The sequence below is a fragment of the Corynebacterium sp. genome (assembly GCF_022712275.1).
Classification (GTDB): Bacteria; Actinomycetota; Actinomycetes; order Mycobacteriales; family Mycobacteriaceae; genus Corynebacterium.
The window spans coordinates 1-47,761 of sequence record NZ_JALAGU010000043.1 but is presented as its reverse complement, the minus strand read 5'-3'; the positions used below and the strand labels follow the sequence as shown (position 1 = coordinate 47,761).

The window sequence follows — 47,761 nt, the reverse complement described above, 5'->3', positions numbered from 1 at the left end:
CCCCCCCCTCCCCGCCCCCCGCGGGCGGGCCCCCGGGGGCCCTGTGTGATCGGTTTCCAAGATTTCTGACTGCAGGATAATGAGTTTTCCGTAGATTTTGCTGGGTGGAGTTCTGTCCCGCTCGCCGAAGGGGAAATATTCGGAAGTAGAGTGACTGAGAACCAAACCGCTGGCAATGATTTTCCCTCGATTTCTTCGGCTTGCTCTGGTGATCTTGGGGCTGTTGCGGATGACGGGCCTGAGTATCTGGAGATGATTATTAGGTATCCGGGAGAATAGAGTTCAATTATGCGCCTGATGGCGATTGTCTTGAGCGTTGGACTGGGGAAGAGCGGATTGATTGGCTTCCCGGCACCATTGCTTTGAATTCTGCTGAGAAGATGGGCTTCTGGGCAAGCTGATTGGTTGCGATCCTGGTGGAACCGATCTGGTGGGTGATCGTTATGCTGGTGGGCCTCATGACACTTCTGGTCTGGGCAGCGTTCACTGCCTGCGCGTCGGTCCGTATCGGGGAGGGAAGCATCGACGTCGCTGGTCCGTCCTATCGTCGCAGCATCCCTGTCGACGAGATCGTTGAGGTGTCCTTCCACCGTGAGGACGCCTCGGACCACAGCCTGCTCAACTGGGCGGTCGTCGGGAAGGCGTCCTCACCTGCCGGTGTGCGCCTGAGCCTCGGTGGGATGCTCGCAGCACAGATCCTCACGACGGGTGGGGACAACTGCAAGGTCTTCTTCGCGTCGAGGGGCACCGCGGACGCATGCGTGGCTGCTGTCTCAGCGGTCGGTGGTCACCGTACCCTGGACACATGACTGGATCAGCTGGTGAGAACACCGTCTTCTCGGTGCGTCCGTCGCCGGCGATGAAAGCCATCCCGTTCGCGGTGGTGGCGCCGGCGATCCTGCTGGCGTTTGTGGTCCGGGAACCGGCCGTCCAGCTGATCGTCGTGGTGGTTCTGCTCTTCGTGGTCTGGGCGGCGGTCGGTCCACGGTTGACCGTCAGCGTGGGGAAGGAGACCGTCGACGTGGCCGGCACATTCTACCGGCGCAGCATTTCCGTGGGACAGATCGACTCCGTGACGGTCGCCCCGGATGACGGCATGAACCACGGCCTGCTCAACTGGCCGGTCACCGGAAAGGCGACATCGCCGGACGGCGTCCGTCTGAATCTCGGGGGCAGTGCTGCGCTGCAGATCAGGACGACAGCGTGGGAGCGTTACAACGTCGTCTTCGTGACCAATGCCGACGCACTGGCCTGCCGGGACGCGATCATCACGGTATCGCACATATAACAGGACCAGCGTCATCCCAGCGGTGTGAGGACACCGACCTTCCACCCACCGTCCACCCGGATCAGCTGGTACATGTTGCGCTCGCCGGAGATGACATCGTCGGGACCGTCGTACCCGAACTCGACCACCACCCAGATGCTGTGGTCGGTCGCGGCAGGCACGGTGATGGTGGTCGAGGCGTCCCTGACACCCTCGTACTGACCGAAAGCCCCGGCGAAGAACTGCTCGGTCTGGGCGGGGTCGGTGACGAGAATGCGCTGGCGTGGAAATTCGATGAGCGCGGGCACGGCGTAGGCGTCGGCCAGTGCGGCGGCATCCCGGTCCAGGAGATGGCGGGTGTAGGTGTCGAAGAACTCTTCGGCGACGGTGGCGGCTTCAGTGGCATCCATGCCGCCATGCTAGTCCCGGGAAGGATATGCCGACGATCGACGGTGAACGGCGACGCGGAACCGGCGAGTTCAGATTCCGGTTCTGGCACCGGGGAGTCTACGCCCCCATAATTGTGGGTAGTCGCGGAAGCACACCGCTTTCCACTGCTCCCAGGGGTGACCGTGGAGGATGTCAATGTCAACGACCTCATGGCCTTCTTCGTCGAAGTGGTCGCGTTCATCGCCCTTGCGGTGTTCGCCTGGCGTGCCGCACCGACAGGTGTCCGCAGTTGGGTCTGGATGCTAGGGATCCTGATCGTCGCAGGTTCCCTCTGGGCGCTCTTCGTCTCACCGCAGGCGACTTTTGATGTTCCTGTGCTCGCCCTGCTGCTCAAGATCGTGATCCTGGGCGCAGGGGTCCTGGCACTCAGATCCCTCACCTCCCCGGTGTGGGGGATCCTGTTCGGCGTGGTTGTCGTGGTGAACACCGTGCTGATCTACATCGGTCCGTTCGCACGCTAGAGTCCGACGGTAGACTGTCCGCCATGAAGAAGTCCTCCTTCGTCCACCTGCACAACCACACCGAGTACTCCATGCTCGACGGCATGGCGAAGGTGGACCTTCTCGCCCAGGAGGTCTCCCGGCAGGGCATGCCCGCGGTCGGCATGACCGACCACGGCAACATGTTCGGCTCGGACGCCTTCTACCACGCGATGACCGCTGCGGACGTCAAGCCGATCATCGGTATCGAGACCTATATGGCCCCGGACTCGCGCCTGCTCAAGGACCGTATCCGCTGGGGTCAGCCCGAGCAGAGGCGTGACGATGTCGCCGGTGGTGGCTACTACCTCCACCAGACGATGATGGCGGAGAACGCGACCGGTCTGCACAATCTCTTCCGGCTGTCCTCCCTGGCGTCCTACGAGGGTCAGGTCTCGAAGTACCCGCGTATGGACGCCGAGATCGTCGCTGAGCATGCCGAGGGCATCATCGCCACCACCGGATGTCCCTCCGGCGACGTGCAGACCCGGCTGCGCCTCGGCCAGTTCGACAAGGCACTGGAGGCCGCCGCGATGTGGCAGGACATCTACGGCAAGGACAACTACTTCCTCGAACTCATGGACCACGGGCTCGACATCGAGAAGCGCGTCCGCGACGACCTCCTGGAGATCGGAAAGCGTCTCGAACTGCCGCCGCTGGTGACCAACGACTGCCACTACGTGCTGCAGAAGCAGGCCAAACCGCACGAGGTCATGCTCTGCGTCCAGACCGGTGCGACCCTGGAGGAACCGACCCTCGACGAGGGCGGCAAACGCTTCGCCTTCTCCGGTGACGGCTACTACATCAAGCCGGCCGAGATGCTGCGCGAGTACTGGGACCCGATCGTCCCCGACGGCTGCGACAACACCCTGTGGATCGCCGAGCGTGTCCAGGACTACGGCGAGATCTGGGAAGAGCACACCCACGACCGCATGCCGGACTACGACGTCCCCGAGGGCCACACCCCGACCTCCTGGCTCACCAGTGAGGTCCACGACGGCCTCATCGAGCGCTTCAACGGTGGCGAGGTCCCGCAGGAGTACCTCGACCGTGCGAAGTACGAGATCGACGTCATCGACATGAAGGGCTACCCGTCCTACTTCCTCGTCGTCGCCGACCTCATCAAGCACGCGCGCTCCATCGGTATCTCCGTCGGTCCGGGCCGTGGTTCCGCCGCCGGTGCGCTCGTGGCCTACGCCCTGACGATCACCAACATCGACCCCATCGAGCACGGGCTGATGTTCGAGCGCTTCCTCAACCCGGAGCGTCCGTCCGCACCGGATATCGATATCGACTTCGCCGATGACCGGCGCGCCGAGATGATCCGTTACGCCGCCGACAACTGGGGTGAGGACAAGGTCGCGCAGGTCATCACCTTCGGTACGGTGAAAACCAAACAAGCCATCAAGGACGCCTCCCGCGCCCACCACGGACAGCCCGGCTTCCAGATCGCCGACCGCATCACCAAGGCCCTGCCCCCGGCGCAGGCGGCCAAGGACATCCCGCTGTCCGGCATCATGGATCCGGAGCACCCCCGCTACGGCGAGGCCGCCGAGATCCGCACCCTCATCGAGACCGACCCGGTGGTCAAGGAGATCTACGATGACGCCCTCGGCCTGGAGGGCGTGGTGCGCCAGGCCGGCGTCCACGCCTGCGCGGTGATCATGGCGTCCGTCCCGCTCATGGACCACATCCCGATGTGGAAGCGTCCCGCCGACGGCGCGTACATCACCGGTTGGCCTTACCCGGCGTGTGAGGCCATCGGCCTGCTGAAGATGGACTTCCTGGGTCTGCGCAACCTCACCGTCATCGCCGACTGTATCAAGAACATCAAGCGAAACCGCGGCGAGGACTTCGATCTGGAGAACCTCGAGACCGACGACCCGGCGTCCTACGAACTGCTGGCCCGCGGCGATACGCTCGGCATTTTCCAGCTGGACTCCGGCGGTATGCAGGAACTGCTCAAGCGCATGAAGCCCACCGGCTTCAACGATATCGTCGCGTCCCTGGCACTCTACCGCCCGGGACCGATGGGTGTGGGCGCGCACTGGGACTACGCCGACCGCAAGAACGGCCGCAAACCGATCGAGCCGATCCACCCGGAGCTCGCGGAATCCATCAAGGACATCCTGGAGGAGACCTACGGTCTCATCGTGTACCAGGAGCAGATCATGAGGATCTCGCAGAAGGTTGCGAACTACACCGCCGGTGAGGCCGACGGGTTCCGTAAGGCCATGGGTAAGAAGAAGCCCGAGGTGCTGGCCAAGGAGTTCGACAAGTTCTCCGCCGGCATGAAGTCCAACGGCTACTCCGACGAGGCGATCAAGGCACTGTGGGACACGGTCCTGCCGTTCGCGGGCTACGCGTTCAACAAGTCCCACGCCGCCGGCTACGGTCTGGTGAGCTTCTGGACCGCCTACCTCAAGGAGCACTACACCGCCGAGTACATGGCCGCCCTGCTGACCTCGGTGGCGGACAAGAAGGACAAGTCCGCGATCTACCTCGCCGACTGTCGTCACCTCGGTGTGAAGGTGCTGAGTCCGGACGTCAACGAGTCCGCGTACACCTTCCAGTCCGTCGGCGAGGACATCCGTTTCGGCCTCGGTGCTGTGCGTAACGTCGGTGAGGATGTCGTCGAGTCGATCGTCACGGCCCGTGAGGAGAAGGGGAAGTTCACCGACTTCTCCGACTACCTGGACAAGATCGACGCCACCGCCTGCAACAAGCGCGTCACCGATTCGCTGATCAAGGCCGGTGCCTTCGATTCCCTCGGTCATCCGCGCAAGGGTCTCAACCTCATCCACGAGGACGCCGTCGACGCCGTCACCTCCACCAAGAAGGCCGCTGCGAAGGGCCAGTTCGACCTTTTCGCCGGTCTGAGTGAGGAGGAGACCGGGGACGCCTTCAAGGTCGAGGTGCCCGATCAGGAGTGGGACCGCAAGCACGCGCTCACCCTGGAGAAGGAGATGCTGGGGCTCTACGTCTCCGGTCACCCCCTCGACGGTTTCGAGGCCTCGCTCGACGCGCAGATCGACACCCCGTTGACCACCGTCCTCTCCGGCGAACTGCCGGACCGTAAGACGGTGAAGGTCGGCGGCATCATCTCGTCTGTGGACCGTCGCGTCGACAAGAAGGGCAACCCCTGGGCCATCGTCACCATCGAGGACCAGCACTCCGCCCAGGCGGAACTGCTCGTCTTCTCCCGGGTGTACAGCATGGTCGCCCCGATGATCGCCGAGGACAACATCATCCTCGCCCAGGCGGAGGTCAGTATCCGCGATGACCGGATGAGCCTGTTCTGCAATGATCTGCGCCAGGCGGAGCTGACCGTCGGTGCGGGTTCGGGCGTGCCGCTGCGACTGCGGATGCGCATCGACCAGTGTACCCCGGAGAACATCTCCCGGCTCAAGGACGTGCTGCACAACAACCGCGGTGACTCGGACGTCTACCTCACGCTCGCCGACGGTGAGGACGAGCTGCAGTACATGCTGCCTGCAGAGCTCCGCGTCGACCGCACGTCCTCGCTGATGGGTGATCTCAAGGCCTCCACCTGGGCCGGGGTGCTGGGCTAGATGGGGGAGAGGTAGATGGAGGACGCCGCCTACCGGCGTCCTGTCGACGGGGCGACCTGGGACGCCACCCTGGAGATCAGGCGTTCCCGTTTTCTCGCCCTGGCCGCCCGCGTCACCACCGAGGAGGACGCCCGGGCGTTCATCGCGACCGCCCGCTCCGATCATCCGGACGCCAGGCACCACTGCTCGGCCTTCATCCTCCATGTCGACGGCGCGAACCCGGTCGAGCGGTCCAGTGACGACGGTGAGCCCTCCGGTACCGCCGGTCAGCCGATGCTGGAGGTGCTGCGCGGCTCTGACCTGCAGGATGTGGCAGTGGTGGTGGTCCGTTGGTTCGGCGGGGTGAAGCTCGGTACCGGCGGGCTGGTCCGCGCCTACGGGGACGCCACCCGCGAGGTCCTGGACGGGATCACCGTCGTCCGCCGGGAACAGCGGGCACTGTGGGCCCTCTCAGTGTCCCACGCCGACGCCGGACGACTCGAGGCTGACCTGCGCAACCGTGGCATGGACGTCGAGGCGTTCTACGGCGCGGAGGTGACACTCACCCTCACCCTGGACCCGGACGAGGACCCCACCGGAACGGTCGCGGGGCTCACCGGAGGGGCGGTGACGGTGCGGCGTGCCGGAGAAGAGTGGTGCGACGTGCCGGTGGACACCCGGGAGACCCGCACCCGGTAATCTTGTCCCATGAGCCCTGAGAAGTCAGTAGACAAGTACTCCGGCAGTTCCGTCGACCAGCGCAAGCAGGATGTGCGCAAGCACTCCCGGGCCCTGCAGATTGCCGGCGGTGTGGTGGTCGCCGGTGTGGTCATCGGGTTCTTCGAGAGTTTCTTCTTCATCGTCGCCCTGGTTGCACTCGTCGTTGCCGGGGTGAACGCCTGGAAGATCAAGGAGATCGTCAACCACAAGGACCAGTGGTGACCACCAGGATCGATGCCTGGGTCTGGTCCGTCCGCCTGTTCAAGACCCGCTCTGCTGCTGCAGAGGCATGCCGTGCGGGGCATGTGAAGCTCAATGACGCCACGGTGAAGCCCGCCCAGACCGTGGTTGCGGGGGACACGGTGCGGGCGTGGGTGAACCACCGCGAGCACATCTACGAGGTCACGAAGCTCGTGAGTAAGCGGGTCGGGGCACCGGTCGCCCGGACCTGCTACATCGACCATTCTCCGCCACCGCCGTCGAAGGAGCTGCTGGCGTCGATCCCGCAGCGGGACCGGGGTGCGGGGCGTCCGACGAAGAAGGAGCGGCGGGAGACCGACCGGTTGCGCGGACGCGGCTGACAACGGGTCAGAAGGGGATCTCCTCTCCTGCGGCTGGGTGATTGTCGGTGCCCTGATCCGCGATGGTGCGGGCGATGGTGGTGGCGATGCGCCAGGACCACCGTGCGGCCTCATGTTCTTCCCTGGCTTTCACCTTCCTCGCGAGCGCCTGGTCGAAGGTGAGCACCGCTTTCGCCATCGGCCCGGTCGGGACGGTGGTGACGGTGTGCCCGTCATCGATACTGGTGACGCTGGTCGCGCCGTCGGGGTGGCGGGTGTAGTCGAGCAGTCCACGGGTCTTCTCGTTGTGGCACTGCCGGCACAGGCCCTGGAGCAGCTCGGAGTCGGTCCGGGGATCATCGTCGTAGCGGTGGACATGGTCGGCGTCGGCGACGGAGGCAGGGTTCTCACACCCCGGTGAGCGGCAGGTGCCGTCAACGCCGGCGAGCAGTGCCTTCTGGTTGTCCGTGGCGAACCGGCCGTCATGTGCGGAATGGGAGGGAACGGCGAGGTGGGTGACGCGGCGGGCCCACCGGTCCGAGGCGAACTGGTCGAGCCACTGGTTCTCCAGGTGCATCTCACCGGAGTCGATGTTGCGGTAGCAGTTCAGGGTGACCTTGACGTCGCTGATTCCCCCGTGGACCAGTTCGTTGAAGGCGCTGGCACGGGAACAGTCGTGGGCCGCGGCGACTGCGTCGATGATGCGGGTGATGCCGGTGGCCTCGGAGGCAGGAAGAGTGATGTGGAAACAGGTCTGTTCCGGATTTCGCGTGTCCACGGTGAAATCCGTCTGCAGTTCGGGTGGCGGCACATCCTGGGCGTCCGGGTCTACGGGTAGTGCGGTGGGCTGGTGGATCCCGACGATCCGGGTGGCGGCACGGCGCAGGATGACCGGCCCCGGTACAGCCTGTCGGGGACGGGTCGGGGTGAGAAGTTCGGCGATGTCGGCGTCCACCCGCTCCAGGTGGGCAATGTCGACTGCGCAGGTGACGTCGGAGAGGATGCGCAGCAGGTCGAGGGAGAAGACACCGCAGGATACGGCGGCGGAGGTCTGCGGCATCCGGGCAAGCATGGTGCCGATCTCACAGTAGGCACGTGCACGGCCGACGGTCACACCGAGTGCCCGGGCGATGCGGCCGGTGGTGCGCCGGATCTCGTCGGCCCCGTCGGGGGTGCAGCCGGCGGCGATGGTGATGTCCAACAGGTTTGCGGCGGCCTTCGCGGCGGACAGGAGATCGGGGCTGGACTGCGTCGACCAACTGGCCGGCTCTGCCGGGTCGAGACGGTGGTCAGGAGTGGGCCGCTCGATGCTCAGTGAGCCGTCGGGATCACTGAGGCACCGGGTGGTGAGGTTGAGGATTGCGTCATCCCCGACCGCGACATCGGTGATCAGTTTCTCGCACAGAGCATTGAATGCCATGGCGAGTATGGTCTGACGGTGGGTGACGAAGTTGTATTCATGGTGTTCTCCGTGGTGAGAAGGGTGGTGACACCTATGGTACATCACATGAGACAACAACTCACATGTTCGATTATGAAGAACAGGCTACTTACGGTCGGAACCGGTGAGTCGCTGCCAGCGGTTGCCGAGTCGGCCCGGTCGCGAGTCCGGGTTGTCGCCGATGTGGACGGTACGGCGGATGTGGTCGCGGCCGTAGACCATCAGCAGCAGGTCGTCGATGAGGCGGACCTGCCCGGGGGCATAGCCGTAGTCCATGGCGTCCATCAGCCGGGAGACATTCTCGGAGTCGCACAGGGTGGCCAGCTCTCCGATGGTGGTGATGCCGTGGGCGGCCAGCATGTCCACAGCGAAGGCGTAGTAGTCCGCCTTCGAGGTGGGGAAGGTGGTGCCCAGGATCATGGTGAGGACGCCGGGCAGGGTGGTGACGGAGAGCTCGGCGTCCTCCGCGGCATCCACCTCGCTGGAGACGATGTGCTGGATCTCGTCGAACTGGCCGTCCGCGAGTTCGATGAGCCCGGCTGCCAGGGTGAACGCACGGTGGACCTCCACAGGAAGGTCCTCGTCGGGGTTCTTGTAGCGGATGTCATGCTCGAACTCGGCCCAGGCGTGCTGCAGCACGGTGCGCAGCTGGACCTCGACCAGGCGTCCTGCCAGATCTGTGCCGGCGCCCGGACCAGTGGCGCTGGTCAGTTCGGGAAGTCGCTCGGGATCGACCCGGGCGATGATGTGGCGGGAGGCATAGCCGAACGTGCCCTCGGCTTTCGCCTTCTCCGCCTTGTCCACGACATCCTCGACGGCGAAGAGGTTGCGCATCACCCCGACGAGCAGGGGGATCTCCGAGGTGGTGAACACGGTGATACGGATCCCGATGACGTCGTGGGCGGACTCGAAGTCGCGGTAGTCGGGGAAGTCTGGGTTGCGCAGCTTGGTGAGGAAGCTCCGGCGGTCCTTGATCCGCACCGAGACCTGATCATAGGAGATACCGGCGTCGTTGAGCTCTTCAGAGAGGACGCGGCGGATGTCGTCGGTGACCGTGGGATGCTCGGCCAGCCAGACGTCGTAGTGGTGGAGTGCGGAATCATGCGAACTCATGTCACTTACAGTAGGGCACTCTCACTCAGCGTCAGGGCAGGGCCGCATGTGTCGTCGTCGAGCTGCCCCGGAAGCGTGGCGCCGTTGTCGAGGACAAGGAGGCGTCCGGAACCGGTCACCGCGACCTGCGGCGTCTCGGCCAGGACGCGCAGCGTAGGGCGGATGAGCAGGGGATGGGCGATGAGCCCGGCGGCGGGGAAGGGATCGTCGATGACGCCGATCTCCCGGACGCCGTCGGCGAGGCGACGCTGACGCAGCGCGGTGCCGTGGGTGGCGGTCAGGCGGCCGAGGGTGGCGAGCATCGTGAGTGCGGCATCGGCCCAGAGACCGCCGACGGTGGTGTCCCTGCTGACGAGGTCATCGGTGGTCAGCTCGCGGGTGCCCTCGGGACCCGACTGCCGGATTCCGGTGACCAGGCCGGCGCCGAGCGGGATGAGCAGTGGAGTGCCGGTGGCGAAGATGTCGGCCGGGTGATGGTCGTGGGCGGCGTCCGGCAACGGGAGGAGGTGGAGCGTGGTGTCTGTGGAGTTTCTCGGATCCATAGACAGTTAGACTCCTAGAACGGCGCGTCGGTTCCCTTCACCTCGGAAATATCCGGACGCGCGGTTCTGCCGATCTTCTCCAGGAACTCGGCGAAGGTCCACAGCTGGATGTCCTGGCCCTTCTCCTGCAGCTCCCGGGCCCGCTTCTCCTTGGAGGTCACCGAGTCCCAGGTGCCGAGGATGAGCACGGTGGTCTTCTTCGTGACGTTCTTGCCGACGGTGCCGCCGGCCGCGGCGATCATGTCCCACACCTCGCCCTTCCCGTAGGGCTCGAAGTCACCGGTGACGGTGACGTTCTGCCCGAAGACGGGGCCGTCGGCATCCGCGGTCAGATCCGGCTCGGGCAGGGTGTCCGGGGTGGCGACGCGGTTCCAGGATCCCCCGCCCCCCTTGCCGCCCTTGCCGCCCTTGCCGCCCTTTCCGCCCTTTCCGCCCTTCGGTTTGTCGGAGGGCGCCGGTTCCGCGGCCGGCACCTCAGGAAGTTCGAACAGGGACAGGGGAGATTCAGCGGAGGAGGCGTCCCCGTCGTCCGTTCCAGGCCCGTCGACCGGATACCCACCCTGCAGTGCGGTCAGCGCGGCGTTCGCAGCGACGAAGGCGTCCTGCTGGCCGGGGGCGAACGCGACGACGGTGGTCGCACCGTGGGTCGCAGGGTAGCCACGCAGTGGGCGCCCGGAACCGCCCGCCAGCGAGAACTGGATCCAGCCGGGGGAGGTGGCGGTGGGGGCGTGGTGGTACCAGCCGCGCAGGTCGGCCGGGGAGACGTCCAGGGTGGGTGGCAGGAGCGTCTGCCCCATCGGGGTGCGCTCGACGTGGACGCCGGAGCTGTCGACGCTGATCGTGGCGCCGTGGGCGGTGACCGTGGTCATGAATGTACCTCTGTCTCTGCGTCGTGGATCAGTGGGCACCGGCGGACGCTGCCACGCCGTCGAGGATCAGCTCCACCCCGGCGAGGATACGGACCATGGCCTCGGTGTCCGGAGTGGGGACATCGTCGGTGGCGTGCGCGGTCTGCAGCTCCGTGGCGGCACCGAGCAGGTAGCGCACCAGAACCCACGCGGCCAGGCCGGGATCGCTCCCGGGGGCGCCGGATAGTGCGGCGGTCACCGGCTCGACCGGGTTGTGCTCCAGAGTGCCGGTGGCCAGGGCGGCGGAGACGATCTCCGCGCCGTCACGGATCGACAGCAGTCGGTCGAGCAGGGCGGCGGTGGTGTCCAGGGTGCGGGCACGCCAGGTGTCGATCTCGGCATCCTGCGCGGTGTCGGTGACCTCGGTCGGAATGCCGTCGGGAGCGGCGAGGATCTGGTCGGCGACGGCGCCGAGCAGGGCCTGCTTGGACGGGAAGTGCCAGTACAGGGCCCCCGGTGCAACCTCGAGGTTGCGGGCGAGACGACGCATGCTGAGGTCGCCGAGCCCGTACTCGTGGAGGATGTCGAAAGAGGCGGTGAGGATGGTTTCCCGGTTGAGTTGCACGGTCCTCGAGTCTAGCCGGGTTAACGGATCGGGGTGCCGGTCGATGTAACCTCTGACTGAACGGGTCACTGAACCAGTCACTGAACCAGTCACTGAATGAGTCACAGACTGAAGGGATTTCACCGATATGGCTTACGGACGCCGGGGGCGTGCAGCACGCAGGATGCAGGGTGGACGCCCTGCCGCAGTGGCGGGGGTCGTCCTCGCCGGGGCGCTGGTGCTGACCGCCTGTGGTTCCGATGACGGGGATGACGAGGAGACCACCACGTCGGTGTCCACCTCGGCGACCACAGCTGCGCCGGAGTCCGCTGACCCGTCGGCTGACCCGGAGGCGTCGGACAATCCCGGAGACTCTGAGGCAGGCGCCGAGGGCGAGGGTGCACCGGACCCGGAGGCTCCCGCTGACCCGGCGGCTGAGGGCGAAGGCGGGGCCCCGGCGTCCGGAGACGACCAGACCCAGATCTCCGACATAGCGCGCGGCATGTCAGGCGACAAGCTGATGTCCGACAACTACCAGTACATGCTGGACAACTACTGCTCCGCCTTCATCGACCAGCAGGGGGGACGCGAGGCCATCCAGACGACCATCGACGGGCTGCGTGGTGACAACGACCAGCTCCTCAGCGAAACCGACAGCGTCGTCGATGTGACGGATGTCCGTGATGTCCGGGTCGACGGTGATACGGCAACGGCATTCATCGTCGGCACCGTCGGCGGGCAGGACGCCTCCAGCACGCAGAACTACCTGCGTGAGGACGGTGCGTGGAAGATCTGCCCGGTCGCATGACGCGGCCCGTGATCAACAGACAGTGGGGCGAATGGGGACGCGTCGTCGCCGTCGCCCTGGTCGTCTTCGCCGTCGCCGGAGCGGCGTGGGGGCTCTTCCAGCCGGTGACCACCGGTGAAGTGACCGACGATCTCACGGCCGTCTCGGCCCTGTCCGGGGAGGACGCCGCGGTGTCGACGTTCGGAGTCTACGTCATCATCACCGCGGTGCTGGGCGTGGCCCTGGCAGGATGGATGTTCGCCCGCGCCCGCCGGCTGCGCGGGCCGTGGGGCCTGGCTGCCGCCGGCGTCCTCGCGTTCCTGGGTTCGGCGGTCTTCCTGGTGTTCGGCAACTTCGTCACCGGTCATTTCCGGGCGACGGACCTGTCCGGTGACCTTACCGCCGGTCAGCAGGTGACCCTGGTCGCTGACGTGGGAATGGGGTCGGGGCTGCTCGTCGCCCCGGCCTGCGCACTGGTCGTGTACTGGGCGTGTGCCCTGTTCTCCTCGGACGCGGCGTTCGAGCGGGACCGGACCGACTAACCCTGCCGCAGATTGCGCAGGGCGTGGTACCCCTCCCACGCGGCGTTTTCGCCGGTGTCGAAGGAGACATCGGTACCGGGCTCGTCCGGCTCCCCACCCGGCACGCTGAGCAGTTCAGCGTGTGCCAGGTCCAGAGCCCGGTCACAGGCCGTGCCGTCCCCCTGGTCCAGGTACAGCTCCGCGGCACTGACCCAGTTCAGCGCCGCACCGGAGTGGTCCCGGGCGTCCCGGAAGTACCGGGCCGCACGCTCGGCGTAGGCGACCGCGAGATCCGGCCGGTCCGCCATCTCCCAGACCGCCGACATGTCCTCGTTCCAGTCCGCGAGATGCCAGGTGAGCATGTCGTCGTCGGTGTCTGCAGCCGGATCCTCCAGCACCCGCAGGGCGCGCTCCATCAGCTCCACGGCACGTGAGGTCTCACCCGAGGAGCACCGCTCTCTGGCAGCTGTGCGCAACACCTGCGCCGCCGGGATCCGCTCACCGCGGTCCAGGTGCAGGGTCGCGGCGCGCTCCAGCAGGGAGACCACCGTCTCCCCGGTCGACGACCCGAGCGTCCCGGCCTCACCGGCCTCCTCTGCCGCCATCGTGGCGATGGACAGGCACGCCAGGGTGCGCTCCGAGTCCGGGGTCAGCGCGGACCAGTCCGCCGTGGACGCCGCCAGCGCGAAGGCCTCGTACGGCAGATCCGCACCGAGTGCAGCCCGGGCACGGACCGCCCGGAGGTTCAGCAGTGCAGGGCTCACCGGTGCACCGTCGAGGGCGTTGCCGTAGCGGCTGGCGAGGTCGTAGGCGGCGTCGTAGTCACCGTCGGCGTTGAGCAGCTGGCAGACCTGCTCCGCGCGGTGCATGCCCTCCAGTGGGGCGCCGAGCGTCAGGGCGAGTTCGGCACAGGCCCGCCAGTGGGTGAGGACTCCGTCGGTGTCCATGTCCTCCGGCGTCTCGCCGACGGTCAGGGACAGGTAGCCCAGCACGTCATGGGCCTCGTAGACCTGGGTCGGGGAGACCGCCGGGTCCAGGGTAGCCAGATGGTCGGTGACCAGGGTCATGGCTTCCGTTGTCCGCCCGTCGGCATGGAGCTGCTGTGCCTCGGTGAGCACCCGGTCGCCCGGCTGCACCGTCGGGGAGGTGAAGCGGGCGCACAGGGCACGGAACTGGCCGCGCTTCGCCGCGTTCTCCGTGGAGGTCGCACAGGTCAGCCCGGCCATCGCGGCGAGGGACAGACACACCCGGACATGCCGGGGAGAGTCCTCGGTCAGGCCCGCACCGATATCGGTCAGTCGGGCGGCCAGCTCCGTGAGCAGGGCGGGGGTCGGGGTGAGTCCACAGGTCAGCACCGCGTCATCGCACTCGACGACCATCGCCACCAGGCACAGGGAGGACAGGGCCAGGACCGCTGAGGGGGTGTCCCCGGCGTCCTCGGCGAGGGTGCGCCAGGCACGGACCTCGGCGACGGTGTCGTCGTGCAGTTCCATCCGGTCGGCCGCGGCCGCGCGCAGCACGTGGAACTCGGTGCGTTCGGTCGTCGGGAGATCACCGGGCAGGTCAGCGGGGTCGGCGAGCCAGAACCGGGTACCGAACTCACTGGTCAGCCGCCAGCTCGTCGCGTGGTCGCCGGCCCGTGCCGCCGCCACGGACGCCTGCAGGAGTGCCACCAGCTCCCCGGTCTGTTCCCGGCTCTGTCCCTCGTCCGCCATCCTGCTCAAGACCCTCCGTCCCGTCGACTGTGTGCACTACGTCTAGAATCTGCAGACGATACCCGACCATCACCTGAGGAGACGATCCCAGCTCATGCTTTCGCGTCTGGATCTGAGGGGAAAGACCCCCTCGACCGCCGAACTCCGCCGCATCCTGCCCCGCGGAGGAGTCGACATCGACCATGTGCTCCCGGCCGTGACCCCCGTGGTCGAGGCCGTCCGTGACCGCGGTGCCGCCGCGGCCCTGGAGTACGGCGAGAGCTTCGATCATGTGCGTCCCTCCGACGTCCGCGTTCCGGCGGAGGTCATCGCCGAGGCGACCGAGAACCTCGACCCGAAGATCACCGATGCGCTGACCGAGGCCATCTCCCGGGTGCGCGCCTTCCACGCGTCCCAGGTGCCTGCCGACGCCACTCTCGAGATCGCTCCCGGCGGCCTCGTCGGCGAGCGCTGGATCCCGGTCAACCGGGTCGGCCTGTACGTGCCCGGCGGCAAGGCGGTCTACCCGTCCTCGGTGATCATGAACGTCGTCCCGGCCCAGGAGGCCGGCGTCGGTTCGCTGGTCGTCTGTTCCCCGCCGCAGGCCGACTGCGGCGGCTGGCCGCACCCGACCGTGCTGGCCGCGTGCTCGCTGCTCGGTGTCGAGGAGATCTGGGCCGTCGGCGGTGGCCAGGCCATCGCCCTGATGGCCTACGGCGATGATGACGAGGACCTGGAGCCGGTCGACCTCATCACCGGCCCGGGCAATATCTTCGTCACCGCCGCCAAGCGGCTGTGCCGCTCCGTGGTGGGCATCGACGCCGAGGCCGGCCCGACCGAGATCGCCGTGCTCGCCGACGGGACCGCCGACCCGGTCGCCGTCGCCTACGACCTCATCAGCCAGGCCGAGCACGACCCGATGGCCGCCTCCGTGCTCATCACCGACTCGGTCGAGCTCGCCGACGCCGTCGACCGCGAGGTCGCTGAGCGCTACCAGGTCACCCTCAACCACGACCGCGTCAATGAGGCACTCACCGGCATGCAGTCCGGCATCATCCTCACCGACAGTCCCGACGAGTCGGTGCGGGTGGCGGACGCCTACGCCGCCGAACACCTGGAGGTCCAGACCGAGGACGCCGAGGGCGTCGCCGCCCGGATCACCAACGCCGGTGCGATCTTCATCGGTCCGTACTCCCCGGTCCCGCTGGGTGACTACGCCGCCGGGTCGAACCACGTCCTGCCGACCTCCGGCACCGCCCGGCACTCCTCGGGCCTGTCGACCCATACCTTCCTCAAGCACGTCGACGTCATCAACTACGACCGCACCGCACTCAAGGAGGTCGCGGAAACGGTCGTCACCCTGGCCGACGCCGAGCGTCTGCCCGCCCACGGAGAGGCCGTCAAGGCCCGCTTCGAGAACCCGGAAATCTGAGAGTCATGACTGATCTGAATGATCTCCCGCTGCGCGCTGAACTGCGCGGCAAGTCCGCCTACGGTGCCCCGCAGCTCACCGTCACCAACCAGCTCAACACCAACGAGAATCCCTACGCGCCCTCTGCGGGACTCGTCGAGGATCTCGTCACCGAAGTGCGCCGCCTGGCCACCACGCTGAACCGCTACCCCGAGCGGGACGCCGTCGAACTGCGCGACGGACTCGCCGCCTATGTCTCGCGCCAGACCCACGTCGAGGTCACCCGCGACCAGGTCTGGGCCGCCAACGGCTCCAACGAGGTCCTCCAGCAGCTGCTGCAGGCCTTCGGCGGACCGGGACGCAGCGTCATGGGCTTCACCCCGAGCTACTCGATGCACCCGATCCTCGCTTCCGGCACTCAGACGGAGTTCATCGACGTGCCGCGCACCGGCGAGAACTTCGACATCGACATCGACAAGGCACTGACACGGATCGCGGAGCAGAAGCCGGACATCGTCTTCGTCACGACCCCGAACAACCCCACCGGCGGGATCACCCCGGTGGCCGACCTGCGCCGCATCATTGAGGCGGAGCGGGCGGCCGGCGGCATCGTCATCGTCGACGAGGCCTACGCCGAGTTCTCCGACGAGGCCAGCGCCACCACGCTACTCGCCGACTACCCGACGACTCTCGTCGTCTCCCGCACCATGTCCAAGGCCTTCGACTTCGCGGGAGGGCGCCTCGGGTACTTCGTCGCCGGCCCGGCCTTCATCGAGGCCGTCATGCTGGTACGCCTGCCGTACCACCTGTCGACCCTGTCCCAGGCCGCGGCGACTGTCGCACTGCGTCACGCCGACGAGACCCTCGCCACCGTGGCTAAGCTGCGGGAAGAGAGGATCCGCGTCGTCGCTGCCCTGTCCGACCTGGGCTACAAGGTCGTGCCGAGCGAGTCGAACTTCGTCTTCTTCGCCGTCCCGGACAACGCCGACGCCCACGAACTGTGGACAAGGTTCCTCGACCTCGACGTCCTCATCCGCGATGTCGGCGTCGCCGGCCACCTGCGCATGACCGTGGGACTGCCGCAGGAGAATGACGCCTTCCTCGCCGCCGCCGACAAGATCATCGGAGAATACAAGTGACCACACCACGCACCGACCGTATCGCCCGCATCGAGCGTGCCACGAAGGAATCCTCCATCACCGTCGAGATCAACCTCGACGGCACCGGGAAGACCGACATCGACACGAAGCTGCCCTTCTTCGACCACATGCTCACCGCCTTCGCTGCGCACGGCAGCTTCGACCTCGTCGTCCACGCCGACGGCGACATCGAGGTGGACGCCCACCACACCGTCGAGGACACCGCCATCGTCCTCGGTCAGGCCTTCGCCCGGGCTCTCGGCGACAAGAAGGGCATCCGTCGCTTCGCTGACTCCTACATCCCCATGGACGAGACGCTGGCCCAGGCCGTCGTCGACGTCTCGGGGCGACCCTACTACGTCGGCACCGGTGAGCCGGAGACCATGCTGACCACGGTCATCGGCGGCCACTACGCTACCGTGATCAACCAGCACTTCTTCGAGACCCTGGCCTTCAACGCCCGGATCGCCCTGCATGTGCGCTGCCTCTACGGCCGCGACCCGCACCACATCACCGAGGCGGAGTTCAAGGCGGTGGCCCGTGCGCTGCGTGCCGCCACCGAGTCCGATCCGCGGGTGACGGGGGTGCCGTCCACCAAGGGTACTCTGTGATTGACGTTCTCCAGGTCAAGGGCCTGCCCCTGACCCTGCTCAGTGTCTTCTGTGCCTTCCTCGGGTGGTCGCTGCTGCTGCCGGTCATCCCGGTGGCGATGCTCGACGACGGGTACGGTGACGCGCTCGCCGGCCTGTCCACCGGTGTCTTCATGGCGGCCACCGTCATCACCCAGTTCTTCGTCCCGCGCCTGCTGCGCTCGGTCGGCTACGTGCCGGTGATGATCGCCGCAGCAGTGCTGCTCGGCGTGCCCTCCGCGTTCTACCTCATCGACGGTGGGGCCTGGTTCGTCCTGCTGGTCTCCGCAGTGCGCGGCATCGGCTTCGGCGCGGTCACCGTGGCCCAGTCCGCCCTGCTCGCAGAACTCGTGCCGGCCCGGCAGCTCGGCCGGGCGAACGCCTTCTTCGGTGCGGCGATCGGTGTCGGCGAGATTCTCGGATTCAGTATCGGGCTCAGTCTGTACACCCACGCCGGCGACAGTGTCTTCCTCGTCGCCGTGGTCTGTGGTGTGGTCGGCGCGCTCGGTGCCCTCGGCGTCCCGCCGCTGCGCGCTGAACCGAAAGCTCCGAAGGAACCGGAGCAGGTGCAGCAGGCCGTCAACCACGCCCCACTGTGGAAGCTCGCCCTGGTGCCGGTCGTGGGGCTGTGCGCCGGTGCGATGGGCTTCGGTGCCCTGTCCTCGTTCACCGCTCCCGCGGTCGACGGCATCGATCCGACGGCCGCTGCGACCGTGGCGGGGTTCGCACTGGCGGTCACCGGTGCCGCCCAGATCCTCGGCCGCGTCATCTCCGGCTGGTGGGCCGACCGGACCAGGGAGCCCGGTCGGCTCGTCGTCTGGGCGTCCCTGTGCGCTGTCGGAGGAATGCTCGCCATGGCGTCCGTCATCTACTCCGCCCCCTCCGGGGCGGCCCTGGTGGCAGGGGCGCTCGGTTCCGCGGCCCTGTTCGGCCTCGGCTTCGGTGGTGTCCAGTCCGAGACCCTGCTGATGATGTTCGCCCGGATGCCGAAGGAGCGGCTCTCCGAGGCGTCCGCCACCTGGAACATGTCCTTCGACTCGGGGACCGGTGCCGGGTCCGCCGTACTCGGCGTCGTGGCGTCCTCCGGCGGCTACGGCGGGGTGTTCCTCGCCGGAGCGGGGCTGGTCGGCGTCGGTTCGGCAACGCTGGCGGGGGACCGGTGGCTGGGGCGCCACCGGGTCGTCGAGCACGGGAACATCCGTACCCGGCTGCGGCGCCTCACCTCAGACTCCACAACAGGACGCCGCCCGAGTGCCTGACGGGTCTGCGCGCTAGAATCTGCGGTCATGGCAACTCCTCGCGTCGCACTGCTCGACTACGGTTCCGGCAACCTCCGATCCGCCCAGCGTGCGCTGGAGCATGTGGGGGCGGAGGTGACCGTCACCGCCGACCCGGACACGGTACTGAACGCGGACGGGCTGCTGGTCCCCGGCGTCGGAAACTTCGGTGCCTGCATGACCGGTCTGCGTGCCGTCCACGGCGACCGGATGATCGACATCCGACTGTCGGGAGGACGCCCCGTCTTCGGTATCTGTGTCGGCATGCAGATCCTCTTCGACTACGGCGTGGAAGGATCCGACGGTGACGGCCCCGGCACCGAAGGCTGTGGCCAGTGGCCCGGGTCGGTGACGAAGCTCGAGTCCTCCGTACTGCCGCACATGGGGTGGAACACCCTCGAGGCGGCGGACGGTACCGAACTGTTCGCCGGGGCTGACCCGGCCGAGCGGTACTACTTCGTGCACTCCTACGCCGCCCGTGCCTGGGAAATGGTCACCGACGGTCACACCGAGGCGCCGAAGGTCACCTGGGCGCAGCACGAGGACTGCCGGTTCGTTGCCGCGGTGGAGAACGGTCCGCTGTGGGCGACCCAGTTCCACCCGGAGAAGTCCGGTGATGCCGGGGCGCAATTGCTGCGCAACTGGCTCGCCACCCTGTGACGCCACCACTGGCACCACGACAAACCACACTGTGAGATAATTGATCTCACGATACGGCTGAGGCCGTCCACCTGCGCGATAGGATGTTCACATGACTCTCACCCTGCTCCCCGCCGTCGACGTCCGTGACGGTCAGGCCGTCCGCCTTGTCCAGGGAGCCTCCGGTTCCGAGACCAGTTACGGTTCCCCGCTGGACGCCGCACTGGCCTGGCAGAACGCCGGAGCAGAGTGGGTCCATCTCGTCGACCTGGACGCCGCCTTCGGGACCGGCTCCAACTTCGAGCAGCTCAACGAGGTCATCAGTCAGCTCGACGTCAACGTCGAACTCTCCGGCGGTATCCGTGACGACGAGTCCCTGGTCCGTGCCCTGTCCACCGGTTGCCGCCGGGTGAACATCGGCACCGCCGCGCTGGAGGACCCGGACTGGTGCGAGCGCATCATCGGCGAGTACGGCGACCGCGTGGCCATCGGCCTCGACACCCGCCAGATCGACGGCGAGTGGCGGCTGCGCGGCCGTGGCTGGGTTTCCGACGGCGGCGACCTGTGGGAGGTTCTCGAGCGCCTCGACGCCCAGGGCTGCTCCCGCTTCGTGGTCACCGACGTCTCCCGCGACGGCATGCTCTCCGGCCCGAACATCGACCTGCTGCGTGAAGTCGCCGCCGCGACCTCCGCCCCGGTCGTCGCCTCCGGCGGTATCTCCAGTCTTGACGACATCGCAGCCCTGGCCGACGCCGTTTCCGACGGGGTGGATTCCGCCATCGTCGGCAAGGCTCTCTACGCCGGCAAGTTCACCCTCGAACAGGCTCTCGCGGTGGCCCGCGGTGAAGCCGTCCCCACAGACGCACAGGAGTGACACCATGACAGACTCACCGACCGGCCCGGATGAGGGCCAGTTGTCCACCGGTGCCGACCGGGTCCCGGAGATCCGTGACGTCAACCTCGTCGACGACGAGATCGACACCCGTGCCCTCCTCGCGATCGCCGAAGCCGCCGTCGACGAGGCCGAGGCCACCTTCACCGCCGCCGTCGGCGCTGACCCGGCGGTGATGAAGAGCCCCGGTGACTTCGCCACCGAGGCAGACCTCTCCGTCGAACGCCAGCTGCGTACCCTGCTCACCCGCTACACCGGCCTGCCGGTTCACGGCGAGGAGTACGGAGTCGTCCGTCCCGGCGAGCAGGTCGAGGTCAACCCCAATGACGAGTACGCCGACGAGTTCGACGGTCCGCAGAGCAAGCCGCCGAAGGGCCCGTCGAACCCCGGCCTCCACGAACTGCCGGAGACCTGCTGGGTCGTCGATCCGATCGACGGCACCGCGAACTACGCCGTCGGCAACCCGTTCTGCTGCATCCTCGTCTCCCTCGTCCACAAGGGCGAGGCCGTCGTCGCCGTGTGCGAGATGCCGCTGCTCGGCCGCCGGATCACCGCCCGCAAGGGCCACGGCCTGTTCGTCGACGGCCACCCCGCCCGTCAGATGCCGCCGTCGGATCCGGCGATCACCCAGATCGGCTTCGGCTCGATCCTTTCCCAGCGCCGCGGCAACCTGCCGGTGTCCTACCGGCAGGACATGCTCAACGCCATCGGCCGGACCTACCCGCGCATGCGCGTCTCCGGCTCCTGCGGTATCGACCTGGCTTTCACCGCCGCCGGCGTCTTCGGCGGCACCGTGACCTTCAGCCCCAACCTGTGGGACAACTGCGCCGGCATCCTCATGATCCGTGAGAACGGGGGAGTGGTCACCGACTTCGCCGGCAACCGCTGGGTCCCCGGCGTCTCCGGCATCGTCGCCGGTGAGCCCGAGGTGCATGCCAACCTGATCCGGCACATCCAGTCGGTGCCGATCGGCACCGCCGCACGCAACGCCCAGGACGTCAAGGACCGTGGAGGTATCCGATGAGTGTCGCTGTCCGTGTCATCCCCTGCCTCGACGTCGACAACGGCCGCGTCGTCAAGGGGGTCAACTTCGAGAATCTGCGGGACGCCGGTGACCCTGTCGAACTGGCCGCGCGCTACGACGCCGAAGGCGCCGACGAACTGACCTTCCTCGACGTCTCGGCGTCCAAGGACGGCCGCGGCACCATGCTCGACGTGGTCCGCCGCACCGCCGACCAGGTCTTCATACCGCTCACCGTCGGTGGCGGCGTCCGCTCCGAGGACGATGTCGATCAGCTGCTGCGCGCCGGTGCCGACAAGGTCTCGGTGAACACCTCCGCCATCCACCGTCCCGAACTGCTCCGCGAACTCTCCGGCCGCTTCGGTGCCCAGTGCATCGTGCTGTCCGTCGACGCCCGCCGCGTCCCCGAGGGAGGCGAACCCCAACCCTCCGGTTTCGAGGTCACCACCCACGGCGGTACCCGCTCCGCCGGACTCGACGCCATCGGGTGGGCCCGCACCGGTGAGGAGCTCGGGGTCGGCGAGATCCTGCTGAACTCCATGGACGGCGACGGCACCCGTGACGGCTTCGACCTGGAGCTCATCAGGGCGGTCCGTGAGGTCGTCTCCATTCCGGTCATCGCCTCCGGCGGTGCCGGGAAGGCCGCCGACTTCCCGCCCGCTGTCGAGGCCGGGGCGGACGCTGTGCTCGCGGCGTCCATCTTCCACTTCGGCGACGTCTCCATCGGCGAGGTCAAGGACGCCATGGCGGACGCCAGGATCGAGGTCCGGCGATGAGTGAGACACGCAGTGATCCCGCGTCCTTCGATCTCGATCCGGCCATCGCCGGGCGTCTGAAGCGCAATGAGGCCGGCCTGGTGCCGGCCGTCGTCCAGGAGAACGCCACCGGCGACGTACTCATGCTCGCCTGGATGGACGACCACGCCCTCGCCCACACCATCACCACCCGTAAGGGGACCTACTGGTCCCGGTCACGGAACGAATACTGGGTCAAGGGGGAGACTTCCGGACACACCCAGTACGTCCACGAGGTCCGCCTCGACTGCGACGGGGATACGCTCCTGGTGAAGGTCGACCAGACCGGTGGCGCCTGCCACACCGGGGACCACACCTGTTTCGACGCCGACCGTCTGGCCTAGGATCATCCGTGATGACTACTGCTGAGTCCGACCCGTACCAGATCACGTCGCTGGACACCTTCCGCCGCCTGGGCGCTCGTCACCGCGTCGTCCCCGTCGTCAAGAAGGTCCTCGCCGACGGGGAGAGCGCACTGAGCGCCTACACCAAACTGGCCGCCGACCGACCGGGCACCTTCCTGTTCGAGTCCGCGGCCCCCGGCCAGTCCTGGTCCCGCCACTCCTTCATCGGCACCGGGGCACGCTGCGCCCTTGTCGCCCGTGACGGTGAGGCGCACTGGACCGGTGCCGCGCCGTCCGATCTCGTCGACGGACCGACCGACCCGATCGAGGCGGTGCGTCACGCACTGGAGGTGCTGCACACCGAGTCGCTGCCCGGACTGCCGACGCTGAGCTCCGGCCTGGTCGGGTACATGGGCCATGACATGGTCCGCTATATCGAGGACCTGCCGGACACCTGCGACAACGACCTGCAGGTACCGGACATGGTGCAGATGCTGGTGGACAATGTGGCCGTGGTCGACCACCACGAAGGCACCGTCTGGCTCATCGCCAACGTGGTGAACTGGGACGGTTCCGACGAGCGGATCGACGAGGCATACGCAGGCGCCGTCGAGCGCATCGACGAGATGGAACGGCGTCTGGCCACTCCGTCCACACTGCCGGCCGTGACCTTCTCCACCCCGGCTCCGGAGCCCAGGCGTCAGCGCGCCAAGGAGGAGCACCTCCGGCGCATCGGTCTGTGCAAAGAGCATATCCGCGCCGGTGACGCTTTCCAGATCGTGCTCTCGCAGCGCTTCGAGATGGACACTCAGGTCCCCGGCACCGACATCTACCGGATGCTGCGTGTCGCCAACCCCAGCCCCTACATGTTCCTGGTCAACGTCCCCTCCGACGACTTCTCCGGGACTGCTTTCCAGATCATCGGTTCCTCGCCGGAGTCCCTGGTCCAGGTCGAGGACGGCCGGGTGACGACGTTCCCGATCGCCGGCTCGCGTCCTCGTGGCGGGACCTTCGAGGAGGATGACCTGCTCGAGAAGGAGCTGCTCGCCGACGAGAAGGAGAACTCCGAGCACCTCATGCTCGTCGACCTGGGACGCAACGACCTCGGCCGGGTGTGTGAGCCCGGTACCGTCGCCGTCCACGACTTCCGCCACGTCGAGAAGTACTCGGCGATCATGCACCTGGTCTCCGGTGTCTCCGGGCGCCTCGCCGAGGGGAAGACCGCCCTTGACGCCTTCGCCGCGACCTTCCCGGCAGGGACGTTGTCCGGCGCGCCGAAGCCCTCTGCGCTGGCGATCATCGACGAACTGGAGGACACCCGGCGTGGAGTCTACGGTGGCACCGTGGGCTACTTCGACTTCTCCGGCAACACCGACCAGGCCATCGCCATCCGTACCGGCCTCTACAAGGACGGCACCGTCTTCGTCCAGGCCGGTGGCGGTATCGTCGCGGATTCCGACCCGGAGGCCGAGGACACCGAGACCCGGAACAAGGCCCTGGCGGTGTTGCGTGCGGTTGCCGCGGCCGAGACCGTCCGACCGGTGGGGGTGGATCGATGACCCCCGCGAAGGACGCCGTGAAGAAGCGGCTCAACGGACGCAACCTCGCCCTGTCGCTCACCGTGCTCAGCGCGGCGGGTCTGTGGGGCACCGGCCAGATGACCTGGCTGACGGCGTCCGTCGTCGACGACAAGACCGGTGAATCCACCGAGCAGATCATCGGCCGGGTGTGGGACGCCGCAGGCACCCCGCTGGCGCTGGCAATGCTCGCCGCGATGATCCTCTCGTTCGCGCTGGCGCCGATGGCGCGCCGCGTCCTCGGCGGGATCAGCGCTGCGCTGGCCGCGATCGCCGGATTCGCCGCGGTGATGCTGCTCGGCGGTGACCCGGACCTGGACCGTGCCCAGCAGCTGCTCACCACCGGTGCCGCGACGCAGAAGTCGACCGACCCGGTGCAGATCTCGGACTGGGCGACGGTCACCGACGCCTCCGTCCACACCTTCCCGGTGGTGCTGGCACTGCTGGCCGCGGCGTGCGGCGTGGTGGGCGGCGTCCTGCTGGCGATGAAGCCGGGGGAGGCCCGGCAGGGTCACAGCCGTTACGAGACCCCGGAGGCACGTCGCGAGGGCGTCGTCGAGGATCTCAACGAGGAACCCGGCTCCGGACGCGTCCTGTGGGACGCGCTCGACGCGGGAGTGGACCCGACGGACCGTGACGAGGCCGGCAAGCGGCCCGATTGAGCGGCCTGATTGAGTGGCGGGCGTCACGGGCGGTTACCATTACGCCATGACTGTGCTCGACGAGATCATCGCCGGTGTCCTGGCGGACACCGCCCGCCGCGAGGCTGAGGTCCCTCTCTCCGACATCAAGGCCCGTGCCCTGGACGCCCCTGCGCCCCTGGACGCCCTCGCCGCCCTCTCCGCTCCCTCTGTCAGCGTCATTGCCGAGGTCAAGCGTGCAAGCCCCTCGAAGGGGCACCTGGCGGAGATTCCGGAGCCGGAGGTACTGGCCAAGGCCTACGAGACCAACGGAGCCGCTGTGATCAGCTGCCTCACCGAGGAGCGACGCTTCCACGGCTCCCTGGCCGACTTCGACAAGGTCCGGGCAAACGTGGACATCCCCCTGCTGCGCAAGGACTTCACCACCACCCCGTACCAGATCCATGAGGCCCGGGCACACGGTGCGGACGTCATCCTGCTCATCGTCGCCGCCCTCGAGCAGGACCAGCTCGCCGCCCTGCTGGACCGCACCGAATCCCTGGGCATGACCGCACTGGTCGAGGTCCACACCGTGGAAGAGGCGGAGCGGGCCGTCGCCGTGGGTGCGAAAGTCATCGGCGTCAACGCCCGGAACCTCAAGACCCTCGAGGTCGACACGACCGTGTTCAGCAGGATCGCCCCGGTCATCCCCGAGGGGATCGTGAAGGTCGCCGAGTCCGGCGTGAAGTCCAAGACCGATCTGCAGGCCTACGCCGCGGGCGGGGCGGACGCCATCCTCGTCGGCGAAGGTCTGGTCACCGCGCCGAACCCGGGCCAGGCCTGCCGCTCACTGGTGGCCGCCGGACAGCACCCCGCCTTCCCGCGCGCCTGACGGTAGGCACGTGGGTGACGCAGGGTACAGTCGGACCCCGTGAGCACTCCCAGTACTGAATCCGCGAATAGCCCCCTGGGTCTCCCGACAGCCGGTGAGGTCATCGCGACCCCCACCGCCCACGACGCCGACGAGCGCGGCCACTGGGGGGACTACGGCGGACGCTACATCCCCGAGGCCCTCATGGCCGTCGTCACCGAGATCGAGGACGCCTGGGGCAAGGCCCGGGTCGACCCGACCTTCCTCGAGGCCCTCGACGACCTGCACCGGAACTACACCGGCCGTCCGTCTCCGCTGTACTACGGCCCGAACTTCTCGAAGGCCGTCGGTGCGAAGGTCTACTTCAAGCGCGAGGACCTGAACCACACCGGCTCGCACAAGATCAACAACGTGCTGGGCCAGGTCCTGCTCGCCAAGCGGATGGGCAAGGACAACGTCATTGCCGAGACCGGCGCCGGCCAGCACGGTGTCGCGACCGCCACCGCGTGTGCCCTGCTCGGGCTGAACTGCCGGATCTACATGGGTGAGGTCGACGCGAAGCGTCAGGCACTCAACATCGCCCGGATGCGTCTGCTCGGCGCGGAGGTCATCGAGGTCACCGTCGGTTCCGCGACACTGAAGGACGCGATCAACGAGGCCATGCGCTACTGGGTCTCCCACGCCGAGGACACCTACTACGCTTTCGGTACCGCCGCCGGTCCGCACCCCTTCCCGGAGATGGTCCGGGACCTGCAGCGCGTCATCGGTGTCGAGGCCCGCGAGCAGATCCTCGCCGCCGAGGGACGCCTGCCGGACGCCGTGCTGGCCTGCGTCGGTGGCGGCTCGAACGCCATCGGCCTGTTCCACCGCTTCATCGACGATGAGTCTGTCGCACTGCTCGGCGCCGAGGCCGGCGGCGACGGTGTGGAGACCGGTCGCCACGCCGCCCCCATCACCGTCGGGTCCGAGGGGGTCTTCCAGGGCTCCTTCGCCGCCCTGATGCAGAACGAGGACGGCCAGATCATCGAGTCCCACTCGATCTCCGCCGGACTGGACTACCCGGGCGTCGGCCCGGAGCACTCCTACCTCTCCCACATCGGTCGGGCGGAGTACCTGCCGATCACCGACACCGAGACCATGGAAGCATTCCGACTGCTGACCCGCACCGAAGGCATCATCCCGGCGATCGAGTCCGCGCACGCCGTCGCGCTGGCGGTGAAGGCGGCCGCCGAGTACTCCGACGGTACCCGCACCCCCGCCGACGGTAAGGAGCCGGTGTTCATCGTCAACGTCTCCGGCCGTGGCGACAAGGACGTCGACACCGCCGCGAAGTGGTTCAACATGCATCCTGACGAGAACGGCACCGAGGAGAACAACTGATGAGCGCCCTGTCCGACATCTTCACCTCGGCGCGCGCCGAGGGTCGTGCCGCCTTCGTCGGCTACCTTCCCGCCGGTTACCCCACGGTGGACGCCTCGCTGGACAACGTGACGACCCTGTCCCGTTACGCGGACCTCGTCGAAGTGGGAATCCCGTTCAGTGACCCGATGATGGACGGTCCGACGATCCAGGCCGCCGGTACCGAGGCACTGTCCAACGGCTTCCGCGTCCGCGACACCTTCCGTGTGATCGACGCGGTCGTCGCCGCCGGCGGCAACGCCGTGATCATGAGCTACTGGAACCCGATCCTCCAGTACGGCCCGGAGAAGTTCGCCGAGGAGCTCGCCGCCGCCGGTGGACTCGGCTCGATCATCCCGGACCTGCTGCCGGAGGAGTCGGAGCGCTGGAACGCCGCCTGTGCGGCCAACGGCCTCGACAATGTCTACCTCGTGGCTCCCTCGACCACTCCGGAGCGTCTCGACATGACCGTGCGCGCCGGTGGCGGGTTCATCTACGCTCAGTCGCACATGGGCGTCACCGGTGCCCAGGAGGACGTCTCCACCGACGCCCGTGGCGTGGTGGACCGGGTCCGCTCGGCCACCGACCTGCCGGTGGCTGTGGGCCTCGGTGTGAAGAACGGTGACCAGGCGGCCGCCATCGCCGACTACGCCGACGGCGTCATCGTCGGTTCCGCACTGATCACCGCCGCAGGGCAGGGGACCGAGGTGCTCGACGCCCTCGCTGCTGACCTGTACGACGGCGTCCGGCGGTGACATCGATGACCGTCACGAACCTGGCAGCCATCCCGTCTCCGCCCCAGGGCGTCTGGCACCTCGGTCCGATCACCCTGCGGGCCTACGCCCTGTGCATCCTTGTCGGCATCATCGTCGCCGTGTGGTGGACGGTGCGTCGCTATGTCGCCCGTGGTGGTGACGGGAACACCGTCATCGACTGTGCGATCGCCGCAGTTCCGGCCGGCATCATCGGTGGTCGCGTCTACCACGTCATCACCGATCACGACAAGTACTTCGGTGAGGGGAAGGAGTGGACGGACGCCCTCAACATCACCAACGGTGGCCTCGGTATCTGGGGCGCGGTCGTCTTCGGCGGCCTGGCCGTGTGGGGGGTGTTGCGGTACAAGAAGCTGCCGTTGGCGCCCTTCGCGGACGCCGTCGCCCCGCCGATCCTGCTGGCCCAGGCCATCGGCCGACTGGGTAACTGGTTCAATCAGGAGCTCTACGGCGGGGAGTCCGACGCCCCCTGGGCGCTGGAGATCTACCGACGGGTCGACGAGAACGGCAACATCAGCAACATGGACGGCGTCTCCGACGGCTTCGTGCTGCAGACCGTCCAGCCGACCTTCCTCTATGAGCTGGTGTGGAACCTGCTCGTCGTCGCCCTGCTGGTCTGGGCCGACCGCCGGTTCCGGCTCGGCGGTGGCCGGGTGTTCATGCTCTACGTCGCCGGCTACACCTTCGGCCGGTTCTTCATCGAGCTGCTGCGCACCGATGAGGCGACCACCGTCTTCGGTGACGTGCGCATCAACTCGGTGACCTCCGCCGTGGTCTTCGTCTGCGCGGTGGCGCTGTTCATCGCCACCCGGAAGCGGACCCGGGAGGCCCCTGCAGAGGTCAATGCCGGGCGTCCGGTGGGGGAGCCGGAGGAGGACGCTGAAGGGAGCCTGGAAGAACAGGCACAGGACGGTACTGAGGCCGCCCGTCAGTAGCGTCCACCAGGGCGCAGGGCTATCCTCGGGAACCGTGAGTAGACGAACCAAGATCGTATGCACCCTCGGCCCCGCGGTGGCCTCCCAGGACAGGATCCGGGAGCTCGTGGACGCCGGGATGAACGTGGCCCGCCTGAACTTCTCCCACGGCGAGCACGCGGACCACCAACAGAACTACGAGTGGGTGCGGGCGGCCTCCGAGGCCACCGGCAAGCCGGTCGGCGTCCTCGCTGACCTGCAGGGACCGAAGATCCGGCTCGGCCGGTTCGTCGAGGAGAAGACCTACTGGGCCGACGGGGAGGAGATCCGCATCACCGTCGACGACGTGCCCGGTACCCATGACCGCGTCTCGACGACCTACAAGCAGCTCGCGCGGGACGCCAAGCCCGGCGACCGCCTGCTCGTCGACGACGGCAAGGTCGGCCTGGTCTGCAAGTCCGTCGAAGGCAATGACGTGATCTGCGAGGTGACCGAGGGTGGCCCGGTCTCCAACAACAAGGGTGTCTCCCTGCCCGGCATGGACATCTCCGTGCCTGCCCTGTCCGAGAAGGACATCGACGACCTGCGATTCGCCCTGAAGATGGGTGCCGATGTCATCGCCCTGTCCTTCGTCCGGTCCCCGGCCGACGTCGAGCTCGTCCACGAGATCATGGACGAGGAGGGACGCCGCGTCCCGGTCATCGCGAAGCTGGAGAAGCCCGAGGCGGTCGACGCCCTCGAGCCGATCATCCTGGCCTTCGACGCCGTCATGGTCGCCCGTGGTGACCTCGGTGTCGAGGTGCCGCTGGAGGAGGTGCCGCTGGTGCAGAAGCGGGCCATCCAGATCGCCCGCGAGAACGCCAAGCCGGTCATCGTCGCGACCCAGATGCTGGACTCGATGATCGAGAACTCCCGGCCGACCCGTGCGGAGGCTTCCGACGTCGCCAACGCTGTGCTCGACGGTGCGGACGCCGTCATGCTCTCCGGTGAGACCTCGGTGGGCAAGTACCCGGTCGGCACGGTGAAGACCATGGCACGCATCGTGCTCGCCGCCGAGATCGACGGTGAGGTGCCGCCGCTGAGTCACTCGCCGCGCACCAAGCGTGGCGTGATCAGCTACGCAGCCAAGGATGTGGGGGAGCGGCTCAACGCCCGCGCCCTCATCGCCTTCACCGCTTCCGGTGACACGGCCCGCCGCATCGCCCGGCTCCGGTCCCCGCTACCGCTGCTGGTGTTCACCCCTTCCGAGGAGGTGCGCAACCAGCTTTCCCTGACCTGGGGCGCACGGACCTTCCTCACCCAGGCGGTGCACACCACCGACGAGATCATGCAGGAGGTCGACCGCCTGCTGCTCGCCGAGCCGGACTTCAACCACGATGACCTGGTCGTCATCGCCGCCGGTTCCCCTCCCGGAGTGGAGGGCAACACCAATATGATCCACGTCCACCTGCTCGGTGAGGACCTCACCGTGCCCCCGGCGGACAAGCAGTAGCCCACAGTCAGGAGTTCCATGGCCAGTTCCCCCGTCATCACGGCACACGATACAGCACTCCTCCTCGAGGGAGGTGGAATGCGGGCGGCGTACTCCGCCGGGGTCGTCGACGTGCTCATGTCACACGGGGTGCAGTTCGGCTGGGCCGGCGGCATCTCCGCCGGTGCCAGTCACCTGGTCAGTTACCTGACGGGGGAGCGGGACCGGCTGCGCCGGAACTTCGTCGACTTCGTCCTGGAGCCGGAGTTCGGTGGCTGGAGCCACCTGCTGCGGGGGCGGGGCTTCTTCAACGCCGAGTACATCTACGGCCGTGCCCCGGGGATGAATCTGCCGCGACCCTATGACTTCGGTCTGGTGGCGGAATCCCCGACGCAGTTCCGGATCGGGGCGACCCGGGCGGACACCGGGGAGGGCGTCTACTGGGGACTCGAGGACATTGCCGAGGCCTCGGATCTCCTGATCCGGGTGCGGGCGTCCTCGACGATCCCGTTCGCGATGCCGGTGCCGCGGATCGACGGGGTGCCCTATGCCGACGGTGCCTTCGGATCCTCCGGCGGCGTTCCGCTGGATGCGGCGGAGGCTGACGGCTACGACCGGTTCTTCGCCGTGCTCACCCAGCCGCGCGGCTACTTCAAGGACGGGATCTCCCGGCCGCGGCTGACGAAGGCTTTTCTGCGCCGTTGGCCCGGACTGGCGGACGCGATGGTGACCCGCCACGAGCGGTACAACGCGACGATGGAGCGGCTCTACGAGCTGGAGGCACAGGGGAAAGCGGTGTTGGTCTTCCCGGAGGACTCCACCCGCCTGGTCAGCTCCACCGAGCGTGACATCCGGGTGCTGCGCAGCTCCATGTACACCGGCGTGGCGCAGGCGCTGCGCCAGTGGCCGGAGTGGGCCGGGTTCCTCGGCGCCGACGCGCCGGTTCACTCCCTCCAGAGGTAGGCCAGCAGTGCAGCGGTGGCGGCGTCCGCGGTGGTGCGCACGGACTCCTTCGTCGGGAGGAAGTTGCCGGAGTGGTTGGTGGGGACATCCTGGTTGACCCGGTCAGCCTCCACCGCGGCGTCCCAGACGGCGCGGTCGGTGCAGCCGATGAGCAGGAACTCATAGGGCACCCCGAAGTGCCGGGGGATCTCCGAGAAGTCTTCGGAGGCGGTCCACCGGGGCGCGTCGGCGGAATCCTCGCCGAAGACGGCGTCCAGCACGGGGCGGACCACGTCATGGACTTCGGCGTCATTGTCGGTGAGCTCACCGTGGGCCGAGTAGACGATGTCCGCCGGTGCCGGCGTACCGGAGGCCACGCACTCGGCCTGGACGATGCGTTCGATGGCGGTGTAGGTCCGGTCGCGCACCTTGGTGTCGTAGAACCGGCAGTTGAGCACCAGGGTGGCCACATCGGGGATGGTGTTGTTCGTGTGCCCCGAACTCAGCGTCCCCACGGAGACCACGCCGAAGTCCTCGGCGGCGATCTCACGGCCGACGATGCCCTGCAGCCGTACCACGATCATTGCCGCGAGATACGTCGGGTCGATCGAGTTGTGCGGGGAGGAGGCGTGCGCCGAGACGCCGTGGAGGGTGACCGTGATCGTGTCGCAGGCCGCCATCACGGGGCCGGCGGCGGAGTACACGGTGCCTGAGGGGCCGGGGTAGACATGTGCGCCCAGGCAGACATCCGGGGCGGGGATCTTCTCCGCCAGACCGTCGTCGATCATCGACGAGGCGCCCCGGGTGACTTCCTCGGCCGGCTGGAACAGGGCGATGAAGGTGCCGGACCAGACGTCCCGGCGGGCGTCGAGGATCTCGCAGGCTGCCATCAGCCCGGTGGTGTGGACGTCGTGCCCGCAGGCGTGCATCACGCCCGGGTTCTTCGAGGCGTAGGACGCCCCGGTGGTCTCGGTGACGGGCAGGGCGTCGAAGTCCGCCCGGTAGAGCACCGTCGGGCCCTCGCCGTTGCGCCAGACCGCGGTGATGCCGTGACCACCGATGTCGTGGGTCACCTCGCAGTCCATGGTCGCCAGGCGGGACAGGATGTGCTTCGCGGTCTGCGACTCCTGCTCGGACAGTTCGGGATGCTCGTGCATCCAGGTGTAGAAACTGTCCGTCCAGGACTGGTCGACGCCGGGATCGGCGATGAACTCGGCGATATCGGGGAGGGTGCTCATGGCCTCCACCCTATCCCCGGATCAGCGGACGGCCGGGTTGTACTTCAACGTGTTGCGCTGGAAGACGCACTCGTTGCCCAGCCGGAGGCCCGGGGCGAGGCGCCCCTCCTCCCGGGCGGCGAGCAGCGCGGCCAGGACCTGCTCCTTGAGGGCCTTCGGGGAGACGGTGTTGATGAAGATCTTCGTGCCGCCCTCGAAGCCGGCCAGGGTGGAGGTGCGCCACTTGATGACGATGCGCCACGGCATGGGCACGTCGACGTCCAGCGGACGGTGCAGCCATTCCTCGTTGGACGGGGTCTCCGTGCCGGCGGCGACGTGGCAGGCGTGGACCAGGTCGGAGACCGCGTCGCGTTCCTCGTCATTCATCAGCCAGGGTTCGGTGGTAGCCGACTTGGAGAAGACCTCCAGGGTCGGGCCGCGGTGACCGAACCCGGCGAAGGCGATGGCGTGGTCGTTCTCAGCGAAGATGAGGTTGTGGTGGCCGGCGTAGTCCACCGCCCACTCGTTGTACATGTTCGGGTTGCTGCGGACCTGGGCGATCTCCGTCTCGTTCTGCAGACCGTGCTCGTCGATGGCGACGAGCTGCTTGTGCAGGTGCTCGACGCTCGCGCCCGCCGGAGCCAGCCAGTTCTGGAAAGCCGCGACGTAGCGGACGTAGGGGTTGGCGCGGTACAGACGGTCCATGGCGTCCACCGTGAAGGCGATGTAGAGGCGGTGGGTCTCCCAGCCGAGGTCACCTGAACCGCAGAGCTGGTCACTGCTCGTGGCGCCGGGGATGTAGTGGTCGCGGGCGAGGATCACGTCATGGCCGCCGCCGAAGAACGCGCCGCTCTTCTCATGGACGGTCTGGAACAGCTTCTCGTCACTGAAGACATCATCGATCTCTTCCCCGGGGACGCCGGCGCGCTCCATCTTGGTGCGCAGCAGGGCCGCGACGTGCTCAACCCCGGCATCCTCGGCGAGGTACTCGGCCATGTGGCGGGCGGCGGTGGCGTCCATCCGGTGGCCGTAGTTCACCGTCCAGTAGTTGTAGGTGAGGATCTCGTAGAGGTTCGCCACCCGGCGGAACAACGGGTCGGTTTCCTCCAGCTGTGAGACCGTGAGGCCGCGGAGGATGCGGGGCTCGCCGTTGTCGTCGATGACCATGCGGGCCTTCTCCGGCGTGGTCTTCAGCTTGTTGCCGATGCCGAAGTCGGTCTGGGTATCCCGGTTGTCCTCCGTGACCGCGAATGCCGCGGGGCCGTGGTGGGGGACCGGGCGGTGCGCGCGACCGGGCACGGTCCAGACCTCGGTGCCGGAGAACGGGTTGACCTGCTTGATCGTGCCGTCGGGCAGCGTGGTGAGCGGTGGGACGGGTGCCGGGTTCATCGGGGAGTGACCAATCACACGTACAGGGTAACCCTTTGATGTTCCGGGTGTCCCTGGCAGGCGTAGGTGAGGGGTGCTTTACTGGGTCCCATGCCACAGATCGTGTTCAGCATCCTCGCGACTCCGGAGCAGCGCTCGGAGATCAGCGAAGACTTCCGCCAGCTTCTCGCAGCCAACGCCGACGTTCTCACCGCTGACCTGGACGTCCGCACCGATGTCACCAAGGATCCCAGCCTGGAGGGGGTGTGGAAGGACTACGGTTTCGTCGACCTCACCCAGGAGACCCCCGAACCCGCCGCCCTGGTCTTCGACGTCAAGGAACACAAGGGCAGCATCAGCGGGCTGTCCATGCGCCTGTCGGAGGTGCTCACCGAGCGGGAGCAGCAGCCGGCTGAGGCACTGTTCCAGCAGATCCTCGATGACCCGGGCAGGCCCCGGGTGCCCTGGCACGTCGACGTACGGCCCTGAGAGTCGGGAGTGTGGCTCTCGGGTACTCCGTGGGGTACAGTATGTTTACAGATACCCCCCTGGGGTACCGAAGGGGTGGAGAGGCTGCCCCGACGTCAGCTTGCGGGAGTCACCATGTGCCGGAGAATCACCTGTCCCACCTGCGGGAAGCCCACTTGGGAAGGATGCGGTGAGCATATCGAGGAAGCCCTCGCCGGGGTCCCTGATGTCGACCGCTGCCACTGTGGGGAGTAGCACCGGGGGAAGGGGAACTAGTCGAGGATGCTCGACAGGAACGCCCTGGTGCGTTCCTCCTTCGGATTGCTGATGACCTCGCGACCCGGTCCGTGTTCGACGATGCGGCCGTCGGCCATGAACGCCACCTGGTCGGCGACCTCCCGGGCGAAGCCCATCTCGTGGGTGACCACGAGCATCGTCATGCCGTCATCTGCCAGCCGGCGCATGACGGCCAGCACCTCACCGACGAGCTCCGGGTCCAGCGCGGACGTCGGTTCGTCGAAGAGCATCAGTTTCGGACGCATCGCCAGCGCACGGGCGATCGCGACGCGCTGCTGCTGACCGCCGGAGAGCTGGACCGGCCAGGCGTCCGCCTTGTCGGCCAGGCCGACCTGGTCGAGCAGCTCGCGGGCGTACGCCTCAGCCTCCACCTTCGACTCGCCCTTGACCTTCACCGGGGCCTCGGTGATGTTGGCCAGTACCGTGCGGTGGGGGAAGAGGTTGAAGGACTGGAAGACCATACCGACACCGGCACGCTGCCTTGCGGCGTCCCGCTCGGAGATCTCGTAGAGCCGTCCGTCCTTCTTCCGGTAGCCGATGAGGTCGCCCTCGACCTCGATGCGTCCGGCGTCGATCTGCTCCAGATGGTTCACGCACCGCAGCAGGGTGGACTTGCCGGAGCCGGACGGACCGATGAGGCAGGTCACCGATCCGGCGGGAACATCGAAGTCGATGCCCTTGAGCACATCGAGGGAACCGAAGCGCTTCCAGACGTCACGGAAGGCGATCATCGGGGTGTCTGTGCTGCTCATCAGAGGTTTCCCTTCTTGTCATCGTCGGAGACACCCGGGGTGCCGGGGCCCACGATCTTCACGTTGGCCGGGGGGATGCCCTCGGCGTCTGTCATGGCGGCGAGCTGACGGCTGGTCAGCGTGCGCGAGGAACCGCGGGAGTAGTACTTCTCCAGGTAGTGCTGGCCGACCATGAGGATCGAGGTGATCGCCAGGTACCAGGTCGCCGCGACGAGCAGCATCGGCACCGGGTCGAACATGGCGTAGGCGATGTCGGTGGACCGGCCGTAGATCTCCCCGGCGTAAGGCACCGCGATGACCAGCGAGGTGGTCTTCAGCATGCTGATCAGCTCATTGCCGGTCGGCGGGATGATGATCCGCATCGCCTGGGGAAGCACGGTGCGGCGCATGGTCTGCCACCAGGTCATGCCGAGGGCCTTCGAGGCCTCGGTCTGTCCTTCGGGCACGGACTGCAGGCCGGCACGGACGATCTCGGCCATGTAGGCGGACTCGTTGAGCCCCAGGCCGACGAAGGCGAGGACGAAGAAGTTCTTCAGGAAGCCTTCGACGCTCACCTCGGCGAATCCGACGTTGATGCTGTGGTAGATCGAGCCGAGCAGACCCCAGAACACCAGCTGGACGTAGACCGGCGTCCCGCGGAAGACCCAGAGGTAGACCCAGGAGAAGCCGCGCATCACCGGATTCGGCGACATCCGCAGCACAGCCATGACCGCGCCCAGGACGATGCCGATGGCCATGGCCAGCACAGTGAGTGCGAGGGTGTGCAGCGCCGCCTCGGCGATCCGGCTGTCGAAGAGATAGTCGAGGTAGGTGTCCCAGCCGTAGGCGTCCTTGGTCAGGGCGCCGATGATGATCCAGGCTGCGAGCGCCAGCAGGATCACCGCGGCGATGATGCGCCCGGGATGACGCAGCGGGACGACCTCGTTGTCGACCGGACGGGTCCCGACGGGGCGGGTGTCTGGTGTGCTCACTGCTCAATCTCCTTGGTGTTCACGGTGGCGGTGTCGATCATGCCGTCGGTCAGGCCCCACGGGGTGAGGATGTCCTCGTAGTCACCCGAGTCCATGAGGTACTGCAGGGCGGTGGCGAAGACCGGGACCAGGTCGGAGTTCTTGGCGAAGGCCCAGCCGAAGGGGGTCGTGTCGAAGGCGTCGCCGGCAGGGACGAGTTTCCCCTCGGAACGCTGGATGGCGAAGTCGGTGACCGCCGAATCCGAGCTCATGGCGTCCGCCCGGCCCAGGGCCGTGGCCGTGGACGCCGCATTCGCCGAGTCATAGACCAACTTCGTCAGCTCCGGCTTCCCGGATGCCTCACACTCATCGGCCTTGACCTGCACATCGTCGGTATCGGAGTAGGTGCCCTTCTGCACGGCGACGGAAAGCCCGCAGGCGTCCTGTGGATCCACGGTCTTGCCCGGGGTCGTTGCCCAGGAGATGCCGGAAGTGTAGAAGTCGACGAAGTCGTAGTTCTTCTGCCGCTCTTCGGTGTCCGAGAATCCGGAGACACCGATGTCCACGGTGCCGCCGTCGATGGACGGGAGGATCAGGTTGAAGTCCTGCTGGCGGAAGGTCACGTCGAGGCCCAGCAGCGCGGCGGTGGCGTTGACCAGGTCTACCTCGAAACCGATGATGTTGCCGTCCGGGTCCTTGAACTGGTTCGGCGGGAATGTCGGATTCGTGCTCGCCCGCAGGGTGCCTCCGTTGAGGTACCGGTCGGGCAGCAGGGCCTGGAGCTCGGGGACCGGGTCGGGCAGGGTGTCCACCCAGCCGTCGGGGTTCGCGGACTCCGTGTTGGTCACGCAGGCGGTGAGACCTGCGACGGACGCCGTCAGGGCGACTGCCGCGATGACCGATCTGGTGGGTCGGTGTCTCCTCCGCCCCGCACGACTCCGTCGGGAGCTTGTGGGGGTTGTCATGGCCCTGATCTTAGGGGACGCGGGGATCTGTACCCTCGGTCACCATGGAGATCCCGCTGAGAAGTTACCTCGACGACATCCTCGACGACGTCCGCCCTCACGATGACGGTGCCGTCGCCGACTACATCCCGGAGCTCGCCGCCGCTGATCCGGAACCCCTGGCGGTCGCCCTCTGCACGGCGGCGGGACGGGTCTACAGTGCCGGAGGCCCGGACAACGACGACGAGCGGGAGTTCACGATCCAGTCGATCTCCAAGCCCTTCGCCTACGCGGTGGCGTTGCAGGAGGCGGGGGTCGAGAAGGTGCTCTCAACGGTCGGCATGGAACCCTCCGGTGAGGCCTTCAACGAGCTCTCCCTCGACGGCGGGACGCACCGTCCGGTCAACCCCATGATCAACGCCGGTGCCATCGCGGTGAACCAGCTCATCAACGGCGAGGATTCCTCCGTGGAGGCCCGCGTCGAGCTGCTGCTGGACTACTTCTCCCGACTGGCCGGCCGGGAACTGCACATCGACGATCGCGTCACCGGTTCCGAATTGGCGACCGCCGACCGCAACCTCGCGCTGGCGCACATGCTCCGCAGCTACGGGGTCATCGAGGATTCCGCGCAGGACGCCGTCACCGGCTACGTCCGTCAGTGTTCGGTTCTCGTCACGGTGAAGGACCTGGCGGTGATGGGCGCGACCCTGGCTCTGGGTGGACGCCAGCCGGTCACCGGTGAGCAGGTCCTCGAGCCGCGGGTGTGCCGTCAGGTGCAGGCCGTGATGGCGTCGGCGGGCATGTACGACGGGGCGGGGAAGTGGATGGCCGGCGTCGGTATCCCTGCCAAATCCGGTGTCGCCGGTGGCCTGATGGGCACCCTGCCCGGGCAGCTCGGTATCGCCACCTTCTCGCCCCGGCTGGACGCCTCGGGCAACAGCGTCCGGGGCTCGGAGATCTTCCGGAGGATGTCGGAGGACATGGGACTGCACCTGATGTCCGCGGTGCCGGCCCGGGGTTCGGCGGTGCGCAGCATCCGGCAGCGTGGTCTCGTCACCGCCATCCGGCTGCAGGGAGGTCTCGGATTCACCGGTGCCGAGGACTTCCTGGCCACCGTCGCCGGCCATGAGCTGAAGACGAACCGGGTGGTGGTGGACATGCGTCGGGTCACCGACGTCGACGGATTCGGTCGCTCCATGGTGCTGGAGGGACTTCGGCGCATCCGGGAGGACGGTCACCGGATCGGCGTCATCGACCCGGACGGACTGCTCGGTGACCGCACCATGGACGACGGCACGAGTGTGGAGACCTCAGACGACGAGGTCTGAGGCGGACTGACGTGGTCCCCCAGGTGAGACTCGAACTCACACTGGACGGGTTTTGAATCCGTTGCCTCTGCCAATTGGGCTACTGGGGGAAACTGCCGCGGTCGGCGACAGCGACTGATCCTACTGGACGGAACCGGCGTCGCCGTCCAGCGCCCCCTGGATCAGGGAGCCGTAGTAGGCGACGAAGGCGTCGACCCGGTCAGACTCGGACTTGAAGTAGTCCTCGGTCACCAGGCGGCGCATCAGGGACAGCCCGGCGAGCATGGACATCGCGGCCTCCGCCCGGGTCTCGGCGTCCATCCCGGAATCGGCGGTCTCGGCGTCCGGACTGGGGGACTCCTCCTCGATCTTCTTCACGAGCCAGTCGACGACCTGCTCACGGTAGACCCGGCCGATGGCGTCGACGATGTGGCGGTTACCGCCGGAGTCGGCGAGCCGGTGCACGATCGAATTCGGGGAGTCCGCCGGCGACGTCACCGCGACACGCGTGAGGTGCTGGCCGAGTTCACCGAAAGGGACCTCGTTGAGGCGGTCCGCGGTCGCGGAGAAGTCCAGCTGGGACTCGAAGAGATTCTCCTTTGTCCCGAAGTACTTGATGATGAGCGGAGCGCTCACCCCCACGTCCGCGGCGATCTCCTTGAGGGAGACCTCAGCGTAGGGGCGCTCAGAGAACACCTTGCGGGCCGCGAGAAGGATCTCCCGGCGGGTGTCCACGGACCGGCGACGCGGCGGCAGCTTGTTCTGGATGCCGACGACATTCGTCTGCCGGGGGCCTCCGGCCCTCGAAGTCTGGTCAGTCATGGCGACTAGGATAACCCGCAGACTCCCCGGCGAGGTGATTGCCGGGGTAGTGAAGACCACATTCCGTCTCCCGCCCCGATCCCGACATGCCCGCATGCAGGAAGGTTCCATGACTGACGCCGCCCCCTCGACCGCTTCCGGACGCCCCACCCTGCTGCTCCTGGACGGCCATTCCCTGGCGTTCCGGGCTTTCTACGCGCTACCCGCGCAGAACTTCTCCACGACCGGTGGCCAGCACACGAATGCGGTCTACGGCTTCCTCGGGATGCTGCTCGGCCTCGTCGAGAACGAGCACCCCACCCACATCGCCACGGCCTTCGACCTGTCCGGTCCGACGTTCCGCTCCGAGACCTTCCCGGAGTACAAGGCGCAGCGTCCCTCCACCCCGCCGGAGTTCCACGGCCAGGTGGAGCTGATCCAGGAGACCCTGCGTGCCCTCGGCGTGACCACGCTGACCAAGGAGGCCTATGAGGCCGACGACATCATCGCCACGCTCGCCACGCGCGGGGCGGCGGCCGGGATGCGGGTTCTGATCTGCACCGGTGACCGCGACAGCTTCCAGCTCGTCACCGAGGACGTCACCGTGCTGTACACCCTCAAGGGCGTCTCCGAACTCGACCGGTTCACCCCGGCCCGGGTGGAGGAGAAGTACGGCGTCTCCCCGACGCAGTACCCCGACCTTGCCGCGCTGCGCGGTGACACCTCCGACAACATGCCCGGTGTGCCCGGCGTGGGCCCGAAGACCGCGCAGAAGTGGATCACCGGCTACGGCAGTCTCGACGGCGTCGTCGAGCACAAGGACGAGATCGGCGGCAAGGTCGGTCAGAACCTGCGGGACCACCTCGCCGACGTCCTGCTGGCCCGCAACATCACCGAAATGGTCCGTGACCTCGATCTCGGGGAGGCGGGGCAGCTGGAGGCACTGACGCCCGGTACGCCGGACCCCACGGCGTCCCTCGACATGTTCGAGGCCCTCCAGTTCGGCACCACGCTGCGCAACCGCGCCTTCCGTACCTTCGGCGTGGAGTTCGAGGACGGCGAGGCCGCCGCCCTGACCATGGACGCACCTGCCGGCGGCAAGCTCGCCACGTGGTTGACGAAGCACGCGGGCTGGAAGGTCAACCGTCCCGCGGGGGATACTGCGGTGCACCGTTCGCTCGCGGTCACCGTCACGGGCGTGGGGACGCCCGCGGGTGGACGCGCCGACCGCATCGCCCTGCTCGACCCTGTGGTGGGTGAGGACGGTGCACTGCACGCGGTGGACATCGACCTCACCGACCAGGACCCCGCCGACGAAGCCACCCTGCGGGACTGGCTCGCTGACCGGGGTGCCCCGAAATGGGTGCATGACGCCAAGGCGGAGTGGCACAAGCTCAACGGTTCCGGTCTGGTGCTCGCCGGTGTGGAGCAGGACACGGCCCTGGCCGCCTACCTGTTGCGTCCCGACCTGCGCACCGGGGACCTCTCCGACGTGGTGCAGCGTCATGTCGGTCACGAGATCGCCGCGGACGCGCCGGGCGCGGTGTGCGCCCAGGCGACCGCCGAACTCGTCGCGGCGCTGACCCCGGAACTGGCGGAGATCGGCGCCATGGAGCTCTACCTCGACCTGGAGGTGCCGCTGGCCACCGTGCTGGCGAAGATGGAGGCGACCGGAATCCCGGTGGACGCCGCGTCGTTGCGGGACCTCTCCGACGAGTACGGCGTGCAGATCGAGACGGAAATCGCCGAGGCCCGGTCCATCGCCGGGGACGACACCCTGAACCTGTCGAGCCCGAAGCAGCTGCAGAAAGTCCTCTTCGAGACCCTGGAACTGCCGAAGACGAAGAAGACGAAGACCGGGTACTCCACGGCCGCCGGTGAGCTCGAGAAGCTCGCCGCGTCCCACCCTCATCCCTTCCTCGGCCATCTCATGGCGCACCGTGAGTACCAGAAGATGAAGTCCACCATCGACGGGCTTGTCGAGGCCGTCTCCGATGACGGACGCATCCACACCACCTTCAACCAGCGCGGGGCGGCGACCGGGAGACTGTCCTCGTCCGACCCGAACCTGCAGAACATCCCGGTGCGCACCGAGGCCGGACGCCGCATCCGCGGGGCTTTCCGTGTCGGCACCGGCTACGCAACCCTCATCACCGCCGACTACTCGCAGATCGAGATGCGCGTCATGGCGCACCTGTCCCAGGATCCGGGACTCATCGAGGCGTACCGGGCGGGGGAGGACCTGCACAACTACGTCGGTTCGAAGGTCTTCGACGTTCCGGTCGAGCAGGTCACCCCGGAGCTGCGTCGCCGCGTCAAGGCGATGAGCTACGGCCTGGTCTACGGTCTGAGTGCCTTCGGCCTGTCCCAGCAGCTGCGGATCTCCGCCGGCGAGGCCAAGCAGATCATGGACAACTACTTCGAGCGGTTCGGCGGGGTGAAGCGCTACCTCGACGAGGTCGTCGCCCACGCCAAGGAGACCGGGTACACAGAGACGCTCTACGGGCGCCGGCGTTACCTGCCGGAGCTGAACTCCTCGAACCGGGTCGCCGCCGAGGCCGCCGGTCGTGCCGCACTCAATGCGCCGATCCAGGGCACCGCCGCGGACATCATCAAGCGGGCGATGCTGCGGGTGGACGCGGAGTTCACGCGCCGGGACCTGGCGTCCCGTGTCCTGCTGCAGGTCCATGACGAACTCGTCGTCGAGGTCGTCGAGGGGGAGCAGGAGGTCGTCACGGAGATCCTGCGGGAGCAGATGGACAGTGCCGCGGATCTGCGGGTCCCGCTGGACGTCTCCACCGGCGTCGGGGAGGACTGGGACACTGCGGGGCACTGACCGGGGGCACTGACCGGGGGCACTGACCGGGGGCGTCGGTTCAGTCGTCGTCCTCCTCGGTGAGGACACGGACCGACTGCACCCCGGGCATGCCGGACAGGGAGGCGACCAGGTCGTCGGGGGAGTGACGGCCGGTGAGGCCCAGGTGCAGGCCGGTCCGGTCGTCGTCGAGGTCGGTGCGCTGGCCGGCCTCCTGCACGGACCAGCCGTGGTCGGTGATGGCGGTGAGTATGCCCCGCAGCAGACCTCTGCCGTCGTCGTAGACCACGCTGATCTGGACACGCGAGTCGCCGCCGGGGAGGATGCGCGACAGCGCCCGGAGCCCGTAGGTGATGACGAAGTGCAGCACGGTGACCGTCAGGGCCAGCAGCCAGAGTCCGGCGCCGGCGGCGGTACCGATCGCGGCGGTCTCCCACACGCTCGCGGCGGTGGTGAGGCCGAGGACGGTGTTGCGGCGGGTGAGGATCAGTCCGGCGCCGAGGAAGCTGATGCCGGAGACGATGCCGGCGGCGATACGGGAGGGGTCGAAACTGACGTGGTCGCCGAGGATGTCACTGAAGCCGTACTTGCCGACCAGGACGAACAGGGCCGAGGAGGTGCCGACGATGGCCTGTGTGCGTAGTCCGGCGTTGCGTGCGCGGAGACGTCGTTCCAACCCGATGAGGGTGCTGAGGACGAACGCCAGCAGAAGCAGGGCGATCTGTCCGGTGCCCTGCCCCGCGAAGGTGTCGGTCGCCAGGGGAACCATCAGGGGAACCATGACGTCAGATTACGCGACGGTCACCACGGATTCACCCCTCTGTGACGGTGCTCCGGTCGGCCCTCGCGGCCTCGCGGTGACGCTTCATGACCTGCTCGACGGCGACCATCGCGCCGACGACGGCGGCGCCGACGATGAAGAGCAGGATCGCCAGGCCGGTCTGGTCGCCGGGGGCGAGCAGGGTGACGGTCTCGCCTTCCTCGCCTTCCTGCCAGGGCCACAGGGCCCGCAGTGAACCGAGCTGCATGCCGGTCATGGTGAACAGGGTGAGGGTGCGGGCGCGGGTCAGCAGGGTCTCCATGACCCGGACGAACAGCACCAGGCCGGTGAGGGCGCCGAGACCGAAGACGGCGATGTAGCCGAGATCGAGGTCGCTGACGGCGTCCAGCGTGGCGGTGTAGATGCCGATCGCGTAGAGGAAGAAGGAACCGGAGACACCGGGCAGGATCAGCGCGCACACGGCGACGGCGGCGGCGATGAACACGAGCAGCTTGCTGGGGTTGTCGTTGTCGGAGGCGGAGAAGCCGGTGGCGATGAAGGTGAAGGCGGCTCCGATGAGGAACAGGGGGACTGCGACGGGTAACCGCTTCTTCAGGTCCGCCCAGTCGATCATCAGCAGCGGGACGGCGAGGGAGACGGTGACCATGCCGAGGAACAGGGCACGGGAGGGGATCTCGTGGTCCTCGACGAAATCGCCGATGACGCCGGCCAGGGCGAAGACCATGAGGACCATGCCGATGCCCATGGGCAGCAGCATCGTCCAGTCGACGGCCTTCATCCGGCGCACGCCCTCAGCCCGGTCCTTCGGCCAGACCTTCACCCCGTCGAGCAGACGGTTGGCGTTGTAGAGGACGCGTTCGTAGGCGCCGGTCACCAGCGCGACGGTGCCGCCGGAGATGCCCGGGACCAGTTCGGCGGAGCCGATGAGGCCACCGCGTACCGCGTTGAAGGCGATGTTCCCGGGAGTGCGGGGAGTGGGCGGGAAAGCGGGCTGGTGGGCGCCGGAGCGAGCGCCCGGATCGTTACTCTCGTTCACTGTGGTCATGGTACCGGCCATCGTATCCTCCGGCGGGGTCCGACCACTATCATGGCCGCCATGACCGACCTCACACCGCAGCCCGTTCCTCCCGTGACTCCCCGCAGCATCAGGCTGGGGTACTGGGACGGGGAGGGGATCGGCCCCGAGATCACGCCGCCGACGCGGCGGGCGGTAGAGCTGGCACTGATGCCGGACGCCGTGACCGTCGACTGGGAGCCGCTGCTGCTCGGCGCGGAGGCTTTCGCCACGACCGGACAGGTGGCCCCGGAACAGGCGATGGACACGGTGCGTGGCCTCGACGGCTGGGTTCTCGGACCGCACGACAATGTCTCCTACCCGCCCGAAGCCCGGGCGCAGCGCAATCCTTCCGCCGAGCTGCGCCTGTCAGCTGACCTCTGGGCCAATGTCCGCCCGGTGCAGGCACTGCCCGGATCAGTGACCCCGGACCTGGACGTGGTGGTCGTCCGGGAGAACACCGAAGGCATGTACGCCGACCGGAACATGTACGCCGGCTCCGGTGACCTGCGCGTCACCGAGGATGTCGCACTGGCGGTCGGGGTGTTCACGCGTGCGAAGGTGCGCCAGATCACGGAGTACGCCGCAGCTGTGGCGATGGGTCGTGGTGGCGTCCTCACTGTGGCGCACAAGTCGAATGTGCTCACCCGGACCTCGGGGATGTACCTGGAGGAGGCGGAGCAGGTCGCGGCATCCACCGGGGTGGTGCTGCGTCCGGTGCACATCGACGCCCTGTGCGCCGACCTGGTGACCTGCCCGGGCGAGCACCGCACGATCGTCGCGGAGAACATGTTCGGGGACATCCTCTCCGATCTCACCGCGGCGCTCGGCGGGTCGCTGGGTACCGCGGGCAGCATCAACGCGGGCGGACGCCGCGCCATGGCCCAGGCGGCTCACGGGTCGGCCCCCGACATTGCCGGGGCAGGGGTGGCGAATCCGGCGGGTCTGATGAACTCGGCGGCACAACTGCTGCGTCATCTGGGGTTCCCCGCCGCAGGGGAACGACTGTCAGCGGCGGTCCGCGAGGCGATGCTGGGACGCCCGACCGCGGATGTGGCGGAGGTGGTCGGTGGGACGTCTGCGGCGACCTCACCAGCATCCACCACGGAATACTCGGAAGCGGTGTTTGCACTGCTAGCGGGCCCTGGTGTAGGGTACTGAACGTTACGCGCCTCTACATGAACTTCTGAGCACGATCCTTGAGGTCGCGGAGCAACGTCGGGGAAGTCGTGCGGCCGTGTGATGCGGTGCGGTGGAACCGGCGGAGTCCTGTCCACAACGATAACTATCCGTTTCGGAGCACCTTCACCTATGCCCACCAACAACGTTCCTCAGGTTGCCATCAACGACATCGGCACCGCTGAGGATTTCCTCGCCGCCATCGACCAGACCATCAAGTACTTCAACGACGGTGACATCGTCGAAGGTACCGTCGTCAAGGTCGATCACGACGAGGTTCTCCTGGACATCGGCTACAAGACGGAGGGCGTCATCCCCTCCCGCGAGCTGTCCATCAAGCACGACGTCGATCCCGGCGAGGTCGTCGAGATCGGCGACGAGGTCGACGCGCTCGTCCTCACCAAGGAGGACAAGGACGGTCGTCTGATCCTCTCCAAGAAGCGTGCCCAGTACGAGCGTGCCTGGGGCACCATCGAGGAGCTCAAGGAGAAGGACGAGCCGGTCACCGGTACCGTCATCGAGGTCGTCAAGGGCGGCCTCATCCTCGACATCGGCCTGCGTGGCTTCCTGCCCGCCTCCCTCGTCGAGATGCGTCGTGTCCGCGACCTCCAGCCGTACATCGGCCAGGAGCTCGAGGCCAAGATCATCGAGCTGGACAAGCAGCGCAACAACGTTGTCCTGTCCCGCCGTGCATGGCTCGAGCAGACCCAGTCCGAGGTCCGCTCCGAGTTCCTGCACCAGCTCCAGAAGGGCCAGGTCCGCAAGGGCGTCGTGTCCTCCATCGTCAACTTCGGCGCCTTCGTCGATCTCGGCGGTGTCGACGGTCTGGTTCACGTCTCCGAGCTGTCCTGGAAGCACATCGACCACCCGTCCGAGGTTGTCGCCGTGGGTGACGAGGTCACCGTCGAGGTTCTCGACGTCGACCTCGACCGCGAGCGCGTGTCCCTGTCCCTGAAGGCCACCCAGGAAGATCCGTGGCGCGTCTTCGCCCGGACCCACGCGATCGGTCAGATCGTCCCGGGCAAGGTCACCAAGCTCGTCCCGTTCGGCGCCTTCGTCCGCGTCGAGGAGGGCATCGAGGGCCTGGTCCACATCTCCGAGCTGGCCGAGCGTCACATCGACGTCCCGGACCAGATCGTCACCGTCGGCCAGGACCTCATGGTCAAGGTCATCGACATCGACCTCGAGCGTCGCCGGATCTCCCTGTCCCTCAAGCAGGCTGACGAGGACTTCACCGAGGAGTTCGACCCGTCCAAGTACGGCATGGCCGACTCCTACGACGAGCAGGGCAACTACATCTTCCCGGAGGGCTTCGACGCGGAGACCAACGAGTGGATGGAGGGCTTCGACGCCCAGCGCGAGGCCTGGGAGGCCCGCTACGCCGAGTCCGAGCGTCGTCACAAGCTGCACGCCGCCCAGATCGAGCGTCACCGCGCCCAGGCCGCCGAGGCTGCCGAGGCTGGCGAGTCCGGTTACTCCTCCTCCAGCGATGAGGCTGCCGAGGCTCCCGCTGCCGAGGCTGTCGCCGACTCCGGCTCCCTGGCTTCCGACGAGCAGCTCGCTGCTCTGCGCGAGAAGCTGGCCGGCAACTAGTCTCTGCCGCAGCGCCGCTGTTCCGTTGCTCCGGAACACTGCTGAAAGCCCCCGTGGATCACTCCACGGGGGCTTCTGCGTGTGTCGTATACGGTCCTTCTAGGCGTTGAGCCTGCCCATCAGCGCCGCCATCGCGGACGCCGTCTTCACCGGCATGACGCGCGACAGCGTGTCCATGAGCCGGGCGTCCTTCCCGATGATGACGCGGGCCCTGCCGGTCTCCACGGCCTTCACGATCTTCGCCGCGGCGTCCTGCGGCGAGGTGAGGAACTTCGCGGCCTTGGCCCGCTTTTCCGGATCGTCGGCACCGTCGACCTCGACACCCGAGTTCGTCGTGATGTCCGTGTTCACACCACCGGGGAACACGACCGACACGCGGACGTCTGTCTTCCGCAGCTCGGTGCGCAGCCCCTCAGTGAACAGTTTCACCGCTGCCTTCGAGGCACCGTAGGCACTCTGGCCGGGGACGGGGACCAGTCCACCCATACTGGAGACATTGACGACCGCCGACTCCGGTCGGCTGATCAGACCGGGGAGGAATGCCTCGACGGTGTTGACCGTGCCCCAGAAGTTGACGTCCATGACCCGGGCGAAGGTCTCACGGTCCAGGTCGGCGATGTCGACGAAGTCCTGGACGATGCCGGCGACATTCACCACCGCGTCCACCGGGCCGGTCCGCTCGGCGAGCGCGGTGAGGGCGTCGCGGTCGGTGATGTCCAGCTGGTGGGGGATGAGGTGGTCGGACGCCTTCAGTGCGTCGGTGCGCAGGTCGACGGCATGGACCGTCGCGCCTCTACTGATGAGCTGGCGGACGACCTCGCGTCCGATACCGGCTCCACCTCCGGTGACGACGATACTTTTTCCGTTGATGTCCATATCGGTCGAGTGTGGCAGACAGTTGACCTGAACGGGGGGCACTCGCGCTCCTGACAGGTGAGACGGGGGT

The 47,761-nt window shown here is 67.4% G+C and carries 47 protein-coding genes and 1 tRNA gene; 31 read left to right on the top strand and 17 right to left on the bottom strand.

What is annotated here, in order from left to right; translation table 11 throughout:
* Window positions 1-458: 458 nt before the first annotated feature.
* Window positions 459-809, top strand: coding sequence for a hypothetical protein (locus tag Q0A27_RS10105; protein ID WP_291475104.1), 351 nt, complete (start codon window positions 459-461; stop codon window positions 807-809).
* Entirely contained in the window at window positions 806-1,288 is a 483-nt protein-coding gene (locus Q0A27_RS10100; protein ID WP_291475102.1) for a hypothetical protein, read from the top strand. Before Q0A27_RS10105 ends, Q0A27_RS10100 begins: the two co-directional genes overlap by 4 nt.
* Before the next feature lie 11 nt (window positions 1,289-1,299).
* Here Q0A27_RS10100 and Q0A27_RS10095 read toward each other — a convergent pair whose 3' ends face one another.
* Window positions 1,300-1,677 carry a hypothetical protein gene (locus Q0A27_RS10095; RefSeq protein ID WP_291475101.1) on the bottom strand — a complete coding sequence of 126 codons (378 nt, stop codon included), beginning with the start codon at window positions 1,675-1,677 and terminating at the stop codon, window positions 1,300-1,302.
* Window positions 1,678-1,866: 189 nt separating this feature from the next.
* Here Q0A27_RS10095 and Q0A27_RS10090 point away from each other — a divergent pair, with 189 nt between their 5' ends.
* The 5 genes from Q0A27_RS10090 to Q0A27_RS10070 are packed head-to-tail and all read left to right on the top strand — an operon-like array spanning window position 1,867 to window position 7,048.
* Window positions 1,867-2,178: a DUF2568 domain-containing protein gene (locus Q0A27_RS10090; protein ID WP_176702184.1), complete on the top strand. Its 312-nt coding sequence runs from the start codon at window positions 1,867-1,869 to the stop codon at window positions 2,176-2,178.
* Window positions 2,179-2,201: 23 nt separating this feature from the next.
* Entirely contained in the window at window positions 2,202-5,768 is a 3,567-nt protein-coding gene (gene dnaE, locus Q0A27_RS10085; protein WP_291475099.1) for a DNA polymerase III subunit alpha, read from the top strand.
* Between the two features lie 15 nt (window positions 5,769-5,783).
* Window positions 5,784-6,446, top strand: a complete 663-nt coding sequence (locus Q0A27_RS10080) for a YigZ family protein (protein WP_291475098.1) — start codon at window positions 5,784-5,786, stop codon at window positions 6,444-6,446.
* A gap of 9 nt (window positions 6,447-6,455) precedes the next feature.
* Window positions 6,456-6,689 carry a hypothetical protein gene (locus tag Q0A27_RS10075; RefSeq protein WP_291475096.1) on the top strand — a complete coding sequence of 78 codons (234 nt, stop codon included), beginning with the start codon at window positions 6,456-6,458 and terminating at the stop codon, window positions 6,687-6,689.
* Window positions 6,686-7,048, top strand: a complete 363-nt coding sequence (locus tag Q0A27_RS10070) for an RNA-binding S4 domain-containing protein (RefSeq protein ID WP_291475094.1) — start codon at window positions 6,686-6,688, stop codon at window positions 7,046-7,048. Before Q0A27_RS10075 ends, Q0A27_RS10070 begins: the two co-directional genes overlap by 4 nt.
* Before the next feature lie 7 nt (window positions 7,049-7,055).
* Here Q0A27_RS10070 and Q0A27_RS10065 read toward each other — a convergent pair whose 3' ends face one another.
* The 5 genes from Q0A27_RS10065 to Q0A27_RS10045 form a co-directional block, all read right to left on the bottom strand.
* Window positions 7,056-8,447: an HNH endonuclease signature motif containing protein gene (locus Q0A27_RS10065; RefSeq protein WP_291475093.1), complete on the bottom strand. Its 1,392-nt coding sequence runs from the start codon at window positions 8,445-8,447 to the stop codon at window positions 7,056-7,058.
* Window positions 8,448-8,573: 126 nt separating this feature from the next.
* A complete protein-coding gene (locus Q0A27_RS10060; protein ID WP_291475092.1) occupies window positions 8,574-9,581 on the bottom strand; it encodes a hypothetical protein in 1,008 nt (335 codons plus the stop codon).
* 5 nt (window positions 9,582-9,586) lie between these two features.
* Window positions 9,587-10,123: a hypothetical protein gene (locus Q0A27_RS10055; protein WP_291475091.1), complete on the bottom strand. Its 537-nt coding sequence runs from the start codon at window positions 10,121-10,123 to the stop codon at window positions 9,587-9,589.
* Between the two features lie 14 nt (window positions 10,124-10,137).
* Window positions 10,138-10,992, bottom strand: coding sequence for a BRCT domain-containing protein (locus Q0A27_RS10050; protein WP_291475089.1), 855 nt, complete (start codon window positions 10,990-10,992; stop codon window positions 10,138-10,140).
* A gap of 28 nt (window positions 10,993-11,020) precedes the next feature.
* Window positions 11,021-11,596: a TetR/AcrR family transcriptional regulator gene (locus tag Q0A27_RS10045; RefSeq protein WP_291475087.1), complete on the bottom strand. Its 576-nt coding sequence runs from the start codon at window positions 11,594-11,596 to the stop codon at window positions 11,021-11,023.
* Window positions 11,597-11,723: 127 nt separating this feature from the next.
* On the opposite strand from Q0A27_RS10045, the gene Q0A27_RS10040 reads away from it, so the two are divergent.
* Both Q0A27_RS10040 and Q0A27_RS10035 read left to right on the top strand, forming a co-directional pair.
* The gene (locus Q0A27_RS10040; protein WP_291475084.1) at window positions 11,724-12,383 is read left to right on the top strand and encodes a hypothetical protein; all 660 of its coding nucleotides are present in this window, start codon (window positions 11,724-11,726) and stop codon (window positions 12,381-12,383) included.
* Between the two features lie 8 nt (window positions 12,384-12,391).
* On the top strand, window positions 12,392-12,904 hold the full coding sequence (locus Q0A27_RS10035) for a hypothetical protein (protein ID WP_291475082.1): 513 nt from the start codon (window positions 12,392-12,394) through the stop codon (window positions 12,902-12,904).
* Here Q0A27_RS10035 and Q0A27_RS10030 read toward each other — a convergent pair.
* Complete coding sequence (locus tag Q0A27_RS10030) at window positions 12,901-14,598, bottom strand: hypothetical protein (protein ID WP_291475080.1); 1,698 nt, start codon at window positions 14,596-14,598, stop codon at window positions 12,901-12,903. The two genes, Q0A27_RS10035 and Q0A27_RS10030, sit on opposite strands and share 4 nt — an antisense overlap.
* Window positions 14,599-14,692: 94 nt before the next feature.
* Here Q0A27_RS10030 and hisD point away from each other — a divergent pair, with 94 nt between their 5' ends.
* The 17 genes from hisD (at window position 14,693) to Q0A27_RS09945 (ending at window position 31,310) form a co-directional block, all read left to right on the top strand.
* Window positions 14,693-16,009, top strand: a complete 1,317-nt coding sequence (gene hisD, locus Q0A27_RS10025) for a histidinol dehydrogenase (protein ID WP_291475078.1) — start codon at window positions 14,693-14,695, stop codon at window positions 16,007-16,009.
* 5 nt (window positions 16,010-16,014) lie between these two features.
* Window positions 16,015-17,127, top strand: coding sequence for a histidinol-phosphate transaminase (locus Q0A27_RS10020; RefSeq protein ID WP_291475076.1), 1,113 nt, complete (start codon window positions 16,015-16,017; stop codon window positions 17,125-17,127).
* Window positions 17,124-17,738 (top strand): imidazoleglycerol-phosphate dehydratase HisB, encoded by a 615-nt coding sequence (hisB, locus tag Q0A27_RS10015; RefSeq protein ID WP_291475075.1) that lies wholly within the window; start codon window positions 17,124-17,126, stop codon window positions 17,736-17,738. Before Q0A27_RS10020 ends, hisB begins: the two co-directional genes overlap by 4 nt.
* Entirely contained in the window at window positions 17,735-19,015 is a 1,281-nt protein-coding gene (locus tag Q0A27_RS10010) for an MFS transporter (protein WP_291475074.1), read from the top strand. The genes hisB and Q0A27_RS10010 overlap by 4 nt, the downstream gene beginning before the upstream one ends.
* Before the next feature lie 27 nt (window positions 19,016-19,042).
* Window positions 19,043-19,693 carry an imidazole glycerol phosphate synthase subunit HisH gene (gene hisH, locus Q0A27_RS10005; RefSeq protein WP_291475072.1) on the top strand — a complete coding sequence of 217 codons (651 nt, stop codon included), beginning with the start codon at window positions 19,043-19,045 and terminating at the stop codon, window positions 19,691-19,693.
* A 91-nt stretch (window positions 19,694-19,784) separates the two neighbouring features.
* On the top strand, window positions 19,785-20,546 hold the full coding sequence (gene priA / locus Q0A27_RS10000) for a bifunctional 1-(5-phosphoribosyl)-5-((5-phosphoribosylamino)methylideneamino)imidazole-4-carboxamide isomerase/phosphoribosylanthranilate isomerase PriA (protein WP_291475071.1): 762 nt from the start codon (window positions 19,785-19,787) through the stop codon (window positions 20,544-20,546).
* A 4-nt stretch (window positions 20,547-20,550) separates the two neighbouring features.
* The gene (locus Q0A27_RS09995; protein WP_291475069.1) at window positions 20,551-21,588 is read left to right on the top strand and encodes an inositol monophosphatase; all 1,038 of its coding nucleotides are present in this window, start codon (window positions 20,551-20,553) and stop codon (window positions 21,586-21,588) included.
* Complete coding sequence (gene hisF / locus Q0A27_RS09990) at window positions 21,585-22,361, top strand: imidazole glycerol phosphate synthase subunit HisF (protein WP_291475068.1); 777 nt, start codon at window positions 21,585-21,587, stop codon at window positions 22,359-22,361. The genes Q0A27_RS09995 and hisF overlap by 4 nt, the downstream gene beginning before the upstream one ends.
* On the top strand, window positions 22,358-22,723 hold the full coding sequence (gene hisI / locus Q0A27_RS09985; protein ID WP_291475066.1) for a phosphoribosyl-AMP cyclohydrolase: 366 nt from the start codon (window positions 22,358-22,360) through the stop codon (window positions 22,721-22,723). The genes hisF and hisI overlap by 4 nt, the downstream gene beginning before the upstream one ends.
* 11 nt (window positions 22,724-22,734) lie before the next feature.
* On the top strand, window positions 22,735-24,282 hold the full coding sequence (locus tag Q0A27_RS09980) for an anthranilate synthase component I (protein ID WP_291475065.1): 1,548 nt from the start codon (window positions 22,735-22,737) through the stop codon (window positions 24,280-24,282).
* A complete protein-coding gene (locus Q0A27_RS09975) occupies window positions 24,279-24,962 on the top strand; it encodes a TIGR02234 family membrane protein (protein ID WP_291475064.1) in 684 nt (227 codons plus the stop codon). The genes Q0A27_RS09980 and Q0A27_RS09975 overlap by 4 nt, the downstream gene beginning before the upstream one ends.
* A gap of 46 nt (window positions 24,963-25,008) precedes the next feature.
* Window positions 25,009-25,812 (top strand): indole-3-glycerol phosphate synthase TrpC, encoded by an 804-nt coding sequence (gene trpC / locus Q0A27_RS09970; protein WP_291475062.1) that lies wholly within the window; start codon window positions 25,009-25,011, stop codon window positions 25,810-25,812.
* Window positions 25,813-25,851: 39 nt separating this feature from the next.
* Complete coding sequence (gene trpB / locus Q0A27_RS09965; RefSeq protein ID WP_291475060.1) at window positions 25,852-27,171, top strand: tryptophan synthase subunit beta; 1,320 nt, start codon at window positions 25,852-25,854, stop codon at window positions 27,169-27,171.
* Window positions 27,171-27,944 carry a tryptophan synthase subunit alpha gene (gene trpA / locus Q0A27_RS09960; RefSeq protein ID WP_291475058.1) on the top strand — a complete coding sequence of 258 codons (774 nt, stop codon included), beginning with the start codon at window positions 27,171-27,173 and terminating at the stop codon, window positions 27,942-27,944. Before trpB ends, trpA begins: the two co-directional genes overlap by 1 nt.
* Before the next feature lie 5 nt (window positions 27,945-27,949).
* Complete coding sequence (gene lgt / locus Q0A27_RS09955) at window positions 27,950-28,897, top strand: prolipoprotein diacylglyceryl transferase (RefSeq protein ID WP_291475056.1); 948 nt, start codon at window positions 27,950-27,952, stop codon at window positions 28,895-28,897.
* Window positions 28,898-28,931: 34 nt separating this feature from the next.
* Complete coding sequence (gene pyk / locus Q0A27_RS09950) at window positions 28,932-30,368, top strand: pyruvate kinase (RefSeq protein ID WP_291475054.1); 1,437 nt, start codon at window positions 28,932-28,934, stop codon at window positions 30,366-30,368.
* Window positions 30,369-30,386: 18 nt separating this feature from the next.
* Window positions 30,387-31,310, top strand: a complete 924-nt coding sequence (locus tag Q0A27_RS09945) for a patatin family protein (RefSeq protein WP_291475052.1) — start codon at window positions 30,387-30,389, stop codon at window positions 31,308-31,310.
* Here Q0A27_RS09945 and Q0A27_RS09940 read toward each other — a convergent pair.
* Together Q0A27_RS09940 and Q0A27_RS09935 are read right to left on the bottom strand one after the other, a co-directional pair.
* Window positions 31,292-32,527: an amidohydrolase gene (locus tag Q0A27_RS09940; protein WP_291475050.1), complete on the bottom strand. Its 1,236-nt coding sequence runs from the start codon at window positions 32,525-32,527 to the stop codon at window positions 31,292-31,294. The genes Q0A27_RS09945 and Q0A27_RS09940 overlap by 19 nt on opposite strands.
* A gap of 21 nt (window positions 32,528-32,548) precedes the next feature.
* Window positions 32,549-33,913, bottom strand: coding sequence for a DUF4921 family protein (locus tag Q0A27_RS09935; RefSeq protein ID WP_291475049.1), 1,365 nt, complete (start codon window positions 33,911-33,913; stop codon window positions 32,549-32,551).
* Between the two features lie 72 nt (window positions 33,914-33,985).
* On the opposite strand from Q0A27_RS09935, the gene Q0A27_RS09930 reads away from it, so the two are divergent.
* Complete coding sequence (locus Q0A27_RS09930) at window positions 33,986-34,363, top strand: hypothetical protein (protein ID WP_291475047.1); 378 nt, start codon at window positions 33,986-33,988, stop codon at window positions 34,361-34,363.
* Between the two features lie 251 nt (window positions 34,364-34,614).
* Here Q0A27_RS09930 and ehuA read toward each other — a convergent pair whose 3' ends face one another.
* From ehuA to Q0A27_RS09915, 3 genes are read right to left on the bottom strand one after another with little or no spacing between them, the layout of a single operon-like run.
* On the bottom strand, window positions 34,615-35,391 hold the full coding sequence (gene ehuA, locus Q0A27_RS09925; RefSeq protein ID WP_291475045.1) for an ectoine/hydroxyectoine ABC transporter ATP-binding protein EhuA: 777 nt from the start codon (window positions 35,389-35,391) through the stop codon (window positions 34,615-34,617).
* Complete coding sequence (locus Q0A27_RS09920) at window positions 35,391-36,362, bottom strand: amino acid ABC transporter permease (RefSeq protein ID WP_291475043.1); 972 nt, start codon at window positions 36,360-36,362, stop codon at window positions 35,391-35,393. The genes ehuA and Q0A27_RS09920 overlap by 1 nt, the downstream gene beginning before the upstream one ends.
* Entirely contained in the window at window positions 36,359-37,306 is a 948-nt protein-coding gene (locus Q0A27_RS09915) for an ABC transporter substrate-binding protein (protein WP_291475041.1), read from the bottom strand. The genes Q0A27_RS09920 and Q0A27_RS09915 overlap by 4 nt, the downstream gene beginning before the upstream one ends.
* 44 nt (window positions 37,307-37,350) lie before the next feature.
* Between Q0A27_RS09915 and Q0A27_RS09910 the strand changes: the two genes are divergently transcribed.
* Window positions 37,351-38,613, top strand: coding sequence for a glutaminase (locus Q0A27_RS09910; protein WP_291475035.1), 1,263 nt, complete (start codon window positions 37,351-37,353; stop codon window positions 38,611-38,613).
* A gap of 12 nt (window positions 38,614-38,625) precedes the next feature.
* Here the strand turns inward: Q0A27_RS09910 and Q0A27_RS09905 are convergent.
* Both Q0A27_RS09905 and Q0A27_RS09900 read right to left on the bottom strand, forming a co-directional pair.
* Window positions 38,626-38,702, bottom strand: a tRNA-Leu gene (locus Q0A27_RS09905).
* A 31-nt stretch (window positions 38,703-38,733) separates the two neighbouring features.
* Window positions 38,734-39,414, bottom strand: a complete 681-nt coding sequence (locus Q0A27_RS09900) for a TetR/AcrR family transcriptional regulator (protein WP_291475034.1) — start codon at window positions 39,412-39,414, stop codon at window positions 38,734-38,736.
* 109 nt (window positions 39,415-39,523) lie between these two features.
* On the opposite strand from Q0A27_RS09900, the gene polA reads away from it, so the two are divergent.
* Window positions 39,524-42,229, top strand: coding sequence for a DNA polymerase I (gene polA / locus Q0A27_RS09895; protein WP_291475033.1), 2,706 nt, complete (start codon window positions 39,524-39,526; stop codon window positions 42,227-42,229).
* Window positions 42,230-42,269: 40 nt separating this feature from the next.
* Here the strand turns inward: polA and Q0A27_RS09890 are convergent, their stop codons facing one another.
* Together Q0A27_RS09890 and Q0A27_RS09885 are read right to left on the bottom strand one after the other, a co-directional pair.
* The gene (locus tag Q0A27_RS09890; RefSeq protein ID WP_291475106.1) at window positions 42,270-42,977 is read right to left on the bottom strand and encodes an MgtC/SapB family protein; all 708 of its coding nucleotides are present in this window, start codon (window positions 42,975-42,977) and stop codon (window positions 42,270-42,272) included.
* A 43-nt stretch (window positions 42,978-43,020) separates the two neighbouring features.
* Entirely contained in the window at window positions 43,021-44,034 is a 1,014-nt protein-coding gene (locus Q0A27_RS09885; protein ID WP_291475031.1) for a DUF368 domain-containing protein, read from the bottom strand.
* A gap of 51 nt (window positions 44,035-44,085) precedes the next feature.
* Here Q0A27_RS09885 and Q0A27_RS09880 point away from each other — a divergent pair, with 51 nt between their 5' ends.
* Complete coding sequence (locus Q0A27_RS09880; protein ID WP_291475030.1) at window positions 44,086-45,204, top strand: isocitrate/isopropylmalate family dehydrogenase; 1,119 nt, start codon at window positions 44,086-44,088, stop codon at window positions 45,202-45,204.
* A 150-nt stretch (window positions 45,205-45,354) separates the two neighbouring features.
* Window positions 45,355-46,815: a 30S ribosomal protein S1 gene (gene rpsA, locus Q0A27_RS09875; protein ID WP_291475028.1), complete on the top strand. Its 1,461-nt coding sequence runs from the start codon at window positions 45,355-45,357 to the stop codon at window positions 46,813-46,815.
* 99 nt (window positions 46,816-46,914) lie between these two features.
* Here the strand turns inward: rpsA and Q0A27_RS09870 are convergent, their stop codons facing one another.
* Window positions 46,915-47,691, bottom strand: a complete 777-nt coding sequence (locus Q0A27_RS09870) for an SDR family oxidoreductase (protein WP_291475026.1) — start codon at window positions 47,689-47,691, stop codon at window positions 46,915-46,917.
* Window positions 47,692-47,761: the final 70 nt, after the last annotated feature.

Bases quoted from the DNA above. Each gene is read 5' to 3' on its own strand.
- Q0A27_RS10060 (WP_291475092.1), bottom strand. From the start codon at position 9,581: ATGAGTTCGCATGATTCCGCACTCCACCACTACGACGTCTGGCTGGCC.
- hisH (WP_291475072.1), top strand. From the start codon at position 19,043: ATGGCAACTCCTCGCGTCGCACTGCTCGACTACGGTTCCGGCAACCTC.
- Q0A27_RS10090 (WP_176702184.1), top strand. From the start codon at position 1,867: ATGGCCTTCTTCGTCGAAGTGGTCGCGTTCATCGCCCTTGCGGTGTTC.
- Q0A27_RS10075 (WP_291475096.1), top strand. From the start codon at position 6,456: ATGAGCCCTGAGAAGTCAGTAGACAAGTACTCCGGCAGTTCCGTCGAC.
- Q0A27_RS09870 (WP_291475026.1), bottom strand. From the start codon at position 47,691: ATGGACATCAACGGAAAAAGTATCGTCGTCACCGGAGGTGGAGCCGGT.
- Q0A27_RS10030 (WP_291475080.1), bottom strand. From the start codon at position 14,598: ATGGCGGACGAGGGACAGAGCCGGGAACAGACCGGGGAGCTGGTGGCA.
- Q0A27_RS09980 (WP_291475065.1), top strand. From the start codon at position 22,735: ATGACTACTGCTGAGTCCGACCCGTACCAGATCACGTCGCTGGACACC.
- ehuA (WP_291475045.1), bottom strand. From the start codon at position 35,391: ATGAGCAGCACAGACACCCCGATGATCGCCTTCCGTGACGTCTGGAAG.
- Q0A27_RS09900 (WP_291475034.1), bottom strand. From the start codon at position 39,414: ATGACTGACCAGACTTCGAGGGCCGGAGGCCCCCGGCAGACGAATGTC.
- Q0A27_RS09945 (WP_291475052.1), top strand. From the start codon at position 30,387: ATGGCCAGTTCCCCCGTCATCACGGCACACGATACAGCACTCCTCCTC.
- Q0A27_RS09880 (WP_291475030.1), top strand. From the start codon at position 44,086: ATGACCGACCTCACACCGCAGCCCGTTCCTCCCGTGACTCCCCGCAGC.
- Q0A27_RS10065 (WP_291475093.1), bottom strand. From the start codon at position 8,447: ATGGCATTCAATGCTCTGTGCGAGAAACTGATCACCGATGTCGCGGTC.
- Q0A27_RS10100 (WP_291475102.1), top strand. From the start codon at position 806: ATGACTGGATCAGCTGGTGAGAACACCGTCTTCTCGGTGCGTCCGTCG.
- rpsA (WP_291475028.1), top strand. From the start codon at position 45,355: ATGCCCACCAACAACGTTCCTCAGGTTGCCATCAACGACATCGGCACC.
- priA (WP_291475071.1), top strand. From the start codon at position 19,785: ATGACTCTCACCCTGCTCCCCGCCGTCGACGTCCGTGACGGTCAGGCC.
- Q0A27_RS10105 (WP_291475104.1), top strand. From the start codon at position 459: ATGACACTTCTGGTCTGGGCAGCGTTCACTGCCTGCGCGTCGGTCCGT.
- Q0A27_RS10040 (WP_291475084.1), top strand. From the start codon at position 11,724: ATGGCTTACGGACGCCGGGGGCGTGCAGCACGCAGGATGCAGGGTGGA.
- hisF (WP_291475068.1), top strand. From the start codon at position 21,585: ATGAGTGTCGCTGTCCGTGTCATCCCCTGCCTCGACGTCGACAACGGC.
- Q0A27_RS09915 (WP_291475041.1), bottom strand. From the start codon at position 37,306: ATGACAACCCCCACAAGCTCCCGACGGAGTCGTGCGGGGCGGAGGAGA.
- Q0A27_RS09930 (WP_291475047.1), top strand. From the start codon at position 33,986: ATGCCACAGATCGTGTTCAGCATCCTCGCGACTCCGGAGCAGCGCTCG.
- hisD (WP_291475078.1), top strand. From the start codon at position 14,693: ATGCTTTCGCGTCTGGATCTGAGGGGAAAGACCCCCTCGACCGCCGAA.
- hisI (WP_291475066.1), top strand. From the start codon at position 22,358: ATGAGTGAGACACGCAGTGATCCCGCGTCCTTCGATCTCGATCCGGCC.
- Q0A27_RS10055 (WP_291475091.1), bottom strand. From the start codon at position 10,123: ATGGATCCGAGAAACTCCACAGACACCACGCTCCACCTCCTCCCGTTG.
- Q0A27_RS10095 (WP_291475101.1), bottom strand. From the start codon at position 1,677: ATGGATGCCACTGAAGCCGCCACCGTCGCCGAAGAGTTCTTCGACACC.
- trpA (WP_291475058.1), top strand. From the start codon at position 27,171: ATGAGCGCCCTGTCCGACATCTTCACCTCGGCGCGCGCCGAGGGTCGT.
- trpC (WP_291475062.1), top strand. From the start codon at position 25,009: ATGACTGTGCTCGACGAGATCATCGCCGGTGTCCTGGCGGACACCGCC.
- polA (WP_291475033.1), top strand. From the start codon at position 39,524: ATGACTGACGCCGCCCCCTCGACCGCTTCCGGACGCCCCACCCTGCTG.
- dnaE (WP_291475099.1), top strand. From the start codon at position 2,202: ATGAAGAAGTCCTCCTTCGTCCACCTGCACAACCACACCGAGTACTCC.
- Q0A27_RS10020 (WP_291475076.1), top strand. From the start codon at position 16,015: ATGACTGATCTGAATGATCTCCCGCTGCGCGCTGAACTGCGCGGCAAG.
- Q0A27_RS09910 (WP_291475035.1), top strand. From the start codon at position 37,351: ATGGAGATCCCGCTGAGAAGTTACCTCGACGACATCCTCGACGACGTC.
- lgt (WP_291475056.1), top strand. From the start codon at position 27,950: ATGACCGTCACGAACCTGGCAGCCATCCCGTCTCCGCCCCAGGGCGTC.
- Q0A27_RS09975 (WP_291475064.1), top strand. From the start codon at position 24,279: ATGACCCCCGCGAAGGACGCCGTGAAGAAGCGGCTCAACGGACGCAAC.
- Q0A27_RS09995 (WP_291475069.1), top strand. From the start codon at position 20,551: ATGACAGACTCACCGACCGGCCCGGATGAGGGCCAGTTGTCCACCGGT.
- Q0A27_RS10080 (WP_291475098.1), top strand. From the start codon at position 5,784: ATGGAGGACGCCGCCTACCGGCGTCCTGTCGACGGGGCGACCTGGGAC.
- Q0A27_RS09940 (WP_291475050.1), bottom strand. From the start codon at position 32,527: ATGAGCACCCTCCCCGATATCGCCGAGTTCATCGCCGATCCCGGCGTC.
- Q0A27_RS09890 (WP_291475106.1), bottom strand. From the start codon at position 42,977: ATGGTTCCCCTGGCGACCGACACCTTCGCGGGGCAGGGCACCGGACAG.
- Q0A27_RS09885 (WP_291475031.1), bottom strand. From the start codon at position 44,034: ATGACCACAGTGAACGAGAGTAACGATCCGGGCGCTCGCTCCGGCGCC.
- Q0A27_RS10050 (WP_291475089.1), bottom strand. From the start codon at position 10,992: ATGACCACGGTCACCGCCCACGGCGCCACGATCAGCGTCGACAGCTCC.